The organism is Natronosalvus vescus, assembly GCF_023973145.1.
In the GTDB taxonomy this organism is placed as follows: domain Archaea; phylum Halobacteriota; class Halobacteria; order Halobacteriales; family Natrialbaceae; genus Natronosalvus; species Natronosalvus vescus.
In genome coordinates, this window is the sequence record NZ_CP099546.1 from 3,354,935 (window position 1) to 3,412,605 (window position 57,671).

At 61.3% G+C, this 57,671-nt stretch carries 47 protein-coding genes and 2 pseudogenes (1 of these 49 cut by a window edge); 32 read left to right on the top strand and 17 right to left on the bottom strand.

From position 1 onward, the window contains the following. The first annotated feature begins 62 nt into the window (after positions 1 to 62). Both NGM68_RS15995 and NGM68_RS16000 read left to right on the top strand, forming a co-directional pair. Positions 63 to 1,313, top strand: a pseudogene (locus tag NGM68_RS15995) (RNA-guided endonuclease InsQ/TnpB family protein). A gap of 171 nt (positions 1,314 to 1,484) precedes the next feature. Beyond that, positions 1,485 to 1,682 (top strand): hypothetical protein, encoded by a 198-nt coding sequence (locus tag NGM68_RS16000; RefSeq protein WP_252699226.1) that lies wholly within the window; start codon positions 1,485 to 1,487, stop codon positions 1,680 to 1,682. A 49-nt stretch (positions 1,683 to 1,731) separates the two neighbouring features. Here NGM68_RS16000 and NGM68_RS16005 read toward each other — a convergent pair whose 3' ends face one another. Beyond that, a complete protein-coding gene (locus NGM68_RS16005) occupies positions 1,732 to 3,243 on the bottom strand; it encodes a 2-isopropylmalate synthase (RefSeq protein WP_252701441.1) in 1,512 nt (503 codons plus the stop codon). Between the two features lie 191 nt (positions 3,244 to 3,434). Further along, positions 3,435 to 3,785: a DUF192 domain-containing protein gene (locus NGM68_RS16010; protein WP_252699227.1), complete on the bottom strand. Its 351-nt coding sequence runs from the start codon at positions 3,783 to 3,785 to the stop codon at positions 3,435 to 3,437. A gap of 97 nt (positions 3,786 to 3,882) precedes the next feature. Between NGM68_RS16010 and NGM68_RS16015 the strand changes: the two genes are divergently transcribed. After that, entirely contained in the window at positions 3,883 to 4,971 is a 1,089-nt protein-coding gene (locus tag NGM68_RS16015; protein WP_252699228.1) for a deoxyhypusine synthase, read from the top strand. A gap of 53 nt (positions 4,972 to 5,024) precedes the next feature. Here the strand turns inward: NGM68_RS16015 and NGM68_RS16020 are convergent, their stop codons facing one another. The 4 genes from NGM68_RS16020 to trkA all read right to left on the bottom strand — a co-directional run bounded on the left by NGM68_RS16020 (position 5,025) and on the right by trkA (position 8,947). Beyond that, positions 5,025 to 5,507 carry a cupin domain-containing protein gene (locus NGM68_RS16020; RefSeq protein WP_252699229.1) on the bottom strand — a complete coding sequence of 161 codons (483 nt, stop codon included), beginning with the start codon at positions 5,505 to 5,507 and terminating at the stop codon, positions 5,025 to 5,027. A gap of 71 nt (positions 5,508 to 5,578) precedes the next feature. Next, the gene (locus NGM68_RS16025; protein ID WP_252699230.1) at positions 5,579 to 6,004 is read right to left on the bottom strand and encodes a VOC family protein; all 426 of its coding nucleotides are present in this window, start codon (positions 6,002 to 6,004) and stop codon (positions 5,579 to 5,581) included. A 73-nt stretch (positions 6,005 to 6,077) separates the two neighbouring features. Beyond that, a complete protein-coding gene (locus NGM68_RS16030) occupies positions 6,078 to 7,613 on the bottom strand; it encodes a TrkH family potassium uptake protein (protein WP_252699231.1) in 1,536 nt (511 codons plus the stop codon). Next, entirely contained in the window at positions 7,613 to 8,947 is a 1,335-nt protein-coding gene (trkA, locus tag NGM68_RS16035; RefSeq protein ID WP_252699232.1) for a Trk system potassium transporter TrkA, read from the bottom strand. The genes NGM68_RS16030 and trkA overlap by 1 nt, the downstream gene beginning before the upstream one ends. A 186-nt stretch (positions 8,948 to 9,133) precedes the next feature. Between trkA and NGM68_RS16040 the strand changes: the two genes are divergently transcribed. The 4 genes from NGM68_RS16040 to NGM68_RS16055 all read left to right on the top strand — a co-directional run bounded on the left by NGM68_RS16040 (position 9,134) and on the right by NGM68_RS16055 (position 15,312). Further along, positions 9,134 to 9,568 (top strand): universal stress protein, encoded by a 435-nt coding sequence (locus tag NGM68_RS16040; protein WP_252699233.1) that lies wholly within the window; start codon positions 9,134 to 9,136, stop codon positions 9,566 to 9,568. A 186-nt stretch (positions 9,569 to 9,754) separates the two neighbouring features. Continuing rightward, positions 9,755 to 12,121 carry an amino acid permease gene (locus NGM68_RS16045; RefSeq protein WP_252699234.1) on the top strand — a complete coding sequence of 789 codons (2,367 nt, stop codon included), beginning with the start codon at positions 9,755 to 9,757 and terminating at the stop codon, positions 12,119 to 12,121. A 110-nt stretch (positions 12,122 to 12,231) separates the two neighbouring features. Beyond that, positions 12,232 to 13,620 (top strand): APC family permease, encoded by a 1,389-nt coding sequence (locus tag NGM68_RS16050; protein WP_252699235.1) that lies wholly within the window; start codon positions 12,232 to 12,234, stop codon positions 13,618 to 13,620. Positions 13,621 to 13,782: 162 nt separating this feature from the next. Further along, positions 13,783 to 15,312: a TrkH family potassium uptake protein gene (locus NGM68_RS16055; protein ID WP_252699236.1), complete on the top strand. Its 1,530-nt coding sequence runs from the start codon at positions 13,783 to 13,785 to the stop codon at positions 15,310 to 15,312. 161 nt (positions 15,313 to 15,473) lie between these two features. On the opposite strand, the gene NGM68_RS16060 is transcribed toward NGM68_RS16055, so the two are convergent. Continuing rightward, a complete protein-coding gene (locus NGM68_RS16060) occupies positions 15,474 to 17,825 on the bottom strand; it encodes an amino acid permease (protein WP_425493626.1) in 2,352 nt (783 codons plus the stop codon). Between the two features lie 237 nt (positions 17,826 to 18,062). Between NGM68_RS16060 and NGM68_RS16065 the strand changes: the two genes are divergently transcribed. From NGM68_RS16065 to NGM68_RS16085, 5 genes are all read left to right on the top strand, one after another. After that, positions 18,063 to 18,440: a methylglyoxal synthase gene (locus NGM68_RS16065; RefSeq protein ID WP_252699238.1), complete on the top strand. Its 378-nt coding sequence runs from the start codon at positions 18,063 to 18,065 to the stop codon at positions 18,438 to 18,440. 165 nt (positions 18,441 to 18,605) lie between these two features. Then, positions 18,606 to 19,097 carry a cation:proton antiporter regulatory subunit gene (locus NGM68_RS16070; RefSeq protein ID WP_252699239.1) on the top strand — a complete coding sequence of 164 codons (492 nt, stop codon included), beginning with the start codon at positions 18,606 to 18,608 and terminating at the stop codon, positions 19,095 to 19,097. A 34-nt stretch (positions 19,098 to 19,131) separates the two neighbouring features. Further along, on the top strand, positions 19,132 to 20,406 hold the full coding sequence (locus NGM68_RS16075; RefSeq protein WP_252699240.1) for a cation:proton antiporter: 1,275 nt from the start codon (positions 19,132 to 19,134) through the stop codon (positions 20,404 to 20,406). Between the two features lie 118 nt (positions 20,407 to 20,524). After that, positions 20,525 to 21,178: an HAD family hydrolase gene (locus tag NGM68_RS16080; RefSeq protein ID WP_252699241.1), complete on the top strand. Its 654-nt coding sequence runs from the start codon at positions 20,525 to 20,527 to the stop codon at positions 21,176 to 21,178. A gap of 221 nt (positions 21,179 to 21,399) precedes the next feature. Then, positions 21,400 to 22,455 (top strand): Leu/Phe/Val dehydrogenase, encoded by a 1,056-nt coding sequence (locus NGM68_RS16085; protein WP_252699242.1) that lies wholly within the window; start codon positions 21,400 to 21,402, stop codon positions 22,453 to 22,455. A 13-nt stretch (positions 22,456 to 22,468) separates the two neighbouring features. Here NGM68_RS16085 and NGM68_RS16090 read toward each other — a convergent pair whose 3' ends face one another. From NGM68_RS16090 to NGM68_RS16100, 3 genes are all read right to left on the bottom strand, one after another. Continuing rightward, positions 22,469 to 22,918, bottom strand: coding sequence for a DUF7993 family protein (locus NGM68_RS16090; protein ID WP_252699243.1), 450 nt, complete (start codon positions 22,916 to 22,918; stop codon positions 22,469 to 22,471). A 25-nt stretch (positions 22,919 to 22,943) separates the two neighbouring features. Beyond that, complete coding sequence (locus tag NGM68_RS16095) at positions 22,944 to 23,396, bottom strand: DUF2240 family protein (protein WP_252699244.1); 453 nt, start codon at positions 23,394 to 23,396, stop codon at positions 22,944 to 22,946. 176 nt (positions 23,397 to 23,572) lie between these two features. Beyond that, the gene (locus NGM68_RS16100; protein WP_252699245.1) at positions 23,573 to 24,208 is read right to left on the bottom strand and encodes a ribonuclease H family protein; all 636 of its coding nucleotides are present in this window, start codon (positions 24,206 to 24,208) and stop codon (positions 23,573 to 23,575) included. A 429-nt stretch (positions 24,209 to 24,637) separates the two neighbouring features. Here NGM68_RS16100 and NGM68_RS16105 point away from each other — a divergent pair, with 429 nt between their 5' ends. The 11 genes from NGM68_RS16105 to NGM68_RS16155 all read left to right on the top strand — a co-directional run bounded on the left by NGM68_RS16105 (position 24,638) and on the right by NGM68_RS16155 (position 38,259). Then, on the top strand, positions 24,638 to 26,302 hold the full coding sequence (locus tag NGM68_RS16105; protein WP_252699246.1) for an ABC transporter substrate-binding protein: 1,665 nt from the start codon (positions 24,638 to 24,640) through the stop codon (positions 26,300 to 26,302). Positions 26,303 to 26,358: 56 nt separating this feature from the next. After that, a complete protein-coding gene (locus NGM68_RS16110) occupies positions 26,359 to 27,435 on the top strand; it encodes an ABC transporter permease (protein WP_252699247.1) in 1,077 nt (358 codons plus the stop codon). Continuing rightward, positions 27,432 to 28,433: an ABC transporter permease gene (locus NGM68_RS16115; protein WP_252699248.1), complete on the top strand. Its 1,002-nt coding sequence runs from the start codon at positions 27,432 to 27,434 to the stop codon at positions 28,431 to 28,433. The genes NGM68_RS16110 and NGM68_RS16115 overlap by 4 nt, the downstream gene beginning before the upstream one ends. 1 nt (position 28,434) lies before the next feature. Next, positions 28,435 to 29,673, top strand: a complete 1,239-nt coding sequence (locus NGM68_RS16120; RefSeq protein WP_252699249.1) for an ABC transporter ATP-binding protein — start codon at positions 28,435 to 28,437, stop codon at positions 29,671 to 29,673. Further along, positions 29,670 to 30,965 (top strand): ABC transporter ATP-binding protein, encoded by a 1,296-nt coding sequence (locus tag NGM68_RS16125; RefSeq protein WP_252699250.1) that lies wholly within the window; start codon positions 29,670 to 29,672, stop codon positions 30,963 to 30,965. Before NGM68_RS16120 ends, NGM68_RS16125 begins: the two co-directional genes overlap by 4 nt. A 231-nt stretch (positions 30,966 to 31,196) precedes the next feature. Beyond that, positions 31,197 to 32,816: an ABC transporter substrate-binding protein gene (locus tag NGM68_RS16130; RefSeq protein WP_252699251.1), complete on the top strand. Its 1,620-nt coding sequence runs from the start codon at positions 31,197 to 31,199 to the stop codon at positions 32,814 to 32,816. Between the two features lie 22 nt (positions 32,817 to 32,838). Continuing rightward, positions 32,839 to 33,828, top strand: coding sequence for an ABC transporter permease (locus tag NGM68_RS16135; protein WP_252699252.1), 990 nt, complete (start codon positions 32,839 to 32,841; stop codon positions 33,826 to 33,828). 16 nt (positions 33,829 to 33,844) lie between these two features. Beyond that, positions 33,845 to 34,852: an ABC transporter permease gene (locus tag NGM68_RS16140; RefSeq protein WP_252699253.1), complete on the top strand. Its 1,008-nt coding sequence runs from the start codon at positions 33,845 to 33,847 to the stop codon at positions 34,850 to 34,852. A gap of 1 nt (position 34,853) precedes the next feature. Continuing rightward, positions 34,854 to 36,149: an ABC transporter ATP-binding protein gene (locus tag NGM68_RS16145; RefSeq protein WP_252699254.1), complete on the top strand. Its 1,296-nt coding sequence runs from the start codon at positions 34,854 to 34,856 to the stop codon at positions 36,147 to 36,149. After that, a complete protein-coding gene (locus tag NGM68_RS16150; RefSeq protein ID WP_252699255.1) occupies positions 36,146 to 37,522 on the top strand; it encodes an ABC transporter ATP-binding protein in 1,377 nt (458 codons plus the stop codon). Before NGM68_RS16145 ends, NGM68_RS16150 begins: the two co-directional genes overlap by 4 nt. A 122-nt stretch (positions 37,523 to 37,644) precedes the next feature. Beyond that, the gene (locus NGM68_RS16155) at positions 37,645 to 38,259 is read left to right on the top strand and encodes a DUF7529 family protein (RefSeq protein ID WP_252699256.1); all 615 of its coding nucleotides are present in this window, start codon (positions 37,645 to 37,647) and stop codon (positions 38,257 to 38,259) included. A gap of 139 nt (positions 38,260 to 38,398) precedes the next feature. Here NGM68_RS16155 and NGM68_RS16160 read toward each other — a convergent pair whose 3' ends face one another. Beyond that, positions 38,399 to 39,091 carry a DUF5806 family protein gene (locus NGM68_RS16160; RefSeq protein ID WP_252701442.1) on the bottom strand — a complete coding sequence of 231 codons (693 nt, stop codon included), beginning with the start codon at positions 39,089 to 39,091 and terminating at the stop codon, positions 38,399 to 38,401. A gap of 360 nt (positions 39,092 to 39,451) precedes the next feature. On the opposite strand from NGM68_RS16160, the gene NGM68_RS16165 reads away from it, so the two are divergent. Further along, entirely contained in the window at positions 39,452 to 40,630 is a 1,179-nt protein-coding gene (locus NGM68_RS16165) for an AI-2E family transporter (RefSeq protein WP_252699257.1), read from the top strand. Between the two features lie 671 nt (positions 40,631 to 41,301). Here NGM68_RS16165 and NGM68_RS16170 read toward each other — a convergent pair. Together NGM68_RS16170 and dacZ are read right to left on the bottom strand one after the other, a co-directional pair. Next, on the bottom strand, positions 41,302 to 42,066 hold the full coding sequence (locus tag NGM68_RS16170; RefSeq protein ID WP_252699258.1) for a mechanosensitive ion channel family protein: 765 nt from the start codon (positions 42,064 to 42,066) through the stop codon (positions 41,302 to 41,304). Between the two features lies 1 nt (position 42,067). Beyond that, positions 42,068 to 42,880: a diadenylate cyclase DacZ gene (dacZ, locus tag NGM68_RS16175; protein WP_252699259.1), complete on the bottom strand. Its 813-nt coding sequence runs from the start codon at positions 42,878 to 42,880 to the stop codon at positions 42,068 to 42,070. A gap of 643 nt (positions 42,881 to 43,523) precedes the next feature. Between dacZ and NGM68_RS16180 the strand changes: the two genes are divergently transcribed. From NGM68_RS16180 to NGM68_RS16205, 6 genes are all read left to right on the top strand, one after another. Beyond that, positions 43,524 to 44,570 (top strand): DUF7972 family membrane protein, encoded by a 1,047-nt coding sequence (locus NGM68_RS16180; RefSeq protein ID WP_252699260.1) that lies wholly within the window; start codon positions 43,524 to 43,526, stop codon positions 44,568 to 44,570. Between the two features lie 117 nt (positions 44,571 to 44,687). Then, positions 44,688 to 45,602 (top strand): ABC transporter ATP-binding protein, encoded by a 915-nt coding sequence (locus tag NGM68_RS16185; protein WP_252699261.1) that lies wholly within the window; start codon positions 44,688 to 44,690, stop codon positions 45,600 to 45,602. A gap of 38 nt (positions 45,603 to 45,640) precedes the next feature. Continuing rightward, positions 45,641 to 47,503, top strand: coding sequence for an ABC transporter permease subunit (locus NGM68_RS16190; protein WP_425493581.1), 1,863 nt, complete (start codon positions 45,641 to 45,643; stop codon positions 47,501 to 47,503). Beyond that, positions 47,493 to 48,605, top strand: coding sequence for an ABC transporter permease (locus tag NGM68_RS16195; RefSeq protein WP_252699262.1), 1,113 nt, complete (start codon positions 47,493 to 47,495; stop codon positions 48,603 to 48,605). The genes NGM68_RS16190 and NGM68_RS16195 overlap by 11 nt, the downstream gene beginning before the upstream one ends. A gap of 84 nt (positions 48,606 to 48,689) precedes the next feature. Continuing rightward, positions 48,690 to 51,299, top strand: a complete 2,610-nt coding sequence (locus NGM68_RS16200) for a penicillin acylase family protein (RefSeq protein ID WP_252699263.1) — start codon at positions 48,690 to 48,692, stop codon at positions 51,297 to 51,299. After that, complete coding sequence (locus tag NGM68_RS16205) at positions 51,296 to 51,718, top strand: hypothetical protein (protein WP_252699264.1); 423 nt, start codon at positions 51,296 to 51,298, stop codon at positions 51,716 to 51,718. Before NGM68_RS16200 ends, NGM68_RS16205 begins: the two co-directional genes overlap by 4 nt. Positions 51,719 to 51,779: 61 nt before the next feature. Here the strand turns inward: NGM68_RS16205 and NGM68_RS16210 are convergent, their stop codons facing one another. Further along, a complete protein-coding gene (locus NGM68_RS16210) occupies positions 51,780 to 52,025 on the bottom strand; it encodes a hypothetical protein (RefSeq protein ID WP_252699265.1) in 246 nt (81 codons plus the stop codon). Between the two features lie 80 nt (positions 52,026 to 52,105). Next, positions 52,106 to 52,777 (bottom strand): helix-turn-helix domain-containing protein, encoded by a 672-nt coding sequence (locus NGM68_RS16215; protein ID WP_252699266.1) that lies wholly within the window; start codon positions 52,775 to 52,777, stop codon positions 52,106 to 52,108. A gap of 164 nt (positions 52,778 to 52,941) precedes the next feature. Between NGM68_RS16215 and NGM68_RS16220 the strand changes: the two genes are divergently transcribed. Further along, the gene (locus NGM68_RS16220) at positions 52,942 to 53,916 is read left to right on the top strand and encodes an aldo/keto reductase (protein WP_252699267.1); all 975 of its coding nucleotides are present in this window, start codon (positions 52,942 to 52,944) and stop codon (positions 53,914 to 53,916) included. Positions 53,917 to 54,008: 92 nt separating this feature from the next. On the opposite strand, the pseudogene tenA reads toward NGM68_RS16220, so the two are convergent. Continuing rightward, positions 54,009 to 54,704, bottom strand: a pseudogene (gene tenA / locus NGM68_RS16225) (thiaminase II). Between the two features lie 145 nt (positions 54,705 to 54,849). Further along, on the bottom strand, positions 54,850 to 55,137 hold the full coding sequence (locus NGM68_RS16230) for a ubiquitin-like small modifier protein 1 (RefSeq protein WP_252699268.1): 288 nt from the start codon (positions 55,135 to 55,137) through the stop codon (positions 54,850 to 54,852). Positions 55,138 to 55,255: 118 nt separating this feature from the next. Between NGM68_RS16230 and NGM68_RS16235 the strand changes: the two genes are divergently transcribed. Beyond that, positions 55,256 to 57,671 carry the 5' portion of a PAS domain S-box protein gene (locus NGM68_RS16235; protein WP_252699269.1) on the top strand. 902 nt of this gene lie beyond the right edge of the window, so only the first 2,416 of its 3,318 coding nucleotides appear in the window; it begins with the start codon at positions 55,256 to 55,258; its stop codon lies beyond the right edge, outside the window.

Consider the following 57,671-nt stretch of genomic DNA (forward strand, 5'->3'; position numbering starts at 1 on the left):
CCACACGACGGTAGCTACCCGACTCCCAAACGTATAAGAATCGTCGACTATATATCTGAAATATGGAGATCCGGCGTACCGCAGCTGTCAAACTCATCGTCCCCGACGATCGACGTGAGGATCTCCACGAATCCGCCCAGCAGTTCCTTCACTGCGCCAACCGTGCTGCCGAGTTCTGTTGGTCTGTCGTCTCTTACACAGAGTGCATCACGGCCAACACAACTACACGGGACGCGCTCTACGAGAAACTCCGCGAGGAAACCGACCTCACCGCGAACCTCGTCCAAGAAGCCATTAGACGCGGCGTCCAAGCCGTCAAAGGATGGGTCGAACGGTGGAAACAGGGCAAGCGAGTAAGCCGACCGGAGTTCACCTCATGGAGTATGCTCTACGACAAGCGGAGCGCAACGTTCTATCGGAATCATGTGTCCCTCTCGACCGTCAACGGCCGCGTCGAGTGCGACTTTGAACTTCCGGCAGACAGTCCCACCCCCTACGAGCGGTTTGTTCTCGTCGAGGAGTACGAGTTTCGGGCGAGTACACTGCAATACGATAAGGCGACTGACGAGTTCTACTTCCACATCACGACCCGGAAGCACGATTCGGACGATGACGAGTCCGAGGTTTCGGACGATACCGAGCACCAAACAGTCCTCGGTATCGACCTCGGAGTGAACAGCCTCGCAGTCGCTTCGACCGGCACGTTCTGGCAGGGAGATTAGTACGATCACTGGTGCCGTGAGTTCGAGAAGCGACGGGGTGAGATTCAACACCGCGGCACCCAAGCTGCGCACAATGCGCTTCTGCGCCTCGGCAAACGCGAAGAAGCGTGGCGCAAACAGTACATCCACGCCGTCGCCAACGAAATCGTCACGGAAGCCGTCGAACACGAGTGCAACGTAATCGCGTTCGAGGACTTGACGGACATCCGCGAGCGGCTTCCACAGGCGAAGTGGCACCACCTATGGGCGTTCCGTCGCCTGTTCGAGTACGTCGAGTACAAGGCCCCCGAACGCGGTGTCACGGCAAAGCAAGTTGGGCCGAACCACACGTCACAACGCTGTTCTCGGACAGACTGTGGGTTCACGCACGAAGCGAACCGTGACGGCGAACACTTCCGTTGCCAGAAGTGCGGCTATGAGGTCAACGCGGACTACAACGCGGCGAAAAATATCGGGGTACGATACGCCCGGAAGCGGAAACACAGACTCCGTTCCTCGCCCAAGTCGGGGAGCGGAGACGCACCAGTAGACGTGCGTGTGAATGGTGGGATGTTGAACGGCGAGAGTTACCAGCCTATTGCCGGTGACTGAGTGCCGGGAGTCCACATCAAAGCCCTACCCTCAAGAACCGAGGCGCGTATGCGCTGAGGGAGTAGGGTAGGGTAGTTTACTGTTCGTGATAGTGTTTGCATCCTCGAGGAAGGTGAGCCTTCCCCGAGTCCAACTCGCCGTTTTCATGTGGGTCGACCCGAAAGTCACCGTATGGAACGGCGACAACGGAACGTCATCGGCGGCCTGTGGATCGCCGTCGCTGCCGTGATGGCGATCACGATCGAACCGACGGTGCCGACGACGATCGGTGGATTCGCGAGAATCGGCGTCGTGGTTCTCGCCCTGTTGCTCGCGGTTAACTATCTGGTCGACCCGTGGGGGATCATCGACCGTACCCACGGCGACTGAGTGGTTTCTACGCGACGAGTTTGTAAGTGACTCCTCGAGCGCCCCATCCTCAATCGTCAGCCGGTGCCAGCACCTGCTCGTCGGCCTCGAGCAACCGGTCGAGCGCGTCGACCATCGCGTCGACGCTCGCACGCGTGATGTCGGCGTCGCTCCGGGCAACGGTCACGCTCCGGTCGTCCCGCGACATCGAGACCTCGACGCTGACTACGGCGTCGGTGCCGCCGGTGACGGCGTCGACGTGGTAGGCCTCGAGTTCGGCGTCCGCGGCGGTGCCGATCGCCTGTCGAACGGCGGAGACGGCGGCGTCGACCGGCCCGGAGCCGGTACCGGCGGCGGTGCACTCCGTGCCAGCAACCAGGAGCCGGACGCTCGCGGTCGGCACCTCGCCGCCGCTGACGGCGTTCAGATCGAGTACCTCGACGGTTCGCTCGCGGTCTGCCCCGGTCACGTCCTCGGCGATCGCGAGCAAATCGGCGTCGGTGACGCGTCGGCCGCGGTCGCCGAGTTGGGTGACGCGCGCAGCGACCTCGGCGAGATGGTCGTCGGAAACCGACACGTCGTGTTCCTCGAGCGCCGCCCTGACACCGGCCCGTCCGGCGTGTTTGCCGAGCGCGAGTCGGCGTTCGCGACCGACCGTTTCGGGCGGGTACGGCTCGTACATCTTGTCGTCTTTGAGCGTCCCGTCAGTGTGGATGCCGCTCTCGTGCGTGAAGGCGTTCTGACCCACCACGGCTTTGTTCGGCGGCAGATCGACGCCCGTCGACCGCGAGACGAGTTGGGCGAGGTCGTGTAGCTCCGTGAGGTCGACCGTGTCCACCCCGTAGACGTGCTTGAGGGCGATGGCAACCTCCTCGAGGGCGACGTTGCCGGCGCGTTCGCCGAGTCCGTTGACGGTGCAGTGTACCAGATCGGCACCCGCACCGATGGCTGCGAGCGCGTTCGCCACCCCCAGTCCGAGGTCGTCGTGGGTGTGTGCGCTAACGGGCCCCAGGTCGGCCAGACGGGCAACGACCTCTCGGGTTCGTTCGGGCCCGGTGTGACCGACCGTGTCGGCGAAGCACGTTCGATCCGCCCCGGCCGCGAGCGCGATTTCCATGAGCGCCTCGAGGAAATCGAGGTTGGCACGAGAGCCATCTTCGCCGATGACCTCCACCCAGAGACCGTGGTCGACCGCGTAGTCGACGAGGTCGGCGGTACGCTCGAGGACGTCCTCGCGGGTGGTTCCCACCTTCCCCTCGACGTGGCGATCGCTCGAGGGGACGACGAGGTGAATCCCGTCGACGTCGCACTCGAGTGCCAGGTCGACGTCGGCGCGGATGCCGCGACAGAAACTCGTGACGTGGGCCTCGAGGTCGAGGTCGGTTACTCGGGCGATGGCGTCACGTTCGCCAACGCCCGTACAAGCGCTGCCGGCTTCGATCACGGAGACACCGGCGTGGTCGAGTGCACGAGCGATGTCGACTTTTTCGGCGGCTGTAAGCGAGACGCCGGGGGCCTGCTCGCCGTCGCGAAGCGTGGTATCGAGCAAGGAAACGGTTGTATCGGACTCGAGTGAAAACAGCTCAGCTGGGGAGGTTTCAGTACCCGAGAATTTCCCGGCCAGCCGGGTCGCCCCGACTTCCTCTATCCTCTGACGTCGACGTTGTGCACGTCTTTCGTGTCATTGTATCTCGTCCCTCGAGCTAGCAGTGATTAAAGACGCCGGTCACGGCACTTCCTGCCAGCGTCGGGGCGAACCCGCCGGGGTCGCAGTCACACGTCCTCTAACACGAGCCGTGTTCCCGGTTCGACGTCTGTAGCTGCTCCCGCTGGCAACTCGAGAATGAGGTCGGCCCGGTCGCGTGCGTAGCCAGTCCAGGGCGAGAGGCGTTCGACGCGTCGTACCGTCTCGTCCTCGACCCAGATTACGTCGAGGGGGACGAACACGAACAGCATGTGAATATCCCGGGTCTTCGCCGTGTCGAACGGAAAGGCGAGCGCGTACGCGTCGGGGAGCGAGCGCCGGAACATCAGCCCTCGCGTCTGGGCGTACAGCGAGTCCGCCACGTCGACGTTCGTCGCCAGGGTTCGGGCCTCGCCGTCGGGGTCAGATACGACTCGCACGACGAGTGTTCCGTACGGGACTGATAAATAGGCCGCGGCCGGTTCCGGCGGCAGCCGAATCGCGGCGTTCAAACGGGTGGCAGACTGACGTGCGCACATGACCCACGACGAGCATCAGGGCGGCGGGCACGACGAACACGACGAACATGGCGGGCACGACGAACACGACGAGCAAGCACACGAACCACCTCGAGAGACCTTTTCGCACGACCCAGTCGGCCACGCCGAGGTTCGCTCGGGAATGTCCGTCGACGAACTCGCAACCCAGTACGGGCGGGCGGGCGTCGGTGCAGCGAACCTCCACGAGGCCATCGACGTCACGAGTGCGATGTTCGACGAGGACGTGACCGTCTTCTTCGGCCTGGCCGGGGCGATGGTGCCGACGGGCATGCGAAAGGTGGTTTCGGATCTGATTCGGGACGGCTACGTCGACGCCCTCGTGACGACCGGCGCGAACCTGACTCACGACTCGATCGAGGCGATCGGCGGCAAACACCACCACGGCTGTACGCACTCGCCGGGGAAAACCGAACGCGAGCACGACGAATCCCTCCGGGAGGAGGGCGTCGACCGGATCTACAACGTCTACCTCCCCCAGGAGCACTTCGCGGAGTTCGAGGGCCACCTCCGCGAGGAAGTCTTCCCGGTGCTCGAGGACGAGTGCGAATCCGAGGGTTCGGTCTCGATCGAACGATTGACCCGGGAGCTCGGCCGCGCGAACGCCGAAGTGAACGACCGCGACGATATCGCGGAGGATCCCGGCCTCGCCGCGGCGGCCTACGAGGCGGACGTACCGATCTACTGCCCTGCCGTCCAGGACTCCGTACTTGGCCTGCAGGCGTGGATGTACTCCCAGACGACCGCCTTCTCGCTCGATGCGCTGGGTGACATGACCGCGCTCACGGATCTGGCCTTCGAGGCCGAGGAGGCCGGCGCGTTCGTCGTCGGTGGCGGGGTTCCCAAGAACTTCACCCTTCAGACGATGCTCGTCACGCCCCGGGCCTACGACTACGCCGTCCAGTTGACGATGGATCCGCCCCAAACCGGCGGCCTCTCGGGGGCGACCCTCGACGAAGCCCGCTCGTGGGGGAAACTCGAGCCCGACGCCCGGAACGTTTCCGTTTACGCGGACGCGACAATTACGTTGCCGCTGGTCGTGGCGGCGGCGCGGGATCGCGTCGAGTGAGCGTGATCACGGACTGACTCGCGTACAACTACGCTGTCTTCTCCGACCGCTCGCTACTCTCGATTCGTCGGCTTGTACTCGAATTCCTCGAGGTCGGTAAATCCCGACAGTGTTCGGTCACCATCCGAACCAGGAGCCGCGCCGGCGTAGACGCCCAGTTTGCCGATGTCGGGGTGCACCGTGAGGTCGGGCTCGGTCATCGTCGACATCGCCAGATAGCGCAGGGGCTTGTCGCCGTCGTTGACCACGCAGTGGGCTCCCGTCGCGTCTGCGGGACAGGGTACGTAGTCGCCGGCCTCGAGAGTGTACGTCTCGCCACCGAGCCGAAGCGTGCCGGTTCCCGAGAGGACGTAGAGGGCCTCCTCGTTCGCGGCGTGGTAATGGTACGACCAGGGCTGACAGCCTGACGGGAGTTCGTACAGGCTACAGCCGAGGCGGCCGCCGCCTGTCGCCGCACTCAGCCGTTTCTGGGTGAACGTTCCCTCGACGCCGTCGTGGGTCACCTCCTCGAGGTCGGCTTCGTTTACCGGTTCCATGGGTGAACGTGTGAGAGCGGGCACAAAAATCTGCGGTGGGTCGTCGGCGTCGACTCGCTCTCAACTGAAGTTCAGGCCTCGAGTACCTCGATCAAATTCCCCTCCGGATCGCGCAGAAACAGGATTGAGGTACCGCTGGCCGTCGTTCGCGGTTCGCTCAAGGTTTCCACGTCATCCGGAAGCCCGGCGTAAAAGGTATCGAGATCCGAGACGGCGAACCCCAGGTGGACGGCGCCCGACTGGTTCAACGCATCCGCCGATCCGCCGTCTGCAGCGGGGTCGTACTCGACCAGCTCGATGCGGACGTCGCCGTCGTCGGTCTCGAGGTGGGCGAACGTACCGGTTGCACCGGGGACGTCGACGGCGTCGCTGAACGCCTCGCCATCGACCGAAAAACGATCGACGACCGCGAGGCCGAGCACGTCGCGGTAAAACGGCAGGATCGACTCGAGGTCGGCGACGGTGAGTCCGACGTGGTGGGTGTCGAGGTCGGGCATTGTCGTGCTATCGGCCAGTTGTGACAAAAACGCATCGTCTACGGCGATGGGATCGGGTGGTTCAACGGGGAACTCACGAGCGCCAGTACGCCGACGTCAGCAAGACGAGGACGGGGAATATCTCGAGGCGACCGATCCACATGTAGACAATCATCAGTATCTTGGAGGTGGTCGGAAACTCGAGGTAGCCGCCCATCGGGCCGACGACACCGAAGCCAGGGCCGATGTTGCCGATGGTCGCGATGGACGCGGTGACGAGGTCGAGCGTCCCGATGTCGAAGCCGACGCGGGCGGCGTCGGCGGCGAGAAGAAGGATGCCGACGAAAAACAACAGGAGGTACAACAGCGTGAACGCGTAGATGCCGCGGACGGCGTCCTCGTCGAGTACTCGTCTGTTCATTCGAACCGGGCGAACCGCCTCGGGGTGGATCGTCGTGAACACCTCACGACGAAGGGATTTGAGGATCACCAGCCAGCGTAACACCTTGATCCCACCGCCAGTCGACCCGGTGCTTCCGCCAATGAACATCGCGAACAGCAAGAGTCCCTTCGCGGGGCCGCTCCAGGCGTCGAAATCCATGTTCGCGTACCCCGTCGAGTTGGTGAGCGACGCGATCTGGAACGCGGCGTAGCGAGCCGACCGCTCGAGGTTGCCGCCGATTTGTCCGGTCTCGGGGGTACTGAGCGCGGCATCGAAAAAGAGCAAGGCCGTCCCGACGACGGTGAGCACGGAGACGGTACCGAGGTAGAGTCGGAACTCGTTATCCCGAAACAGCACCCACGGATCGCCCGAAATGAGGTGCCACCAGAGCACGAAGTTGACTCCCGCGATAAACATGAACGGGACGATCAACCACTGGACGGCGGGCGAAAACGCCTCGATACTCCGAGCTTCCGGGGAGAAGCCGCCTGTCGGGAGGGTCGTAAACCCGTGGGCGAACGCATTGTACAGATCCATGTTCGGAGCGAATCCGAGGAGGTGGAGTCCGTACAGGAGGGCGATGAGAAGCGCGGTGAACCCGATGTACGCGAGCCAGAGCACGCGGGCGGTCTCGGCAATGTGGGGCGTCAGTTTCGAGACCCCCGGGCCGGGCGTTTCGGCTTTCATCAACTGCGCGCCACCGACGGCCATCTGTGAGAGGATAGCGACCGCGAGGACGATGATACCCATACCGCCAAGCCACTGCGTGAGCTGACGCCACATCAGCATCGCTCGAGAGTGGGTGTCGAAGGAGATGTCGTCCATGACGGTCGCCCCCGTGGTGGTGAACCCGCTCATGCTCTCGAACAGCGCATTCACCGGGTGAGCGACCGTCCCGTTTCCGGCGAGCACGTACGGCAGCGCACCGAAGACGGCCGCGAACAGCCACGTCAGCGCGACGACCATGAACGCCTCTCGAGCGCCGGGGTCGGGAGCCGGATCGAGCCGACGCAGTGCGAGACCGAACCCGGCGGTGAGCGCCATCGCCGCGATAAATACCCAGAGATCCTCGCCGCCGTAGGCCAGGGCGACGACGATCGGCACCACGAACGCGAGCGAAAGAACCGCGAGAATCGTCCCGACGAGGCTCAGGCCGGCCCGCCAATCGACCCGAATCCCCGATCGCATCAGATCGCCTTGATTACCTCGTCGAGTACCATTGCATCGACGAAGAGAACGACGTGATCGCCCGGTTCGATGACCGTCGTCCCGCGGGGGGTGATGAGGTTACCGCCGCGGGAGATCGCTCCGATGACGACACCCTCCGGAAGGGTCGTCGTCGAATCCATGATCTGGGTGCCGGCCAGCGTGCTATTTGTGGAGACTTCGATTTCGATCACTTCCGCCCGGTCGTGCTCGAGCATGGCGACCTTCTCGGTCTGGCCAGCCCGCGTGAAGCGGACGATCTCTTCTGCGGCTTCTTCGCGCGGATTGATCGCCACGTCGATGCCGACGGTTTCGAACAGTTCGGCGTACTCGAGGTTCTCGATGACGGCGACGGTACGGTCGACGCCGAGTCGCTTGGCCAGCAGCGAGACGAGCAAATTCTTCTCGTCGCTGCCAAGGGCGGCGATGACGATATCGGCTTCGTCGACGTGTTCACGTTCCAGGAACGCGGTGTCGGTCGCGTCGCTCTCCATGACCATCGTTTTGGGAAGGGCTTCGGCGACTTTCCGAGCACGGTCGTGATCCTGTTCGATGAGCCGGGGACGGAAGCCGTGTTCTTCGAACTCGCGGGCGGCCTGGAAGCCGATCTCGCTCGCGCCGACGATGACGATTTCGTCTCGATCACCGTTTCCGGGGGTGACGATGTCGCTCGCGAAGTCGGTCACCGAGTCCGGACTCCCGATGACAACTACGCGGTCACCCGGTCTGATCACTGTATCGCCCGTCGCCACCACCATGTGGTCGTTGCGGAAGATGGCGGCAAACGTCAGCGAGTCGTACCGATCGGCGTCTCGGACAGTCTGGTCGGCTATCGGGCTGTCAGAGGCGATTTCGAACTCGGCCATTCTGACGAGCCCGCCGGCGAACATATCGACGTCCTGGGCGGCCGGCAGGCCCGAGATGCGGAAGATCGCCTGGGCCGTCAACAGATCGGTACAGACCATGAAGTCCACGCCGAATGCACCCTCCGAACCCTCCCACGTTTGGAGTAGCGTCCGGCGCTTGACGCGAGCGATGGTGAACGCGTCTGTGCCAGTTTTCGCCGCGCCACAGATGACGAGGTTTGCCTCGTCGTCGTCAGTACAGGCGATGATCAGGCCAGCGTCCTCGATTCTCGCCTCGCGGAGAGTTTCGATGTCCGTCCCGTCGCCCTCGAGTGCGAGGACGTCGAGCGAGTACGTGAGTTCCTCGACGACGTCACTATCCTGATCGATGACCACCACGTCGTGACTGTCCTCCAGGTTGGACGCAATTGCTCTCCCGACCTCCCCGGCACCGATAATGACTACGCGCACCGGACTCCCTCCCGTGGCATTTCAGGCGGAAGGTTTTGCAGGGGTCGACAAAGGTGTTACGCCACGCACACTGGCATCTGAAACCGACTGGATAACCGATCCGTACGGACTTGAGTCAATTCTAGGGTCGTTTCCGCCTACAGTGGCGAACTTATTTGGCCGCGCTCGTTAGAGATACGCCCACCGATGGCCGTCTTTCAACACCTGCTGATCCCCGTGGCGACCGAAGACGATGCCCAACGAACCTGTGACGCTCTCGAGCCCTACCTCGAGGATCTCGAACGCGTGACGGCGGTTCACGTCATCGAGAAAGCGGGTGGTGCGATGGACAAAGCACCGCTCGGAAAACGACAGGAGGATGCCGGTGATTTCCTTGCAGTCGTCAACTCGACGCTCGGTTCGTCCGTCGCCGTCGACACCCAGACCGTCTACGGGACGGATCTGGTCGACACGCTTTTCGACGTTGCGACCGACGTGAACGCCGATGCCATCGCGTTCCGGGCCCGGGGCGGAAGCCGAATAACGAGATTGCTCGCCGGCGATACGGCGACGGATCTGGTGACTGAGCCGACCGTGCCCGTCATCTCGTTGCCCCAAAGGCAGCGTAACCGAATCAGTTAAGAAGAACGTCTCGCTTTGCCCGAGTATGGAACGTTTTACGCAGTCACGACTCTCTGCGCGCCGGCGCGTGTTGATCGCCTCGGGGTACACGGTAGGTGAAGGGTAATGGGACGGAATCATTCGTATTCACGTCGAACGCGGGTGGTTTTGACCTGTTGGCTCGCGTGTATCGGGGGAGGGAAGTAAATGAGCGAAACCGAGGAAGAACTCGCCAAAGACCTGGGTCTCGTGTCTGCGCTCGCGATCGGTATCGGCACGATGATCGGTGCCGGTATCTTCGTTTTACCGGGGGTGGCCGCTCAGGAGGCAGGTCCGGTTGTAGTCGTCTCATTTATCGTCGGCGGATCCATCGCCATCATCAACGCACTCTCGGTGAGCGAACTCGGGACAGCGATGCCGAAAGCCGGCGGTGCCTACTACTACATCAACCGGGCGCTCGGCCCGATGTTCGGCTCCATTTCGGGGATGGGCGACTGGATGGGGCTCGCGTTCGCGAGCGCGTTCTACAGTATCGGTTTCGGGAGCTACCTCGCAATCTTGCTTTCGGGAGTCGTGGTCTCGATTCCGCTGGTCGGGACGGTCGAACTTCTCCCGACGATCGTTCTCGGCCCGCTCGTGCTCTCAGACATCCAGATCGGTGCGCTCATCGCGGGAATCGTTTTCGTCGGCGTCAACTACATCGGCGCGAAGGAAACCGGCGGTGTTCAGACGGTCATCGTCACCCTGTTACTCGGCATCCTCACGGTGTTTGCGGTCGTCGGCTTCTTCTCGTTCGATTGGGGAACCGTCACGGCCGAAGGCGGCATCGCCCCCCTCGGTTACGGCGAGATCCTCCCCGGCGCAGCGCTCGTCTTCGTAGCGTACCTCGGCTACGCGAAGATTGCGACGATCGGCGAGGAACTCAAAAACCCGGGTCGTAACCTCCCGATCGCCATCATCGGTAGTGTCGCAATCGTGATGACAATATACACGATCCTGGTCGGCCTCTTGATGGGGATCGTTCCGTTCCAGGACTTCTTCCTCGAGGAAGTCGAGAACGCGCCGATGTCACACGCTGCGGAGATCATCTTCGACTACCAGTTCGCCCTCGCCGGGTTCGAGATACCGGTTCTCGGTGTTGGGGTAACGTCGATCACTCTCGCAGCGCTGCTGGCGACGGCCTCGAGCGCGAACGCGTCGATCCTCGCCTCAGCCCGTATCAACTTCGCGATGGGTCGAGATAAGATCGTCACCGACTGGCTCAACGAGATCCACCCACGGTTCGCCACGCCGTACCGTTCGATCGCCGTTACCGGTGCGATGATTCTCCTCTTTATCGTCGTTCTCGGCGGCTCGCTCGAGATTCTGGCGAAGGCGGCGAGCGTGCTGCACCTCATCGTCTACGCGCTGATCAACGCGGCGTTGATCGTCTTCCGCGAGGCTGATGTCCCGGAGTACGATCCGGACTTTACGGTACCGTTGTATCCGATCACGCCGATCCTCGGAGTCGTCCTCTCGCTCGGTCTCATCTACTTCATGGACGCCACCGAAATCGCACTGAGCATGGTGTTCGTCCTGGGTGCCATCGTGTGGTACGGCGCTTACGCTCGAAACTACACCAGTCAAGAAGGCGTCCTGAGCGAGTACATCCTCTCGCGTCCGGACGAGATGCCCGACGTGGCGGTGTCTGCCGCCACCGCCGCCCAGCCGAAGGCGAACGAGGAGTACACCGTGATGGTGCCGGTTGCGAACCCGCGGACGGAGTCGACGCTACTCTCGCTGGCGAGCGTTATCGCGAAGGCCAACGACGGACGCGTCCAGGCCGTTCACATCGTCGAGGTGCCAGACCAGACCCCGTTAACGGAAGGGTCAGAGCACGTGCGTCGCATCGACGACGAATCCCAGAAACTGATGGAACGAGTTCGTGACAGTACGGAGACCATGGACGTCCCAGTCGACATCAAGACGATCGTCTCCCACCGCTCGTTCGAGGAAATCTTCAATGCCGCACAGCGGAACAAGGTCGACAAGGTCGTCATGGGCTGGGGTGCGGGCCGTCCCTGGTCGGCCGGCCGGGCGCAACGACCGCTCGACGAACTGACTCACGCCCTGCCGTGTGACTTCCTGGTGCTCAGGGATCGTGGTCTCGAGACCGACCGGATCCTCGTCCCGACGGCCGGCGGCCCAGATTCCGTCCTGAGCGCGGAGGCCGCCAGGAACCTCCGGGATCAACTTGGTTCGTCCATCACCCTCTTGCACGTGGTCGACGAATCCGACACGGGCGAGGGCGAACGGTTCCTCACCGAATGGGCAACGCAACACGACCTCGAGGATGCCGACATCCGAATCGACACCTCAGGCGACGTCGAGGGCGCGATTGCCGCAGCCGCAGGCGACCACTCGCTGTTGATCATCGGCGCGACCGAACGCGGGTTGCTCTCGCGACTCGTCCGCGGATCGCTCGCGTACGACGTTATCAACGACGTCGACTGCTCGGTCTTGCTGGCTGAACGACCGACGAGCCGGACGCTTCGCGAACGACTGTTCGGATTGCAGACGGACGACGATCGGTAGGCTCTCTCGTCCGCCTTTTCACTGCCTGACCCCCGTCGAGCGTGAGTCGAGCACGTACGCCCGACAACGGAAACACCTATTAACTGTGCTTGATACTCTCTGTCATTGATATGGGTGAGACTGACGAGACGACGTCGATTATCGGAAGCGAAATCGGGTTGATCGGGGCGGTTGCACTCGTCGTCGGGAACGCGATTTCGGTGACGATGTTTCTCCTCCCGGCACACCTGATGGCCGATGGCGTGGGGCCGAGTATCGCACCTGCGGTGGTCGTCGCTGCAATACCGATGGTGTTTGGCGTCATCGTGATGCTCCAACTCGGCGCAGCGCTCCCGGTTGCCGGTGGCGGCTACGTCTATCCTTCCCGGCTCATCGGGCCGTTCTGGGGATTCACGATCCCGTGGCTCGTCGTTCCGACGATCTGGTTCGGACTCGTCTACACCGCCTACGGCTTTGCCGAATACGCCCGGTTCTTCGTCGACGTCCCGCTCGAGGCGCTGATCGCCGGCGTGTTGCTCGTGTTCATCCTGTTGAACTTACGCGGGATCAAGCTCGTTGCCGCCGTGCAGTTCGTTCTCGTGATGGTCATCGTTGGTGGGATGCTCGCGTTCATCGTTCCGGGCGCTTTCCACATCGACCCGGGGAACTACAGTCCGATGTTCCCCGAAGGATACGGCCCGTTCGTCGTCGCCGTCATCTCGCTGTTCATCGGGATGTACGGGTTCAACCTGGCGATCGACCTCGGTGAGGAACTCGAGGATCCGGAACGAAACGTCCCTCGCGTCCTCATCTACAGCGCCGTCATCGGGATGTCGCTCATGATCGGAATCGTCGTCGTCGCAGTCGGAGTCCTCCACTGGACCGAACTCGCCGGGATGGAGGCCGGAATCGCTATGGTCGCCCTCGAGTTCCTCCCGTGGTGGGGCGGGGCGTTCGTGGCCTTCGCCGCCGTAATCGGCGGTCTGACCACGGTCAATACGCTCATCGTCACCTACTCCCGCGAGATAATGCGAGCGGCTCGCGACGACGTGTTTCCCTCGTCCCTGGCGGTGCTCCATCCGGAACACCAGAGCCCGAACCGGGCGATTCTCTTGCTCGGGCTTCCCGCATTGCTGATCGTCCCGGTTACGCCGTCTCCCGCACTCCTGGCTCCCGGACTTGGGCTGGTGCTCCTCTACGCGTTCTTCCTGCTCTCGGTTGCCGCGTGGCGATTGCCCGACCGGTTTCCGGATCGGTACGCGAACGCGTCCGTCCGGTTACCGCCGGTCGCGCTCATGCTGGCAGCCATCGGCGGCGGCCTGTCGACGCTCGTATTCTGGCTCCTGTTGGTCTCGCAACTGCCGTGGATGGGCGCGCTGATCCTCGGGTGGGTCGTACTCGGTTACCCAGTATTCCGATACCGCGTTGGTGTTCTCGAAAAGCGCGGAATCGACCTCCGCACCCGGTTGCGAACGCTTGATGAACACGAACGCCGCAACGATCAGGCGTCGAACGATTGACGACGTGACATCGACGTTCGTAACCGACGGAGTAGGTCACCCACGTTCCTCGAGGACGGCTACGAGTCGCTTCCGTAGATGGATTGGGAACGTCGACTACGGAGAGCGGTGGAAATTCATCGAACACGTTATCACCCCGGACGACACACGTCGGATCGTTCGATGACGATCCGTGTCGACTGGCGCTCGAGTGCGAGCCTGACGGGCACCGTCCTGAAGTGGCTCGCGGTGCCGCTCGCGGTGCCACTCGTGCTGGCAGTGTTCGACGGCGACGACATCGTCCCCTTCGCCGTGGCGATCGCGTTCACGGTGGCGATCGGGATGGGGCTCGAGCGACTGAGCGACGACCGGGAGCTCTACCAGCGGGAGGCCTTCCTGATGGTCGCGCTGACCTGGTTCGGCGTCGCGGCTATCGGCACGATCCCGTTCGCCCTCGTCGGAATCGGAGCTCCAAGCGCGTCGGCATTCGCCGGCGGCGTTGGCGGCCCCGTCAACGCCTGGTTCGAGAGCACGAGCGGCCTCACGACGACCGGCGCAACCGTGATGAGCGGCTGGGACTTCGAGAACCAGTCTCGAGCGATCCTGCTGTGGCGACAGCTGATCCAGTGGCTCGGGGGACTGGGTATCCTGATCGTCGCGATCAGCCTCCTCTCGAACCTGATGGTCGGTGGAGCCCAGTTGATGGAGACGGAGAGTCAAACCCGAAACGTCAACAAACTCACGCCGGAGATCGCGAGCACCGCCCGCCTCATCTGGGGGCTGTACGTCGGCCTCACGCTGGCGGCTGTCGCGACGTTTTACGTGTTGCACCTGCTCGGGTTCGCCCCGAACATGGATCTGTTCAACGCGGTCTCCCACGCTATGACCAGCGTTGCAACAGCCGGCTTCTCTCCCGAACCGTTGAGCATCGGTGCCTTCACACCAGCCGTCCAGTGGGCCGTCATCCCGTTTATGATCCTCGGGGCGACCAACTTCGTGTTGCTGTACTATCTGGTACAGGGCGATCTCTCGCGGCCGTTCAACTCCGAGGAATTGCGTTTCTATCTCGGCGTGATCGCGCTCTTTGCGGCGATCGTGTCGGCCATCCTCGCCCTCGATTCCGAGATCAACATGGGGCTCGAGCCGACGATTCGACACGGCCTGTTTAACGTCGTTTCACTTGTGACGACGACCGGCTACGCCTCGATGGACTTCAACGTCTGGTCAGCCGGTGCCAAACACGTCCTCTTCCTGTGCATGTTCATCGGCGGGATGGCCGGGTCGACCACCTGTTCGATCAAGACGCTGCGCTGGCTCGTGATCCTCAAGGGGCTCTACCGCAACCTGTTCGTCTCAATCCATCCGCGGGCCGTCCGACCCGTTCGCCTCGGCGAGAGCATCGTCGACGAGGACACGATCAACGATATTTTCGCCTACGTCATGCTCGCGATCATCATCTTCTTCCTGCTGACGGTGTTCGTCGTCGTCGATGCCGCTCGAGCGAGCACGGCAGTCACTGAGTTCGAGGCCCTGGGCGCGTCGGCGTCGATCTTCCTCAACATCGGCCCGGCGTTCGGAATGGCCGGACCGATGGACAACTACGCCGGTTTCCCCGTCACCACGCGGTTCGTTATGGTGATCATGATGTGGGTTGGTCGCATCGAGATCATCCCCGTTCTGGTATTGTTGTTGCCGGCGTACTGGCGCTCCTAACGGGGAAGCCAATGCGGTCGTGTTCGATTCGGCGCTCGGCCCGAATGGTGGGATCTCGTAGAAGAGCACCGGTCGATTCGACTCGAGAACTCTCTCATCCGACCACCCTACAGTCGTTCCTAAGCGGCTGAACTATCGTGATAGTCGTCCTCCCGGGATCGCTACTCGTCCGATTTTGCCGGCGGTGACCGCCCACCCAACCGCTGGATGAGCGCCTGTTTGAAGGTTCGAGGCGTTCTGTTTTCACTGCGCGCCATCACGACTGTCCCGTCGGTTTTATCCACGACCTCCTGGGGAATCGACCCATATAGCGCCTGTGCGACCGTACTCGTTCCCGTCGCCCCGACGCAAACCGTATCGTACGTTGCTACCGCCCCGAGGAGTGACGATCTGACGTCTTCGTCGACGATAACTCGCGATTCGTACTCCGAGCTATCGATTTCCGCCGCCGTCGCCACCTCCGTGATCGTCTCCTGGCCCACCTCGAGCGGATCCACCCCGGGATCGTCGGACGGCGACTGGACGTTCAGCAACGTCAGGCTCGTTTCCGGGAACGAGCGCCGGAGTTCGGCCGCTCGTCGTGCAGACACCGGGGCGTTCGAGCCTTCGCCCGCCAGGGTAACGATCGACCCGGGGGTCTCGGTCGGCGATTTAACGAGCGACACTTCACACGGTGCCCGTTCGAGGATCGGATCGATCGTCGAGCCGAAGATGACGTCGCGTCGGCGGCGTTCGCCGGCCCAGCCGAGAACTGCATGATCGGCGGCTTCGTCCTCGATAACCGAGAGGATCGCGGTGCCCGCGTTGCGGCCGACGATCGCTCGCGTTCTGACGCCGACGTCGAGCGTTCCGGCGACGTCGCGTGCATTGTCGAGGAGGGTTCGCTGTCGGTCGACGCGTTCCTCCTCGAACTCGATTTGAGCCGGGGACGTCTGCGGTGGGACTTCGATGACGTTGACCACGACCAGTTCGCCCGGTCGATCCTGGCTCGCGGCACTCGCCGCCGCGTGCGCGATGAGCGGCCGCTGCGTTTCGGGATTTGCGACGGGGACGACGACGCGATACTCCGCATCCTTCGATTCCGGTTCGTCGGTCGGTGCAACGGCTTCCCCAATCAACGTCGTCGAAAGCGCCCGCTCTTTCGCGTAAAACCGGTACCAGAGAATACTGAGGGCGATGGTCACCAATCCGATGACCTGAACCCACGATAGGGGGGCAAGTGAAACGCTGGCAGATCCTACCTCGAGGGTGGCTGCTTCCTCCCCCATCTGCACCAGCACGAAGAGACAGGTTACGAACCCGACGATTGGAACGGTCGGATACAGGACTGATGGGATTCGAAAGTCGGGGTCGTAATCGTCTGGATCCGCCCGCCGTAACACGACGACGGCGACGTGAACCAGCGCGTACGTGATGAGGAACATGAAGCTCGCGACATCAGCCAGCGTGCCGATGGGCAGTGGGCTCGCAACGAGGACGAGGATCACAAACCCGGTCGCGAAAATCGCCCGGTACGGCGTCCGGTAGCGCTCGTGAACCTTGTTGAGCCAGTTCGTGAGAATTCGATCCCGTCCCATCGCAAAGTTGACCCGTGCCGCCGAGAGGATCGACGCGTTCGCCGAGGAGATCGTCGCAAATATCGCGCCAATGATCATGATTCCGGATCCGACGGTGGCGAACTCGAGCGTCCGTCCGCCAATCGCGACCGATCCGAGTGTGCCGACGGTCACTTGTGCGACGTCCGCGACGGGGACGTCGCTCGCGGCCAATTCGGGAACCGGTAATGTGCCCGTGCTGACGAGCATCACCAGGACGTACAGAATCGTCGGAGTCACCACAGCGGCTATCATCGACAGCGGGAGATTCCGTCCCGGGTTTTTGATCTCTTCTGCGCTCGTCGCGATCACTTCGAACCCGATGAAGGTCACGAAAACGGTTCCGGCTGTCGCCCCAACAGCAGGCCAGCCGTGGGGTGCGAACGGATCGAGGTTCCCGCCGTCGACGGCGAAAAGCCCAACCGTGATGAACAGGACGATCAATACGAGTAGAAAGAGGACGATGACGTTCTGCAGCGAGCCGGTTTCCTTGACACCCCGAAAATTGATCGCGACGAGTACGGCGGACATACCGAGTGCAGCGATAACCACTGTCAGCGCCGTGGATGGGCGATTGAGGAGGTACTGTCCGAACCCGAGCATGTAGAACGCCGTCGCGAACATCAACCCGGCCCACATCCCGAAACCAATGATGGTGCCGAAGAAACTCCCAAGCGCGTGGTTGACGTAATAATAGCTACCCCCGGCACGCGGCATACCGGTCGCCAGTTCTGACAGCGAAAACGCCGCGAGGAGTGCGATGACGCCGCCGATGGCGAACGAAATCATGCTCGCCGGGCCCGCCGCTTCGGCGACGATGCCGGGCAGGACGAAAATGCCAGCCCCGATCATCGTCCCCAGTCCTAACGTGTACGCCTCGAGGAAGCCGAGGTCTCGAGCGAGTTCCTGGTTGGACATCGTTATGCCCCACGTATAGCTGCCCATATTCTTCGATGAACAATATAGGGCGCCATTATTGTTGAATCCGTAATCCCATTCATATCTCCGACTCTGATCTTTGAGAGTATAAACGTAACTCTCCTCTCACCGAAGACCAGGGGTAGTCCCTTTTCTTCGATCGGATGAAGAACGACCAGTTCGGCCTCACTGTTATCACGCCACAACGTCTACAATCGTCCGGAGCAACGCCCACCGATGACCCGACTCGCCCTCATCGCCCACGACGAGAAGAAACCCGACCTCATCGAGTTCGCTCGAGCGCACGAATCCCAGCTCGCCGAGTACGACCTGATCGGTACCGGGACGACCGGTGGTCGACTGATGGAGGAGACCGACCTCGAGGTCGAACGCATGGAATCCGGACCGCTCGGTGGCGACCTCATGATCGGAGCCGAGGTCGCCCAGGATCGCCTCGACGGAATCATCTTCCTCCGCGACCCGCTGACCGCCCAGCCACACGAGCCGGACATCTCGGCGTTACTGCGCATCTGTGACGTCCACGACACGGCGCTGGCGACCAACCTGGCGAGTGCGACGTACCTGCTTGAGGGGCTCGAGGACGAGTTACCCTGATTACCATCGCAGACCCCGCTTGCGATCGGGTGTGCATTGGCTTTCAGTGGCTACTATACAAGACAGGCCATCGAACGGGAACGTATCCGTACCCGACCCGAGAGTGTTCGGTTTCGTTCGTCATCGTCCGCGGTATTTATAGTACCGCCACCCCGTCGTACGAGCATGGTGATTTACGAGAGCGACCTCCCCGGCGTCGGGAAGAAATTCGAGGTCGAACTCGAGGACGGCGAACGACTGGTCATCGTGACCCACAACACGGGCAAACGCGAGATATTCAAAAAGCCCGCCGAACACGCCGACAGCGAGAAGGTGTTCGAACTCTCCGATCGGCTCGCCCGGAAAGTCGGGACAATCCTCGAGGGGGCACACTTCCAGCCCATCCAGTCAGACCGCGTCGAGACGATGCTCGCCGACGAGACGTTTATCGAATGGTACAACCTGTCGAGCGAATCGGAACTCACCGGCAAAACACTCGCCGACTCGGGAGTTCGCGACCGGACGGGCGTTTCCATCGTCGCGATTCAGCGAGACGACGATGTCCTCCCCGCACCTGGCCCGGACACGATTCTCGAGGCCGGCGACACGCTGGTCGTCGTCGGCGATGGTGAGGACTGTCGGGCGTTCGAGGTACTCGTCAGCGGCACCAACCGGTGATCCGGATGTGTGGATCTGTCGGAGGTGAGACGTAGTGGCTGCTGAAACGCAGCTCATCGAGATCGGGTTCCTCTTCGCGGCCGTCGCAGCAGTCGGGCTGCTCGCGACCCGACTCAATCAGTCGGTGATCCCGTTTTACATCGTCGCTGGCATGCTGCTCAGCACCCACGTGCTCGGCACCATCGACTTCGCTGCATTCCTCGGCATCGATGCCCTTCCACATGGGGAGGCGCTGGCACTCGACGGCAGCGGTGAGTTCGTCCACCTCAGCGCCGAACTCGGGATCGTCTTCCTGCTGTTCTTCCTCGGCCTCGAGTTCAACCTGGATCGGCTGTTGGCAGCCAAAGAACGGATCGGAAAGGCCGGCACCATCGACCTGGTGATCAATTTCGGCATCGGCCTGGCGCTCGGATGGTTCATCTTCGGTGCCCCACTCCCGGCGTTTCTCGTTGCCGGCATCGTCTACATCTCCTCGAGCGCGATCATCACGAAATCGCTGATCGACTTGGGCTGGATCGCGAACGACGAGGCCAATCCCATGCTCGGTACGCTGGTGTACGAGGATCTCTTCATCGCCGTCTATCTCGCCATCGCCTCCGCACTGGTCGTCGGTGGGGGCGATGTCGGGCAGGCACTCGAATCGATCGGTATCGCGATGGGCTTTCTCATTGTGTTGTTGTTGCTCGTCTACTTCGGAACGGCCTGGTTCCAGCGCAGTCTCGAGACCAGTTCGAACGAGTTCCTCGTGTTGCGGGCGCTCGGCATCCTCGTCCTCATCGCGGGCGCGGCGCTCGCACTGGGGGTCAGTGAGGCGGTCGCGGCGTTCTTCGTCGGTATGGCGTTCTCCTCGACCGATCACGTCCACGACTTAGAACAGCTGCTCGAGCCCGTTCGGGACACCTTCGCGGCCATCTTTTTCTTCTGGATCGGCCTCGAGACGAACCCGGCGTTGTTCGTCGATGTGGCGGCATTGATCGCGGTGGCCGCGATTCTGACGACCCCAACAAAACTCGTCAGTGGGTACCTCGGCGGCCGGGTTTACGACCTCGACGAACGGCGGTCGCTCCGCGTCGGCCTCGGGATGACGACCCGTGGGGAGTTCTCGTTGATCATCGCGAGTCTGGCCGTTACTACCGGAACCGTTCTTAGCGACGGCGTCGCGGCGGACATATACGCGTTCGCCGTCGGGTACGTCCTCCTCATGAGCATCCTCGGGACGACGCTCATGCAGAACTCGGCTCGGGTCGAACGGATCGTCGTCCCTCGGCTCGAGGGCGCCACCCCAACAGCGCAACCAACCGACGACTGAGCCCGGTTCCTGATCACCAGTTTCGCTGTAAACGACCGATTCCTGACGCAGATCCGGCAACGCTCGAAACGTGTCGTCAACAGATAGCTTCAAACGGCTCGAGTACCCTTTCACTCCTATGCCAGCAGCGGTCGTCTTCGACCTCGATTACACCCTCGCCGTTCCCGACAGAGACCGCGAAACGATTCTCACCGACGCGACGGCCGCTGCCGACGCCCCGTCGCTCTCCCGTGACGCCTACCTCGAGGCCCACAGCCGTCACCTCACGGGGGAGAGTCGCGAACCCATTTTCGAGGAGTTGCTCGAGCCATACGACACGAGCGCCGATCCGGAAGCCGTCGCAGCGGCGTACAGGCAGACGATTGCCGACTCGCTCCGGCCGCTCCCCGGGGTCGAGTCGATGCTCGAGGAGCTTCGGTCGGAGTACCGCCTTGGGCTGTTGACCAACGGCCCGATCCGGGCCCAGCGCGACAAACTCGAGACGCTAGGCTGGGAGTCCGCGTTCGACGCCGCGCTCGTAACAGGCGAACTCGAGGCCGGCAAGCCCGACCCGCGGGCGTTCGAGGCGATCCTCGAGGCGCTGGGCGTCGAGCCGGCAGACGCGGTCTACGTCGGCGACGATATCGACGCCGACATCGAAGGCGCAACTCGGGCGAACATGGACGCGATTCAGGTCGTCCTCGAGGACACCAAACCGGATCCGCGAGCGACCGCCTACGTCGAGCAGAAACGGATCGCGGCGGAGTTGCCCGGGATTCTGCGCTCACTGTAAGCGGCGCTCGAGCGTGGAAGCAAAAACGAGGAGTCGAGCACTGACTATTTGCTGTTTTCGCGTCGCACGTTTGTCCGCTCGAGCGGCGACCGGATCGACAGTTCGAGCGGCGAGCGTACCGGGCGCCAACGGTATCGACAACAGCGTGTGAGGTGTGCTCGCATGGCTATGGGGCCGGAAAATAACCACTTTAATTATTCGGTTCGTGCAATCATTACGGTATGGTACACCAGCAGATGGCAGCGTTCGGCCACGAACAGGTCACACACTTCGTCGACGAGGAGACTGGCCTCGAGGCGATCGTCGCGATCCACGACACGACGCTCGGCCCGTCGCTGGGGGGAACTCGGCTGCTCCCGTACGAGACTCACGACGCCGCACTCACTGACGTGCTCAGACTCTCTCGAGCGATGACGTACAAGGCGGCCGCGAGCGATCTCGACCTGGGTGGCGGGAAGGCCGTCATCGTCGCCGATCCGACCGAAAAGACCGAGGATTTCGTCCGCGCCTACGGGCGAATGATCGATCGGCTGGGCGGCCACTACATCACCTCCGTCGACGTCAACACGAGCGTCACCGACATGGATCACATCGCCGACGAGACCGACCACGTCGTCGGGACGAGCGCGGGGCTGGGTGACCCGTCGCCGATCACCTCCCGCGGGGTGTTCGAGGGTCTCCGCGCCTGCGTCGACGCAACCTACGGAACTCGCGACGTGTCGGATCTCACCGTCACGATTCAGGGGGTCGGAAAGGTCGGCAGTGGTCTCGCCGAGTTGCTCGTCGACCACGGCGCTGACGTCATCGTCAGCGACATGCACGAAGAAGCAATGAACGACGTCGCCCGCGAGTACGGCCTCGGAACCGTCGACCCAGCGGACGTCTACCGCACCGACTGTGACGTGTTCGCGCCGTGTGCCGTCGGCGGCGTCGTCAACGACGAGACGATTCCACAACTCACCTGCGACATCGTCGCCGGTGGCGCGAACAACATCCTCGAGCGGCGCGAACACGCCGAGGCGCTTCTCGAGCGTGACATTCTGTACGCCCCCGACTACGTCATCAACGCTGGTGGGCTGATCACCGTCGCCGCAGAACACACCGGCGACAGCAGAGAAGACGCCCTCGCCGACGCGATCGCCATCGGCGATCGGATGGAGGAACTGATCGACCGCGCCGAAAGCGAGGAAACGACGGTACTGGAGGCCGCCGACCGGTACGCACGCGAGCGGATCGAATCCGCGACCGACGAACCGGTGCCACAGTCTGCCGACTGATCGGTCTGTCCTTCTATTCCGTCTCGACGGCACCACGGAACGCTGCCTGTACGACTGCGACTCCGCGTTTTACCGACGCCCCGCTCTCGAGGAACACGAGCGTCTTCGGTGGCGTCGACGCTTTTGGACGAGTTCTGAGGTCAGCGGCTTCGGCGGCATCGACGGCTGCTTCGCGGCCACGGTCGAACTCGAGGTGGACTCGATTCGGATGGAGAAAGACGCGAGCGAGTCGGGTGCTCGTATCGGGTTCGACTGAGGGTGCTGGTTCGCTCTCGTCTCCACTCCCCTTTCCACTCCCAACGATCGAAACGTCGAACGCTCGAGTGCCGTCGACGGTTGGCTCGACGTCGCGGTCGGCGTTGGTGACGGCCAACCACTCGAGTTCGTCGTCGACCCGCCCATCGATCTCTGAGGCGAGCAACTCCGCGATGCGTCGTCCGTCGGTGATCCGGTCGTCGACCATTAGCTCTCGATAGCGCTCGTGAGCGTTAACGCTCTTCGATTAGTGACGAGCGAGCGACGGCCCCCAACTCCTCAACGTCGATCCCCTCACCGCGGGCGTAGACGACAGCAGCGGCTTCGATCGTGATCGCGTACTCCTGTTGCAGCGAATTGATCGCACCGACGGCCTCGTGTTTTTCGAGACCTGCTGCCACCAGTGCATCCAGTACACGTTCGAACGCCGAGCGCTTGCGAAGTAAGTCGTCGTCCGGTTGAAAGTCATCCGGGATTGTCACCTCTGCTGGGTCGAACGTCGGCACCAGTTCCGCGTCCTCGCGCTCGAGAACGCCCTCGCTGACAGCGATATCGATAAGTCGCTGAGATTGATCGGGTGAAAACCAGTCGCGATCCAGCGAGAGCGCGACGACGAACTCGTTCTCGCGGAGACGGCGCGTTCCGTGTTGGTTGAACGGTGCAGCGACGGCGACACGAAGGCTCATCGACGATGACTCTCCCCGGTGGATGAATAACCCTGGCGATTCCGGCGGAACCGGCTATGGTCGTTCGAGTCGGGATCGATCGGTTCGGATTGGCCTCGAGTCTGCCACGTTCAACCCCCGACTCCAATAGCGATTCTCGGACACGTAACTCGAGCACTCGGGCGTCGCTTAGCACCTCAGTCGGATGCACGCCCGCCACCGTGACGGTTCGCTCGAGACGGCGGCGGGAACTGTGACGGCGTTGCCTCCGGCGGATCCGGCAACACGCATCGGTCGAGTTCGTGGTTGACGTGTTCGTACTCAGTCGGCGAGTTTGCGAGTGGATGAGCAGGATTTTGCCGGCTTTCAATTCGTGCAGCCCGAACCGCCCCGAAGCCGCTGAGCCGTGCCGTTATCCCGCGCCAGTGATGAGTTGTCGCTGGCGGAACAGTGTACGGTCGCGGTGGTTTGCGATCCGGATGCTCCCCCGCAAGAATCGCCGCGTTGACGTTGCTCGCCAACTCGTCGTGATCGACGAGAATGCCAACACGGGCGTTCGGTGGTGCCCTGACCGCCAGAATATCGAGTCCCAGGTGAAGCGCACGATACTCGGCGACGTTATTGTCCGGTGGTGTATCGGCAGTCGACACCCGGCCGACGCGGGTGCCATCTCTCGTTTCGATCACCGCTCCAAGTCCGCCACCGTGTTGTCGGTACGATCCGTCAGTCGCCACGTAAAAGTCACGATGATGGGTACTTGGTGGGTGCGCAATGTGCGGAGTCGGGGACTCGTCGAACAGATCCCGAAGTGCTGGGCGGCCGTACGCGGCCATACTTCATCTACGGTGCGTGGATCACTTAACTGTGTTGTCGGTTATCCCCTCGTGCAACGAAAAATCGATTACGCTGTCCGAACGAGCCCAACCAATTGCGAACGGTCGAACGATCAGCAGTTATGGTACTGTTGTAGTTTTAGAAACGTTTGTCCATCGGCTCCAGTCGGGGCTGAACGGGTGATTCCCGCCGTCCAGTCCCGATCGAAGGGGTGATGACAATGAACGCCTGGAGTAGCTCCGCCCATTCGGTTTAATCTCGAGCAGGTTCCGTCGACACCGACTCTGGGGTGATCGAGGGAGCGCCAACAAAGCCGACCGTAGGCACTCCCTTCCCGGACGTAGTCCCTCCAATCGTGTGTACGTATACTAAGGCTTCTCGAGCGTATCCAGTAATGTATAAATAGGATGGTTGTTCATGTAGAAGCTATGCAAGGTGCTGAAAAGCGCGTTGTCGGTCGTCGATCGGTTCTTCGATACACTGCCGGAGCGACTTCGGTCGTCGGGCTCAGTGCGCTCGCCGGTTGTATCGGTGACGAAGGCGACAATGGCAATGGCAATGGGAACGGGAATGGGAACGGAAATGGGAACGGAAACGGCAACGGCAACGGTGACAGTGATCTCGACGAGATCACCATCACGCTGTCACAGTTCCCGGACACGATCGATCCGCTCGATCACATCACCGGGGACTACTTCGACGTGTTCGATCACATCTACGAGCCGCTGTTCGACTTCGAACCCGGCGAGGGGATCTTCCCACGCGTCGCCGAATCCTGGGAGGCCCAGGACGATGGGACGACCCACATCGAACTGCGAAACGACGTCGTCTTCCACAATGGTGACGACCTCACCGCCGAGGACGTTGCCTGGACCATCAACCGGACGGTCGACCCCGACATCGGCGTCGTCAGCCCCATCGGTACGTTCGGGCTCGGTTCGATCGAGGGCGCCGAAGCCATCGACGACACCACCGTCTCGATCAGCTACGGCGCTTCTGCCGGCCTCGCCGAGTTCGAGTTTGGCAACTACGCTCGAGCGATCAACCAGCAGTGGGCCATCGACAACTACGACGCGGAGAACGAAGCCATCGCCGGGGCCGACGCCGAAGACTTCAACGGTACTGGACCGTATCAGGTCGTCGACTTCACGTCGGGCGAGGAAATCGTCGTCGAAGCGTTCGACGACTACTGGGGCGAAGAGCCCCCCTTCCAGCAAGTAACGTTCAACGCGTCGGGCGAGTCGAGCGGTCGTGCGAACGCCCTCGAGACGGGAGAGGCCGACGTCACGATGAACATCCTGCCCGAGGACGTTTCGACGATTCAGGACGCTGACGGCGTCGAAATCAGGAACGTGACGAGCTTCCGGAACATCTTCTGCCCGATGAAGAACACGGTCGAACCGTTCGACAGTCAGGAGTTCCGCCAGGCGATGAACTACGCCGTCGACAACCAGGAAATCGTCGACACCATCCTCAGTGGCTTCGGCGAGGCACGAGGGCAGCCGGTCGCACCTGGAATCAACGGCTTCAACCCCGACATCGAACCGTACGAACAGGACATCGGCCGGGCCGAGAGCCTCGTCGAGGACAGCGGCTACGGCGGTATCGAGATCGAACTTACCGCACCACAGGGCCGGTACCTCAACGACGCGGCCATCGGCGAAACGGTCGCCGACATGATCGACCAGCTGGACAACGTGAGCTGTGAGGTGGACATCGTCGACTTCGGTGTCGTTTCCGACGCTAACCAGGCGGGGGTCGACCCCGACGAGTTCGAGATTCCGTTCTACATGATCGGCTGGGGAACCATCACGGGCGACACCGACTACGGGGTCCAGGGCTTCTTTACGATCCCGGACAATCCCGCCCGAACCTTCGACGACGAAGAACTCAGCGACGCCATCCTCGAGACCCAGCAGATCGACGACGTCGACGAGCGAACGCAGGCGCTCGAAGAGGTCAACGCGATGGCACACGAGAAGGCGCCGTTCGTGTTCCTCCACACCCAGGAGTCCATCTACGGCGTCAACGACGTTATCCAGTGGGAGCCCCGCGAGGACGAGACCATCTACGTCTGGGAGATGGACGCCTGAGTCGGCGGTCGTAACGAAAACATCATTACTTTTCATCGATTTCTTCGAAACGTCCGATGGCTATGAGGAAGTTCTTGCTTCGACGGGTACTCCAGGGCATCATCGTTATCTGGGGGGTCGTGACGATTCTGTTCGGGCTCCGGGCGGTGTCACCAGGCGATCCGGCGACGTTGATGCTTGGGGAGGGAGCGAGTCGGGAACTCGTGGAGCGAGTCAGGGAGGAGGAGGGATTGAACGAGCCAATATACGTCCAGTATCTCGAGTACATACAGGGGCTGCTGACGGGGAACCTCGGGTACTCCTGGCAATCGAACCGACAGGTGTCGGCGATGGTGATCGAGCGCATTCCGGCGACGATCGAACTCGCCGTCGCTGCGACGATCGTCGCCATCGTCATCGCGATACCCCTCGGCGTCGTCTCCGCGACGCGGCGAAACGAACCGTCTGATTACGGAGCAACGCTGTTTTCGCTGCTCGGAATCAGTACCCCAAACTTCTGGCTTGGTTTGATGTTGATCCTCGTCTTCGCCGTTTGGTTCGGGATCCCTTACCCGACTGTAAACACGTCGGTGCTCGCACTCGGTATCGTACGGATTCCGTACCCCACTTATCTCGGCTACGATTTCCTCGGCTTTCCAACGGGGAGACGCGCGGTCGGTTTCCACGATGCGGTTCTGGCCATCTTCCTCGAGAGATCGTTCAGCGAGATGGGTACCTGGTTACGTCACATCGCGCTCCCGGCAATCACGCTCGGGACGTACTTCACGGCACTGATCACCCGACTAACCCGGAGCGGGATGATCGACGAACTGGGGAAACCCTACGTGACGGCGACGAAAGCGAAGGGATTGCCGGGCGTGTTGATCCGGTACAAGCACGTGCTTCGTAACACGATGATCCCCATCATCACCGTGCTGGGTCTTCAGATGGGAACGCTGATGGGCGGGGCGGTTATCACGGAAACCGTGTTCAACTGGCCAGGTCTCGGACTTCGGCTCATCGACGCACTGAACACTCGAGACTGGCCACTCATGCAGGGCATTATCATCTTTATCGCCATCGCGTTCGTGGTGATCAACATTATCGTCGACGCGCTCTACTCCACACTCGATCCACGGGTGAGTGACGAATGATCTCCAGTCGAATCACGTCGAATCTCAGACAGACCTTCCGGGAGAGCATTCTCCCCAAAATCGGATTGATCCTGTTGATATCCATCGTGCTGATGGCCGTCTTCGCTCCGGTGCTGGCGACACACGATCCGACGCGCACGGGCCATTACGACGACACCGGTGCGCCGTATCCACCACTCGGTCACAGTTACGAGACGCAAGTTGCACAGGATGGCGAAATCGGCGACGTGACCGTCGAACCGACCAGAGAACACATCCTCGGGACGAATAACGTGGGCCAGGACGTGTACTCCCGATTCGTGTACGGGGCGCGGGTGTCGCTCATGGTTGCCGTCCTGGCGACGTCCTTTGCCTTACTCATCGGGGTACCCATTGGCCTCGTCGCAGGGTACTATGGGGGCAGAGTAGACGACGGGCTGATGCGAGTTGCAGACACCATGCTCGCATTCCCGGCGCTCGTCCTCGCGTTGGCGCTCATCGGAGTGTTCGGCTCGTCACCAGTGTACATCCCTGATCCGCTAGTGATGATCGGCCTCGCGGATGGAATGCCCGAATCGATCCCGATACCCGGATCCGTCACGGTCGTCGCTGCCCTCGTTATCTGGGTGTGGTTCGCCCGCGTTGCACGTGGCGAGGCCCTCTCGCTTCGTAACCAGGAGTACGTCAAGGCGAGCAAGAGCTTCGGGATGAGCGACGCGAATATCGTCATCAAACACGTTCTCCCGAACAGCTTGACGCCGATCATCGTACTGGCGACGATCCAGGTCGCCGTGATCATCCTGCTCGAGGCGTCGCTGGCGTATCTCGGCTTCTCCGGGACGACGCTCTCCTGGGGGTACGAGATCGAGCGAGGGCAGGACGTCCTGCGAACCCGTCCCTGGGTGTCGATAATACCGGGGATCGGCATCATGCTGACCGTGATTGCGATTAACCTGTTGGGCGACTGGTTCCGAGATGCTCTCGACCCCAACATCGAAGGAAGCGAACGAGGTGCCTGAAATGAGCGAGGATATCTTACGGATCAACGATCTGTCGACCCGATTTTTCACCAGCGAAGGCCAGGTAAACGCCGTTTCGAACTTCGATCTGACGATGAAACGCGGTGAAGTGTTCGGCATCGTCGGCGAAAGCGGGAGCGGAAAGAGCGTTACAGCGCTGTCCATCATGGATCTGGTCGAAGCACCAGGGGAAATCACCAGCGGGTCAATCGAGTACCGGAACGCGTCGTTTGCAGAGACCATACACGACGACTACCCAGAGGCCGTCGACGGAGATCTGGTCGACCTCCTCGCTATTCCGGAAGACGCCCGACGCTCGCTTCGGGGGACGTCCTTCAGCATGATCTTTCAGGATCCTGAAAGCAGCTTCAACCCGAGTCTCACCGTCGGTGAACAGATCGCTGAGGCCGTCGAGGTTCAGCGCCGGGCCAACGCAAATCCGCGCTCGACGAAAGCAAAGACGCAAGGGCCGCAGTACTCACTGGGATCGTACGCACTATCGATCGTGCTGAAGTCGAAGCGCTACGTCACGAACGCGAGTTACGAACGGGCGATCGAACTCTTAAAGACCGTCGGGATTCCGGATCCGGCTCAGCGAGCCGAGGAGTACCCTCACGAGTACTCCGGCGGGATGCTCCAGCGTGCAATGATTGCCCAGGCACTGGCTGGCGAACCGGACGTGCTGGTGGCCGACGAGCCGACGACCGCTCTGGACGTCACGATCCAGGCACAGGTGCTCGACCTGCTCTCGGATCTGCAAGAAGAGACCGGAATGACGATCCTCCTGATCACGCACAACCTCGGCGTCGTCGCCCGAATGTGCGACCGCGTCGGCGTGATGTACGCCGGCGAAATCGTCGAGCGAGGAACCATCGAAGACGTGTTCGACGACCCCGTCCATCCGTACACACAGGGGTTGCTTGGCTCGATTCCGGATCTCGATGCCGCGACCGATCGGCTGAACCCGATCCCCGGAAACGTCCCGAGTCTCCTCGATCACGAGATGGACGACCGGTGTTACTTCGCTGACCGATGTCCAAAAGCGATGGAGTCGTGTCTCGAGCACCCACCGGAGTTCGACGCCGGCGGGAGCGAATACCACGCGGCTCGCTGTGTACTCACCAAACGCGAGTACGACGAGACTGAAGCGCTCCCGAACGCGTACTTCCAGAGTGCGCCAGAAGAGGCAGAGACGGTCGACGAACGTGCGGCAACGACAGACGGGGGTGAGACCAAATGAGTAGCCAGCACGACCCACTCGTTCGCGTCGACGGCCTCGAGAAGTACTTCTGGGAGCAGGACTCCTGGCTCGACCGACTGCTCGGTGACGAACCGGTCGCCGTCCGAGCCGTTGACGGTGTGAGCTTCGACATTTACGAGGGAGAGACGCTGGGGCTGGTCGGCGAGTCCGGTTGCGGTAAGTCGACGACCGGTGAGACGCTCCTTCGACTCCAGGAACCCACCGGCGGCCGGGTCGAATTCGAGGGGGAGAACGTCTACGAGCTCGAGGGCGCTGACCAGACGGCATTCCGTCGGGAGGCTCAGGTCGTCTTCCAGGATCCGTTCTCGAGTCTGGATCCCCGGATGACGATCGGTCGGATCATCCGCCAGCCGCTCGACGTCCACGAGATCGGAACCGCCGAGGAACGCCGCGAGAGAGTTCGCGACCTGCTCGAGCGCGTCGGCCTCTCCGCGGATCAGATCGATCGCTATCCACACGAGTTCTCCGGCGGGCAACGCCAGCGCATCGGCATCGCCCGGGCGTTGGCGCTCGAACCGGAGTTCATCGTCCTCGACGAACCCACGAGCGCCCTCGACGTGAGCGTCCAGGCACAGGTGTTGAACCTGCTCGACGACCTCCAGGACGAGTTTGGGCTCACCTACCTCCTGATCAGCCACGATCTCTCGGTGATTCGCCACATCTGTGACCGCGTCGCCGTGATGTATCTGGGGGAAATCGTCGAAATCGGCCCCGTCGAGGAGATTTTCGACGACCCGAAACACCCCTACACCCAGGCACTCCTCGAGAGCGTTCCCCGGGCCTCGACCGACGAACGTGATCGCGACCGCGAGACGCTGTCGGGGGACGTTCCGTCGCCGCGGAATCCGCCCAGTGGCTGTCGGTTCCGGACGCGCTGTCCGCAGGTTATTCCACCCGAGGAGACCGAGAACGAACTCGAACAGCACCAGTACCGCGAGATCATGAACCTCCGGGAACGTGTGGAGTCCCAGAGTATCAGTCTCGAGGTGGTCGACGAAAGCGTCGAGGAGACCGACGACGGCATCGTGGTCGGGGACGTCGACGCGTTCGTCTCGGCACTACGAGCACACGTGCTCGAGACGGAACTACCGCCAAGACACCAGGCGATCGTTGACGATGCGCTGACCGAACTCGCCGACGAAAACTGGGAAGAAGCCGCCGAGCAACTACGATCGGCATACGAGAGCGTCTGCGAACGCGACAATCCTGCTCTCGGTGGTGAAACCCATCCAGTGGCTTGCCATCTCTACGACGATAGTCCACACGTGTGAGCGGAACGTCGTCGGGTACGGATCGAGTCGTCGGCCGAAAGCCTGTTTTTCCGTCAAATCATCGCTGGCAGCCGATGTGCCGTACGTTCGATAATTCACATCACTAGATTGTACTTAATCGTTTTCATTAAATTGTCATGCCACTCCAGTAGAGGTTCTGAATACGTGTAATTGTGCAATACATTCGCCGAACGACCCATAACTTATATACTAGTGCACCAATCCTGTACTATGTCACATGGAAACAACACGCGTATCGGTCGACGATCATTCCTCGCGTATGCTGGTGCAGCAACCGCGACGGCGAGTGTGGCTGGGTGTCTGGGGGAAGGAGAAGACGATCCAGGAGCAACCGACGATGGTACTGATGACACCGGCAACGGTACCGACACGGGCGACGATGACTCCTCGATCTGGATCAGCCAGACCCAGGATCCGACGACGCTCGATCCCCACGACCACCGTGAAACGACGACGGACAACGTCCTCTTACAGGCGTACGAACTCCACCTCGCCCGTGATCCCGATGGCGAGATCACGGACGGGCTCGCAACCGACTGGGAGATCCTCGACGACGATCGACATCAGTTGACGATTCGTGAGGACGTTCAGTTCCACAATGGGGAGGAACTAGTCCCTGGAGACTCAGCGTTCAGCATCAACCGCGTCGTCAACCCGGACGAGGGGAACCTCGAGAGTCCACAAGCAGACCAACTCGCGGGTGTCACCGGAGCCGAAGTGGACGATGACGAACACGCGATCATCGTCCACTCCGACGGGGCGAACCCGACTGCGTTCGCCAATCTCGCGTCGTACTGTCCCGTCGTTCAGGAGTCGTGGGTGATGGATCGGGATGCAGACGAGGTGGGCCAGGAGATCAACGGAACCGGGCCATATCAGCTCGAGGAGTTCGTTACGGACGAGTATACCCGATTCACCAGCTTCCCAGACTACTGGCAGGGCGAAGCCGAGATCGAGGAGCTCACGATCGATGCCGCCCCCGAATCGAGTACGCGAATCAACAGTCTACAGGCTGGAGAGGTTGACATCTCGACCGCCGTTCCACCGGATGACGCACCGAGTATCGACGGTGACGACGATCTTTACATCGGTGAAGCACCCAGTACGCGAATCCTCATGCTGCCGATGCGATACGACGTCGAACCCTTCGACAGTCAGGAATTCCGCCAGGCGATGAATTACGCGATCGACTTCGATGCGATCATCGAAAACGTCCTCAACAATTTCGGTGACGCTACTGCTCAGCCGACACTCGAGGGCTACTTCGGTCACAACCCAGACCTTGATCCGTATCCGTACGATCCCGAACGGGCCGAGGAGCTCGTCGACGAAAGCGGTCACGCGGGCGTCGAAATCGAACTCCACGTGCCGGCCGGCCGGTACCTCCAGAGCGACGAGATCGCACAGTCCTGTGTTGGATACATCGACGACCTCGACAACGTCTCGTGTGAGATCGAGATGCGTGACTTCGGCGAACTCGCGGGAACGTTACTCGACGGCGACATCGAAACGACGCCGCCGTTCTTCCTGATCGGCTGGGGGAACACGACGTTCGACGCCCAGCAGAACCTGTTCCCCTGGTTCACCGAGGACACTTCACAGTACACGTTCATCGACGACGATCTGCAAGACCTCATTTATGCCGCTGCGACCGAAGTCGACGAGGACGAACGCGAACAGTTGCTGATGGACGCGTGTGAACTGGCCCACGAGTTGGCGGTGTTCGTGTTCTTGAACCGCGAATACCTCATCTACGGTCTCAACGAGCGTGTCGAGTGGGAACCGCGACAGGACGAGTACGCTCTCGCCTACGAGATGTCGCTCAGGTAGTCGGACGATCGCTTATCGATTCATGTCACAGTATCACTTCCTCTTGCGACGGGGGTTACAGGGATTGTTCGTCATCTGGGGGGTCGTTACGCTCGTGTTTCTCCTCCGATACATGACACCCGGGAGCCCAGTCGACTTCGTCGCCCCCCTGGACGCCTCGCCCGAACTTCGCGAGCAAGTTGCCGCGAATCTCGGTCTCGACCAACCGATTTACGTACAGTACTTCGAGTACCTCTTCGGCCTCGCGCAGGGCGATATGGGGTACTCGTACCTCCGATCACAGCCAGCGAGTTCGATCATATTCGCCAGACTCCCTGCGACGATCGAACTCGCGATCGTTGCGACCATCGTCGCCATGATCTTCTCGATCCCTTTGGGCGTGATCAGCGCAACCCGTCGTCACGAGCCCGCCGATTACGCTGCCACCGGGTTCTCGCTGGTCGGCATCAGCACCCCGAACTTCTGGCTCGGCATCATGCTGATCCTGATCGTTTCGGTTGGCCTCGGCATCTTGCCGACGAGCCGTCGTCCCATCGGGTTTTTACCCGCCATGGAGCTACTGATATTCCAGCTCGAGACCCAGGGGATTCGTGAGTGGGTCGTTCACATCATCCTTCCAGCGATTACCCTCGGGACGTACTTCACCGCGATGATCGTCCGGCTGACCAGAAGCGGGATGCTCGACGAACTCGGCAAATCGTACGTTCAGGCGACGCGGGCGAAGGGACTCCCGGAGACGCTCGTCAGGTACAAACACGTCCTCAGGAATACGATGATTCCGATCATCACCGTTCTTGGACTGCAACTCGGGTCGCTCATCGGCGGAGCGGTTATCACCGAGTTCGTCTTCAATTGGCCGGGCCTCGGTACGCTGATCATTAATGCGATCAACGTCCGCGATTGGCCGATCATCCAGGGGGCGCTCATCGTCATCGGGATCGGGTTCGTCGTCATCAATATCGCCGTCGACGCCCTGTACACGTATCTCAATCCGAAGGTGAGCTACGAATGAACGGTGGGGGTAATCGATGATCTCGGATCGAGTTCGACAGAGCCTCAAACGTGAGTTTCGAAACAGCTTGATGGCCAAGATCGGCCTGTTCTTCGTGGTCGTCGTCCTCTTGACTGCGATTTTCGCTCCGTTCTTTGCCCCACACGACCCGACGCAGCAGGGGCTCGATGAGTCGAATCTGCCGCCGGCAGGCGTCACCTACACCACCGACGAGTTCCGCATGGTCGATGGTGAGCGTGAGACCGTCGAAACGACCACTCGAGGAACGATGGATCATCCCTTTGGCACGGACGCGCTCGGGCGAGATCTCTTCTCGCGTGTGCTGTTTGGGGCTCGCACGTCGCTCATGGTTGGCATCGCTGGAACGGGAATCGCCGTGGCCCTGGGCGTTGGTGTCGGCCTGGTTGCGGGCTACTACGGTGGTCGGGTCGACGACACGCTCATGCGATTTGCGGATATAATGCTCGCGTTCCCGGCACTCGTCCTCGCCATCTCACTGGTTGGACTGTTCGGGGCGATGACCATACGGATACCCGACCCGTTCGTTGCTGCCGGGTTGGTCGAGGGAATGCCGGAGACGTTCGCGTTTCCGGTAACACTCACGCTGGTCGTCGGTATCGTCAACTGGGTCTGGTTCGCCCGCATCTCCCGGGGAGAAGCATTGTCTATCCGACAGGAAGAGTACGTCAAAGCGGCACGTAGTGTTGGCGCGAGCGACTGGACGATCCTTCGCCAGCACGTCCTCCCGAACAGTCTCACCCCGATCATCGTCCTCGCGACGATTCAGGTCGCTGCGATCATCCTCCTCGAGAGTTCGCTCTCCTTCCTGGGCTTCTCGGGGACGACACTCTCGTGGGGCTTCGACATCGCCCAGGGTCGTGACTATCTCGGCACGTCCTGGTGGATAGCCAGCATTCCGGGACTGGCAATCGTCGTGACGGTGGTTGGCATCAACCTGCTCGGCGACTGGCTCCGGGACGCCCTCGACCCTGGAATCGGTGGCGAACACGGGGGTGGGATGTGAGATGATTTCCGATCCACTGCTCCGCGTCACCGGACTCGACACCCGCTTTTTCACCGAGGAGGGTCAGGTGAACGCGGTCGAATCGCTCGACCTCGACGTGTACGAGGGCGAAGTGTTCGGCATCGTTGGCGAGTCGGGGAGCGGAAAATCGGTTACTGCGAGATCGCTGATCGACCTCCTCGAGCCTCCGGGGTACGTCACGGCCGGTTCGATCTGGTATCGAAACGCCGACCTGGTCGCTACCGTGGCAGACGATCACCCAGATGCGGTCGACGGGCAGTTCGTCGATCTCCAGGCACTTCCGTCGAACGTTCGGCGAACGCTTCGGGGAACACACTTCAGTATGATCTTCCAGGATCCGATGAGCAGTTTCAACCCCTCGATCACAGTCGGCGAACAGATTGCCGAGGCCGTCGAGGCGCAGCAACGTGCGCGGGCAAACCCACGTTCGGTGGCCTCCCGAACCCAGGGGTACGGACTGCGCCAATACCTCATGAGTACGGTGATGGGCTCGAAGAAGTACGTGACCGAATCGAGCACTGAGCGGGCAATCGAACTGCTCGAGCTCGTGGGGATCCCCGACGCACCGCTCAGGGCGGAGGAATACCCCCACGAGTACTCCGGTGGGATGCTCCAGCGTGCAATGATTGCCCAGGCGCTCGCGGGCGAACCGAACGTCCTGGTGGCCGACGAGCCGACGACCGCTCTGGACGTGACGATCCAGGCCCAGATCCTCGACTTACTCTCGGAGCTCCAGGAGGAGACGGGAATGACGATCCTCCTAATCACGCACAACCTCGGCGTCGTCGCCCGGATGTGTGATCGGGTCGGCGTGATGTACGCCGGCGAAATCGTCGAACGGGGCACCCTCGAGGACGTGTTCGACGACCCCGTCCATCCGTACACACAGGGGTTGCTCGGAAGCGTCCCCGACCTCGCCGGGGCTGGCAGTCGGCTCCAGCCGATACCAGGCAACGTTCCGAGCCTCCTCGACAGTGAGATGGGAGATCGGTGTTACTTCGCCGACCGCTGCCCGAAAGCGATGGAAGACTGTCTCGAGCACCCACCCGAGTTCGACGTTGGAGACGGTGAACACGAGACGATGTGTTATCTCGCAGAGATGTTGTACGACGAATCACGGGCGCTTTCGAACGACTTTTTCGACACCGAGACGGCTGACGGAACTCCTCAGGGCTCGACCGCACCCGCTGCCGAAGGGATGGAGTCCGACGGCGGTCACGAACTCGACACGAACAGATCGACCGAACGAGAGGACGCAACGGAGGACACGCGATGAGTATCGACGATCAACGCGGCGAACCGGGAACAGCGCTCGAGCGAACCTACGATGATCCGCTCGTTCGGGTCGACGGCCTCGAGAAGTACTTCTGGGAGAACAATTCGCTACTGGATCGACTGCTCGGGGACGAACCGGTCGCCGTGCGGGCCGTCGACGGTGTGAGCTTCGACATTTACGAGGGAGAGACGCTGGGGCTGGTCGGCGAGTCCGGTTGCGGGAAATCCACGACCGGTGAGACGCTTCTGCGTTTGCAAGAGCCGACTGACGGTCAGGTGGAGTTCGACGGCAAGAACGTCTACGAGATGGAGGGGGGTGACCTCCAGCACTTCCGTCGGGAGGCTCAGGTCGTCTTCCAGGATCCGTTCTCGAGTCTGGATCCCCGGATGACGATCGGTCGGATCATCCGCCAGCCCCTCGACGTCCACGAGATCGGAACCGCCGAGGAACGCCGAGAACGGGTGCGTGACCTGCTCGAACGCGTCGGCCTCTCCGCGGATCAGATCGATCGCTATCCACACGAGTTCTCCGGCGGGCAACGCCAGCGCATCGGCATCGCCCGAGCGCTGGCGCTCGAACCGGAGTTCATCGTCCTCGACGAACCCACGAGCGCCCTCGACGTGAGCGTCCAGGCGCAGGTGTTGAACCTGCTCGACGACCTCCAGGACGAGTTCGACCTGACGTACCTCCTGATCAGCCACGATCTCTCGGTGATTCGCCACATCTGTGACCGCGTCGCCGTGATGTATCTGGGGGAAATCGTCGAAATCGGCCCCGTAGAAGAGATTTTCGACGACCCGAAACACCCCTACACCCAGGCACTCCTCGAGAGCGTTCCCCGGGCATCCACTGCGGAAAAACATCGGAATCGGGAACCACTCACAGGGGACGTTCCGTCCCCCCGGAACCCACCGAGTGGCTGTCGGTTCCGAACGCGCTGTCCGCAGGTTATTCCACCCGAGGAGATCGAGAACGAACTCACACAACACCAGTACCGCGAGATCATGAATCTCCGAGAGCGCATCGAGTCTCAAAGCATCAGTCTCGAGGTGGTCGACGAAAGCGTCGAGGAGAGTGACGACGGCATCGTGGTCGGGGACGTCGACGCGTTCGTCTCGGCACTACGAGCACACGTGCTCGAGACCGACCTACCGCCGAGTCACAAAGACATCGTCGACGACGCCCTCGAAGCCCTCGCTGTCGACAACTGGGAGCAGGCAGCCCGGGAGTTACGCGAGACGTACAGGAGCATCTGCGAACAGGAGAACCCACCGTTAGGCGACGGGAAACATCCGGTTGCCTGTCATCTCGCTGGCGAGCCCCAAACGACATCGGTTCAGCGCGAGGTGGCGGCCGATCACGACAGCTTTTGAGGGGCGCTCCAACCGAGATTCGTGTCGATGTCGACGACAACGTTTTTCCCGCTGACGCTCGCGGATTGGGGTATGGAACAGGGAGCATGGCTCGGTGTACGCGGTAGAGGTGACACAAAACGATGAAAAACGGACAGGGCGAGCTATGGGAGGAGGTGTTGGCGGATGCGACGGCACTTGCCGAGGAATATCGCGAAAACGGCTGGGAAGTCCGTACAGTTCACCCAGGTGACGTATCTCCTACTGAGAAAGACGAACGGTTCGGCTTGAGTGTCCTTCTCCCGGGAAGCGAGTACGAGGAGATTGAATCGCTCATCGACGATCCCAACGTGTCGTTCGACGGTGCCGAAGTGTATCAGCACACGGTCGGCACCGTCGTGTACGCCGTCGTAATCGAACTCGACACGACCACCGAGGTTGCCGTCGTGATCCCGATGGCCTACTCCGTCGCCGAATTTGAGACGATTTTCGAGCAAGCGTTCGAGGACGAGGAGCTACAGGTTCACCTGCGACCGCTGACGATCGATCAGTGGGTGACGTTCGTCCACGACGATCCCTCGCTGTTCGTCGACGAATCCCACCTGCAGTCGGTCATCGAGCAGAATCCGCGCCGGCAGGCGCAGGCGGCGATCCAGGCCGAACGCGACCGGCTGAAAGCGGAGGGAGCGGCTCGCGACTCGGATGTCGATGCCGATGGCGATACCGATGCCGAAAGTGAAGGCAACGACGATTCCTGAGACGGTCTCGAATCACCGCTCGAGAGTCGGGTGCGTATCGCTCGCTTCGACCGTACATCACACGCCACCGTAGCCGCGTTCGAGGCGTGGCCTACCGTTTCCGGCCCGCAGACCCCTACGAACGTACGTGCACAAATCGTTACTCGACGTCTTCGTCGCGGAGTTGTTTGCTCGCCTCCCGAACCTCCCGCATCACGCTCGAGATCCGTTCTTCGGCCTCGAGTTCGTCTTCGACGGCGAGGTCGACGCCTTCGACCTCGAGCAGGAACTTCGCGACTTCGGTGGCTTCGTACATGACGTCGTCGAGCTCCTCGGCCGTAAAGAAATCACACATCGCCCCGTAGAGAAACGTCGCCCCGGCGGTTCGAACTTTGTCTTCGAACGAGGTACGAGCCTGATTGACCGCCTGTGGTGTGTAGGTGTCGGTCATGAACGGGACGAGTTCGGGAAGGTTCTCACCGATTTTCGTCATCTCGACGCCCGTTTCGGTTCGGAAGTCAGAGCACAATCGGGCGATTGCCCACTCGCGTGCGGTGATGTAGGTTCGGTCACGCAGGAATTCGTTGACGCGGTCGTACTGGGCACCGTCCATTTTACTGAAGCGGGCGTATTTCTGGACTTCTTCGGGGACGTCGTCTGCCGTTTCGAGCGTGTCCGGGTCGGGGACGCCGGGCATGGACGAATCTGCGTCGGTTGCAGCGGTGTCCGTTTCAGTGGGGTTGGGTGTGCCCTCGGTAGTTCCGTCTGATTCCGTCGTACTTGCTGTTTCCTCCTGTCGTGGGTGTTCTTCGTGGGGTGACTGGGCGGTTCGCTCTCGAGTTCGGTCGCGGATTGCTTCGGAACTCCCCCTATCGTCGCCATCGTCACCGTCGCTCTCTGCATCAGTACCGTCGACCTCGCTATCTCTACCGTCCGTTTTGGAACCGTCATCCTCGAGGGATGCATCGTCAGTCCGTGGCTCTACGTCCGATTCCGTCGATTCCGATTTCGATTTCGATTCCGATTTCGATTTCGTCCCCGTCGTCGGCTCCGATCCAGATCCGGAATCGGCGTCCTCGTTCATGCACGCTCATTCCGAGACGGCCGAAATAAGGATTGTCCTCGGTGAATCGGGGTCGACTCGAGGTTCACAGCCAAAACGACCGTAGCCGTGTCCGTCAAGATAAAATAGCGCTGACGTATACTCCACGCTATGTCTTTCGACCGCGAACTCGGCCGACGGCTTGCCGTGGGTTCGATCGTCGTCTTCCTGTTCGCGCTGGTTGCCTACATCGCCGTCTCCTTTCTCGCAGTCATCGTTTTCGCGGTCTTTCTGTACTACGCCGTCAGGCCAATCTATCGCACGCTCGAGCGATTTGGACTGCCGAGGCGAATCCGTGCAATGCTGGCGCTCGTCCTCTTTGGCATCCCATTCATCGTCCTCCTCATGTACACCGTGGCGGTCATTGCCATCGAGACGCAGGTGTTACTCGAGGCCTACGACATCCAAGACGAGTTCCTCGATGAGCTGTTCACGGAAATCGATCTGACCGGGTTCGAATTCGAGGAGATCCAGGCAATGCTGGCGGAAGCGGCGACACAGGCATCGCTTGGGGTCGTCTTCGTGAGTCTCGTCGGGACGATCAGCGTCGTGAGCGGAGCGATCGTGCAGATGCTCATCCTCGTCGTGTTGACCTATTACATGCTCATCGACGGCCCACGACTGATGTCGTGGCTGCTGACCAACTACGACGAATCAGGCATCCTCCGAGCGTACAGAGACGGTGTCGATCCGGAGCTATCGATGACGCTGTTCGGGAATATCGTCAACGTGTTCGTGACGGCGATTGTGGGCGTCGTCACCTTCTACCTATACAACTTCTTCGCCCCACCAGCCGTTCACGTGCCGTTTCCGGCACTCGTCGGTGCGCTCGCCGGCATCGGCAGCCTGATCCCCGTCATTGGTATCAAACTCGTCTACGTCCCGGTGGCGATTCTGCTCGCGGTCAATGCCTGGATGACGGGTGATCTCTCCTTGCTGATTCCGGTTGGCATCTTCGTAGCGGTCAGCGGAGTCTTCGTCGATTTTATCCCCGATTTCTTTATCCGCGCCCACATCAGCGGCAAGCAGACCCATACGGGGATGTTGCTGGTCTCGTACATCATCGGCCCAGTCGTCTTTGGTTTCTACGGGCTCTTTCTCGCACCGATCCTGTTGATCCTCGTGATCAACGCCGTCACTGTTCTCCTTCCGTACGTGCTCTCGGGCGAGCAAACGGATAACCGGCAAACACGACTCGGGGAGTTCACCGAGCTCAGCGAAGACGAGTCTATCCCGTCGAGTCGTACAGTGCCCGCCAGTGAAGAGGATGGCGTCGCCTTGAGACGGTAGTCAATTAGAGTTCTTTTGTAGTCCGCTGGTCAAATGGGTGTGCTGCTTTAATTATTGCGGGAACACCCTCATCAAACTGGACAACAAACCGGTAAGAAGACGAGGTGAGATCATCATCACAATTATGATTGGCATCAGATCGGTCTTGTTCAGCGGTTACGACCACGGACAACTCCGCATCTTCCGGATTATAAGATGGTTCGTGATCGTTGAGGTAGCCACAGGAAGAAGACCCGTACTGACTAATTCCTTCAATGATAACTTTTGAGGCGTCTGGCTCTACTGTGATTATCGGTTCGTCTCCCCAATTGGCGTCAGTGTCTACATCGGTTTCGAAATTACTCTCGATGATTTCTGTTGGTTGAGATGAAACAAAATCCTCCTCCTATGAGTTTCTATTAATCAAGCAACCAATCATAGTTATTGAACTCGCGATGCTACCAGCGAGCAACGACCGTCTTTCATAAACGTAACCATTATATGTCCGAATATAGGCTTTCTGCCCGGCGATGTTCAGTTCACGCAACAATTCTAAGATTAAACATGAATAATTATGTACTCACAACGATAGTGGAGTGCTGTATATTCCTCTGCATGCAGCAGGCCAATAATGTAAGAGACGAAGGATTTCAACAGAATAAGGACGTTCTAGTCGGTTCCGTGTAACGTGTTTAGTCGCGAATGCGAACGAACCCGTTCTCGAAGACGACCCGGTTCGGAATGATGTACTCTTTCGAGTCGGACTCGACTTTCGTCACGAACAGCGTCACCTCCTGGACGATGCCCACTCGATCACCGATTTCGACCCGGTCGCCAATGCCGTAGGGCTGGTTCAACAGGAGGTACATCCCGACGGCGCTCGAGACCAGAAAGTCCTTGAATGCGTACGCACCGACGATCACCAGGCCAACGGCGTAGACGGTCATGAGGACGACGAGCGGGAACACGTGGACGCCGATCTGCGCGAGGGCGATGAGGAACGCCACGTACAGGACGGAGTACTTGACGATCTTCGGGAGAATCGACACCTCGGGGAGTTTGACGCCCCGGAGGTATTCACTGACGGCGAGTTCGGCCTTGTCGGCGACGACGAACCCGATGAGTAACACGAGTATCGCCACGAACAACTGCGGGACGAACATAACGATCGTCTGCCAGTACGCTTCCGCAGGAAACAGCTGGGCGATGTGGATCGCCGTGAGCAGCGTGATACCGTAGATAAACCACGAACTCAGCCGGGCGACGATTTTGACCGTCGACGTGCCGAGAGACTGGGCAGTCCGTTCGAACGGAGTTCCCTCGACGGCCTCGGGAACCCCCGCCGCCCGAAGCAACTCTTCGTTCAGCCGACCGACGACGTAGCCGATGGTGAGCCCGAGCACCAACACGGCCATCGCTATCACGACCGGCTCGTCGATGAACGTCTGTAGTGGCATGTCAGTACTCCTCCGGGTCGACCTCCAGAATAATCTCGCCGGCTTTGAACGCCCGTACCATCCCGTCGCTCTCCGAGAGGACGATCGCGATGGCGTTCGTGTCGCGCGTTATGGCTCCGCCAGCCATGTGTCGCGCACCGAGGCCCTTCGGAATGTCGACCCCTTCGGCGGAGGGCTCGAGGTAGCGGTAGGCAGAGACCAGTTTCCCCGAATCGGAGATAATAAACGCGCCATCGAGCCGGGAGAACTCCTTGAGCATGACGTTCACGATCGGGTCACCCACGTGCACGTGGGACTTCTCGAACGGGTTGTAACTCAGCGGGCGGGACTTGTTCATCACTTTGCCAGCGTCGCCGACGATGAACAGCGCACCCACCGGTTTTCCTTTTTGCCCTTTCTTTCCGAGTTCGATAGCCAGCTCGAGGACCGATTTGATGACTTCGGGATCGGCTCGCGATTTCGCGAACAGGTTGTAGATTCCGGACTGATCGTCGACGGAGGCGCGCACGCGCGAAATGGTGTCGATACCGTCGCCGAAGACGCTCGTCGCACACGCCAGTTCGTCACCGTCTTCGATAATTCCCTGCTGGAGGCCACCCTCGAGGCCGAACCGGATCCGTTCGGCGACGTTCTGGAATTCGATCGGGAGTTCGACGAACGTCTTGGCGCTGACGTTGTTTTCAGTCCCGACGACGATGAGTTCGAGGTCGTCGATATCCGCGAGGCGTTCGTAGTACGAGCCGCTTGGAGAAAAGAGGACGACTGCCTCGACATCCGAAAAGAGATCCCCGAACACGTCGTCTACTTCGACCATTGTCTACTACAACCAGTTTCCGATCGAATAAGCGTTTTGGGAGCGTCTGACATGTGTCTGCCACCGATTGCTGGTATCGCCGTATTCGGAGCGAACACCGAACCCACCATAGCTACGACTTCTTCTTTGACCTCCTCCACGCCCTGAAGGACGTGGAATCCGACCATCGGATTTCCGCCGAGTGTGGCGTTCGAGGTTCCAACCCGCACTCAAGGGGAACCGGTAGCATACCGGAGGAACTCTCGTTTATTCCCCTGTATAGGGCTGTGGCCCGGTCAACTAGGCCCCGTCGAATACCATGTCATCGCCGTGCGAACCACCGCTGGTTCAATACCCCTTGAGGTTCGGGGTCGGCATCTCACGGTATTCGTAGTACTCCATGGGACGTGGGCCACATCAAAACAGTTACGATGGAAATCCTGTCCGGCCATCGATTTCGGACGTTTCACTGGGCCTACCGCTCGACCCGCGCCTAAAGACGCGGGTATGCGCTCTCACTATGTATCATCGCGATAACCATGTCAGATATTTTCGCCCGGGCTGATCGGATACACTCACATACACCCGTGAGAACCCGCTCGAGACGTCCGCGGCGGTCGCCGCCACACGGGGGTATCATACGTCATCCCGGTGTTCGTTCACCATGGCTGAGAACGACGGCCCCCCAGCCTCCCACGCTGATCGGTCGTTCTGGGATCACGTGAATCTCGATTCAGTCAACCGCTGGGTTTTCCTCAACGGTGATCGTGGGCTCCTCTCAGCACTCCTCCTGGTGTGTGTACTGGTGCTTTCGGCACTCCTGATCGCTGGAGGCATTATCACACCCACCGAGAGCGAACACGTCACCACCCTCGCTGCGGCGCTGATCGGCGGGATGCTCCCATTTATCACCGTCGTACTCGCCATCAATCAGCTGATCCTCTCCGAGGAGTTCGGAACGACCGGTACGTTCGAAACACGGCTGGAAGAAACCCGTGACTTCCGGCGACAGGTCGAATCCCACACCGGCGTGTCACCGAGCCCGGTCGAGCCAGCGGCGTTTCTCCGGGTACTGATCGAAGCCAAACACCGGGCGGCACGCGAGTGGCGAACCGCTCACCGAGACTGCGTCGACTCGAGCGAACTGGCTGCAGCTATCGAGACGCACGTCGAGCATACGACAGACCTCGACGCCGAAGCAGTGTCGACGCTCGAGGACACCTCCTTTGGCTCGTTCACGGTCATCGAGGTCATCATCCGCTACAACGATTCCTGGCAGCTTCAGGTACTCCGGCGACTTCGGGAGAACCACGGCGACGAGTTCTCGGATCGGGATGTCGAACGACTCGAACTGTTGGAGGCACTGCTCGGTGATATCCACGTGAGTCGCCAGTACTTCAAAACCGTCTACATGCAACAGGAACTTGCCGATCTCTCGAAGATCCTGCTGTACGTTGGCTTTCCGACACTGTTGGGTGGGGCGTTCGTCGTCGTTGGCTACGACAACCTGCTGGCGCTCGACTTCCATCCCGCCGTTTACTGGATTATCGTCACCGTGACCATCCCGGCTCTGTTCAGCCCCTTTGCAGTCTTGCTGTTCTACGCGATTCGTATCGCGACGATCGCCCGACGGACGGCCGCCGACTTTGGCCCGTTCGTGTTACAGCAGGAGCTACCACAGGAGGAAAAGGGATCACTCGGTGACGAATAACGGGACGATAGATACCCTCGAGCGCCGCTTGACGTCGGCTTTCGTGACTGTTCGACCGGATCGACAGTCACGGCCGCTACCCTTTTCTGCGGGGTCTCCCTCTATCGGTACAATTGGATGATCGAAGTTGCGAACCTTCGCAAGGAGTACGGAGGGTTCGTCGCCGTCGAGGGAAGTTCGTTCTCGATCGACCGTGGCGAGGTGTTCGGCATCGTCGGCCACAACGGTGCCGGCAAGACCACGACGCTGAAGATGCTCGCCGGTCTGATCGAACCGACCGGTGGCACCGCCATCGTTGCAGGTCACAGCGCCGGCGAGCCCGCGATGCAGCGCCGGCTCGGCTTTCTCCCCGAACAATCACCGCTGTACGAGGAGATGACGCCGATTTCCTATCTCGAGTTTTTCGCCGACCTTTACGACGTGCCTCGGGGCGTTGCCAGTGAGCGCATCGCCGAATTGCTGGACCGTCTGGATCTCGAGCACCGTGATCGCGAACTCGGCAACATGTCGAAGGGAATGAAACGAAAGGTGGCTATCGCGCGGGCGCTGGTCAACGATCCCGACGTGCTCATCTTCGACGAACCCGCTTCCGGGCTCGATCCGGTGACGACGAACTACGTCCTCGAGTTCACGCGCGAACTCGCAGACGAGGGGAAGACGGTCGTTTTCAGCGCGCACAACCTCTTTCACGTCGAGAGCATCTGTGACCGGCTCGTAATCATGTCCGAGGGTGAGATCGTCGCCCGCGGCACGATCGCGGACATCCGCTCGACTTACGGCGGCACGACGTACCACGTCACCGCAACCCATACGCACGGTGGCGTCGCGGTCGGCCAGGATGCCATCGCCGCCCCTGTTCGTTCAGTCGCTCGTGAAAACGGCACGATACGCTACGTCGTGAGCGACATGGACGGCGTCGACGCGGTTCGAACCGCCGTCGAACGGGCGGGCGGCCAGGTTACGGACATCCAGACGAAAACGCCGAGTCTCGAGCAGATCTTCCTCGAGGTGGCTGGGGAGGCGTCTGCGTGACGGTAGGATCGGATGTGCCAGAGAGCGATGGGGCGGATGTGTCCGAGAGAAATGGGGCAGATGTACCAGAGAGCAATACCGAGGCCGACGACGCCGACTCACCGGTACGCACTGTCGTCCGACGCTGGCGAAGCGTCCTGAGACGTACCGGCCGGATCACCCGCTGGGAGGTTAGCCGAACCACCGGCACGGTCGATCGAACGACTGCCGTCGTCGTTCTTGCCCTCCTGCTGACTGTCGGTGTCGTTGGCTTCGCGACCGTCGACGACGGCGTCGGACTCGAGGACGGTCTATACACCGTTTCCGTCGACGAGGACAGCCCCTACTACGACGTCGCCGTCGACGACCCGACGTTCAGGACGGTACCGCCCACGGCCGATGCCGACGTCGTCGTCTATCGAAACGGCCAGATCGATCATGCTGACACACCGAAGGGGGAAGCCGCCTACGCCACCTTCGCCGACGCGATTGCGATCGTGAACGAGGCTCGCATGCTCGAGGAGATGGATCAAGCGGCTGCCTTCCCCGTTCGCGTCAGTCTGTTCTACGAACAACGAGCTTCCCTCGCGGAACTCGAGACCGGTTCGCAGGGATCCACCGACGAATCCGACCAGCAGCGTGACGACTCGACGGACACAGATTCGTCGACGGGTGACGGTGGGCAGGAAGCCAGCGACTCGAGTGACGGTTCCGACGGCGGAATCGGCGTCCCGGAGTTCGGGGGTGGCTCCATCGAGGAGAGTGCCCACCCACAAACACCCGGCTCGATCACGCCGCCGTTTCCCTTCCAGTCGCTCGTGCTCGCCTTCCTCTTCGTCATCCCGATGAACTTCGTGATTCAGGCGTACGGGAGCACGATCATGGACGAGCGAATCAACCGTCGGGGAGAACTCCTGCTCGTCTCGCCGGCCTCGCGCTACGAGATCGTCGCCGGGAAGACCCTCCCGTATCTCCTGGGAGTGACGGCTATCGTGATCGCCATCGCCGTCGCCATCGAGGGTGGAACTGTCTCGGTCGCCGCCGTGTTCCCCATTGCGTTGCTCTTCCTCGCTGCGGCGTTCGTCGGTGCGATGTTCGCTCGATCGTTCAAGGAACTCACGTTCGTCACGGTCGCGATTTCGGTCTTTCTGACGACGTACACGTTCGTCCCGGCGATCTTCACCGACGTGACGCCGATCGCCATGATCTCGCCGCTCACACTCGTCGTCCTCGATCTCCAGGGCGAGAGCGTTCGGTTCGCCGAGTACCTCTTCTCGACGGCACCGTTTTACCTCGGAGCGCTCGTCCTCTTCGGGTTCGGCATGGGCAGCTACCGCGAGGAAGACATGTTCACCCAGAAGCCGATCCCCGCGAAGGCAATCGACGCCGTCGCGACCCACGTCCGGGGGTATGCGAGCGTCTTCGCCATGCCGATCGTCTTCATCCCGTTCGTCTTCGCCGCTCAGCTGTTGACCGTCGCGCTCGTGTTCGCCCTGCCGGAGACGCTGTCGCTCCCGATCATTTTCGTCGTCGCCGCTGCCGTCGAGGAATTCGCCAAGAGCATCCACGTCTACGCTGGCTACGCTCACTCCCGGTTCGAATCCTCGCTTCGGGTCGCCGTCGTGCTGGGGGCCCTCTCCGGACTCGGGTTCTTTCTCGGGGAGAAACTGACCCACGTCGTCCAGTTCGTCGGCCTCCCTGAACTGCTCGAGGGCCAGGCCGCGTTCGGCCCGACGCTCTCGAGCGCCCCGCTCACCGTCGTCGTGGCGGTGGCCCTCGCCCCGCTCGTGCTCCACGTCGTCACGGCTGTCATGGGTGCGATCGGTGCCAGGAGCGGGCGCACCACCTACGCACTGGCGTTTTGCTGTGCCACGCTCGTACACGCGGCCTACAACGTCGGGGTGATCCTCCTTGTCGCGTGAGCCGGGGTCGACTGCGACCGTATCAGCGAACGAGGACGCCAACGCGAACACGACGTTGAACGCCCGTCTGGCGATCGTCGTTCGCGAGTGGCGTTCCCTTCGCTCGGAGAAGACCATCGTGCTCGCGCTGGCGATTCAACTCGTCATCGCCGGGTTCTCCGGCTTTCTCGTCGTCGGCCTCGTCTCGATGTACGATCCGAGCGCCGTCGACGGACAGGAGATGACCGTCGCCCTCACTGGCGACGACCGGGACGCACTGCTCGAGGCCGTCGGCGAGCGCGACGCCATCGAGCCGCGACTGTACGACGATCCGGCTGACGCGCGGGTGGACTTCAGTCAGCGGCGCGTCGCTGCCGTCCTCGAGACAAATCGGCTCGAGGACGGGACGCTCGCGGTGATCGTGACAGCCCCCGACGAGGGGATCGGCACCACGTTGTTGATCGCGGAGCTACAGGAGACGTTTCAGGCCGTCGAGTTCAATGAGCGCCAAGCCAACGCCGATCGACTCGAGTCGCCGCCGTTGCCCGTCCCATCCACGAGCGGGAACCCGTACATCGGGTTCACCTACACCATCCTGATTCCGCTGTTGTTGTTCTTGCCGGTGTTCATCAGCGGGTCGATCGCGGTCGATTCGCTGATCGAGGAGCGCCAGCGGGGAACCCTCGAACTGCTCCAGGTGGCACCGCTCTCGTTCGTGGACGTGATCGATGCGAAATTGGTGGCGACGGCGACGCTCGCCCCACTGCAGGCGCTCGCGTGGTTGTTGCTGCTGGCGGTAAATGGCACGGCGATCGTTCACGCCGCCCCGTTGATCGTCCTGGTGTCCGCGTTCGCGTTACTCATCGTGGCGCTCGGTCTCGGCGTGGCCCTGTACGCCCCCGATCGGCAACAAGCACAGTTGCTCTATTCCGCCGGAATCGTCGGCCTGCTCGTGGTCACGACCCTCTTGCCGGAGCATCCCGCAAACACGATCGCGAAACTGGCCATCGGCAGTGCAACGACGACGACGTGGCTGTTGCTCGCCAGCTACGGGATCGTCGCTCTTGGTGCGTACTTCTGTCTTCGTCTCGGGGTCGATCGGGTGGACGCAACGGCGCTGTAATGGGTCGCTCGTGAGCCGGTTGGCTCACAACGGACACCCTAGCAACCCGAGAAGTTATACGGCGTGACACGAAACTCATCGGCCGTGAACCGGGAGACTACACGGCGAGGCGTTCTCGCGGCCGCGCTGGTCGCGAGCGTAGCCGGCCTCTCGCTGTCGGCCGCCAGCGACCTCCTCGAGCAGTTCGCCCCGCTCTCGGGCGACGCCTGGGATGCCGCCGGCCGCGAGCATCCTGACCGGGTCGACAACCCATACGGCGAGGCGACCGTCCGGATCGACGACGAGGGCGTCCCTCACGTCGAAGCCGACGACGAGCGAGCAGCGTACTTTGCCATCGGCTATCTCCACGGCTTCGACCGGGCCTTCCAGCTCGACCTCCAGCGACGGCAGATGCGCGGGGAACTTTCGGCTATTTTCGGCGTGATCGCCCTCGAGAGCGACGAATTCCACGCCCGAATGGACTTCGTCGGTGCGGCGGAAGCGACCTGGGAAACAGTAAAGGAAACCCATGCGGGCTCGCTCATCGAACCCTACAGCGAGGGCGTGAACGCCGCCGTCGAGAACCACCGCCTCCCCCTCGAGTTCGAGTTGCTCGGCTACGACCCCGATCCCTGGACGCCGGTGGAGACGCTGTTGATGGAAAAGCAGATCTCGTGGGGGCTCACCGGGAACTTTCGGGCGCTTCGCCGGGAGCTAATCGAGACACAGCTCGAGGCAGATCTCATCGACGCACTGTATCCGGATCGGATGGATCACGACGTCCCTATTTTACGAACCGAATCGGAACACGTCGACGACCTCGGGGAGCTTCGGGGTGTTCGGGGACGTGGTGAGGCGGAGAACGACGATCAGACAGCGGCCACCGATCGACGAGAGCGAGTGCACTCGAGTGGATCCACCGCTGCCTCTGACTCCACCTCCACGTCTTCGTCCACCGACTCCAACTCTACATCCACCGCCGACGAGCCAGACACCACCCTCCTCGAGTGGCTCTCACAGTTCGAATCGCCACCAGGCGTCGGTTCGAACAGCTGGGTCGTCTCGGGCGAGAACACCGAGAACGGGACGCCGATCCTCGCGAACGATCCGCACCTCGAACTGATGACGCCGCCGCTGTGGTACGAACAGCACATCGACACGCCCGAAACCGACGTCCGCGGGGTCACGTTCCCCGGCGTTCCGTTCGTCATCATCGGAGCCAACCAGGTCGGTGCCTGGGGCGTCACGAACGTCGGTGCGGACGTCCTCGACTGTTACACTTACGAAATCGACGACGAGGCGGAACGCTACCGATACGAGGGCGAGTGGCGCGAGTTCGATCTCGAGGAACGCGAACTCGTCGTTTCAGGCGGGGAGAACCGCACGTTCACGGTCAGAAAGACCGTTCACGGCCCGCTGCTCGAGCGCGAGGGTCAACACGTCGGTGTTTCCTGGACGGGACTGACTGCCACTCGGACGACCCAGGCAGTGTACGAACTCGGGGTCAGCGAGGGTGTCGACGACGCCCTCGAAGCGGCCCGGAAATTCGATCTACCGACCCAGAACCTGCTGTACGCCGATTCCGACGGGCGGACGTTGTACGTCGCGACGGGGCAGCTCCCGATCCGGCACGTCGATGGCGAGGTCGTCGACGGCAATCGTGTCTTCGACGGCTCCGCTGGCGAGGGTGAGTGGGGGGGTTTCACTCCCTACGGCCGATCCACCTGGGACGGATTCGTCCCCTTCGACGAACGGCCGACGGCGATCGATCCGACCGTCGTTGCGACCGCGAACCAGCGCGTCGTCGACGATCCAGAACACTACGTCGGCGTCGCGTACGCCGCACCGTACCGTGGGCGGCGAATCTACGACGTCCTCGACGAGGCAACGGACGCCAACGAGGCGACCGACGTCAAGTTCCACAAACGATTGCAAACTGATACCCGTGACGAGCGGGCGGTCGACCTCGTCCCCGACCTGCTCGCGATCGGTCACTCTGCGATCGACGCCGGTCTCGCCGCGGATCCGGAGACGCTCGAGGACGCCCTGGAGATCCTCGAGGGGTGGGACTACCGGATGGATCGTGACTCCCATGGAGCCCTCCTGTTCGCCCGGTGGATCGAGCACTACCGCGAGGCAGTACTCGACCCGCTGTTCGAGGACACCGATCTCGACGAAGGGTACTACCCGAACGACTGGGTGGTCACCACCCTTCCCGAAGACAGCCCCGTCTTCGCGAATCGGTCGCGGGCTGAATTGCTGGTGACGGCGCTCGAGGAGGCGGTATCAGAACTCGAGGACGAGGAGTGGGAGACATACGGCGACTGGAACACGACGGCCCCAATCGGCCATCCCCTCGGGGGTGAAGCGGCGTTTCTCAACTACGACGAACGCCAGCGCGACGGATCGCGAGCGACCGTCGACAACTACCGGGTCGAGCGTTCCGTGGGGGCGAGCTGGCGGATGGTCGTCGAACCTGGCGGCGACGGGTGGGGGATCCTCCCCGGCGGAAACTCCGGCGACTACTTCTCGCCGCACTACGACGATCAGTTCGCCCGCTGGGCCGACGGAACGTACAAACCGATGGCGCTCGAGGCCGACGGCGAGACGAGTATCCAATTCGACGAGCCAGAACGTGAGTTTTACGGGACTGACGACGATGGTGGCGAGGATCGTGCTTTCGGACGTCCGGACGATCCGGGAGGTGCCGAATGAGCGAGAAAACGTCGACGGAAGCGGATGGACCGATTCGCGCCACCGCTGCCGCGGAGCCTTCCGACGACCCCTCCAGCGTCGACTCGAGAGGGGCTCGAAGCGTCCTGACTCGAGTCCGAACGGAACGTCGGCCCCACGTCATCGCCCTCGCGCTGGCCGTCGTGGTCGGGCTGGCGTTCTCGTGGCTCCACTGGCTCGGTCTGATCGTCGGCGGCGCACTCGTTGGTCTCTGTGCGCGTCGACTCTCGATCGCCGTTGCTTACGGCATAGCCTTCGGTGCCCTCGTCCTCGTCGCCTTCGCGCTTTCGCTCGGCGGGATTTCGATACGGGCGCTCGAGATGGCCCCAGCCATCTATCTGACATTGGGTGCGGGAATCGGGCTGCCGGCGCTAGGTGCGCTGGCCCGCGGCGTGGTTTGATCGAGTACCCGTTCCCGGGTTAGATTCCAATGCAGTTTCACGATCGACTGCCAGGGATCGATTACGAGTTATCCGGTCGGGGTGGCATCGAATCCGATTCAGCCGTTTCGATCACCTTGAAATCGGTTTCGCCACAACGACACCCCTCGCGTCGTCCGATCGGACGGACTTTACCGTCAGGCCACGCCTCGGCGGCATACACGGCGTTACAGGAGGTGCAGGTCGCCGCTACTTTCCGCGACTGCTCTGCGTTTCGCCCAGTATCCCCCGCCCGCTTCGATCGATCATCCATCGAACAGTCACTCATGATCGCAAGGAGGCTATCGTCGGACTAACGGGTTGTGTGGTGAGTTCGAAGGCATTTATATGCTCGGCCGGCCGGGCCGATCAGGCGGTGTCCCTGCCGGTGTCAGGTGGGGAGACGTCGAGCGCGTTGCTGGTGAGATTACTGGTCGCCCGGCGCAACCGCTGAGACACCGCGTTCGTCGACACCCCCAACTCCGTTGCCAACTCGCCGATCTGAGCGTTTCGCGGGATGTCGAAGTACCCCATCTCGAGGGCGGTCACGAGCGTCTCGTACTGTACTGGCGTCAGCCCGAATTTGCGTTTTTTCGGCTCGCTGCCGTCGTACAGGCGGTGGAGCTCGAACGAGTACCCCTGCTCGTGAAAGTACGTCTGAAAGTCCTCGAGGGCGTCTCGGTCGATGAACCGAATGCGGAGATACCACGTCCCGTCTCTCGCGCCCGCTTCTTCCATAATGCCGTGGCGATCGACGATGTGATCGACCAGTTCCTGGACGGGTTCGGCCCAGTAAACGTTGACGTACGCGAACTCGTCCGTTCGGTCGAGGACAGTCACATCGGTGACGGACGCATCGTCTCGAAGGGCTGTTTCGATGGAATCGAGGTTGTCGCTGTAGATCCACAGAAACGGCATCACCCATTCACGGCTGTGCGTCGCGAGTCGTTCGATCTCGATCGTCACATCCGCCACCGCGTCAAGCGTGTGTTCCAGCGCGAACGCTTTCGCTGGAACTGTAAACTCAGTGATAATGCTCACACACCGAATACGATTCGAGGGGGGATAACGGGCGTGGGTAGAGTGGTCACTCGAGTTGCGCTCCCTCGGAATTACTCTCGTCCGCTGGGCCTTTCAACGCGCTCGAGTGACTGACCGCTGCCGCGGCACGTACGTATTTAGTACCGGATCGCAACTATCGGGCCATGGAGTACACCACTCTCGGAAACACCGGCATGACCGTGAGCCGTCTCTGTCTGGGCTGTATGAGCTTCGGCTCGAGCGACTGGCGTCCCTGGGTACTCGATGAGGAGGAAAGCCACGAAATCATCGACCGCGCCATCGACCTCGGAATTACGTTCTTCGACACGGCGAACATGTACTCGAACGGGGAGTCAGAACGCATCCTCGGGGATGCCCTCGAGGGCTACCGCGATCAGTCCGTCGTCGCCACCAAGGGCTACTTCCAGATGCGCGAGGACGATCCCAACTCGGGAGGGCTCTCCCGGAAGGCCATCGAACAGGAACTCGAGGCCAGCCTCGAGCGACTGGGGATGGACACCGTCGACCTGTATCAGATCCACCGCTGGGACGACGATACCCCGATCGAGGAGACGCTTCGAGCGCTCGACGACGCCGTTCGCCGCGAGCAGGCGCGCTACATCGGTGCTTCCTCCATGTGGGCCCACCAGTTCTCGGAGGCACTCCACACGAGCGATCGACTGGGACTCGAGCGCTTCGTCTCGATGCAAAACCACTACAACCTCGTCTACCGGGAAGAGGAACGGGAGATGCTGCCACTGTGTGGGAAGAAAGGAGTCGGCGTCATGCCCTGGTCGCCGCTGGCACGGGGGTATCTGACCAGACCCGACGAACAGGTCGACGCGACGAAACGGGGAGACACCGAGGAGTACCTCTACGCACATCCCTACCGCGAAGGCGGCGGCCCCGAGATCAACGCGCGTGTCGAAGAACTCGCCGACGAGAAGGGGGTAACGATGGCCCAGATCGCCCTTTCCTGGGTACTCCATCAGGACTGGGTGGACGCCCCGATCGTCGGAACGACAAGCGTCGAACACTTAGAACAGGCCGTCGAGGCACTCGATATTTCGCTTTCGTCGTCCGATCTCGAGTACCTCGAGGAGCCGTACGAGCCGGTTCGGGTCTCGAGTCACGAGTAAGTTCGGGCGTGACGGTTCGAGCCTCGAGTCACGAGTGAGTTCGGGCGTGACGGTTCGAGCCTCGAGTCACGAGTGAGAGACAGAGCGACGACTCACCCACGAATCGACGGGGAGTAGACAGCGGACGGCGACACGCCCCACGTTTCCTGCCGGTAGGCCATCTCCCAGAACCGGTACTCGAGTTTGGCGCTCGTCAGGAACGATCGTTCCATCGCGTTCCGTTCGCCCGGATACCGTTCCGCACACTGATCGATGAACTCGCGCATCTAGGCGACTGACTCCCGGAACGAATCGCTGGTGTACTTTTCGATAAACGGCGTGTATCGGTGTTCGTCGGGTGCTATCGCAGCCATGTGGTCGGCGATATCGAGGTATCCCTGTCCACAGGGGTAGATCGCGGCGGCGATTTCCGCGATCGACCCCTCGTAGGCGGTTCGCAACAGGAAGTTCGTGTAGGCGACACAGGTCGGTGTCTTCTCGACGGTTTCGAGGGTCGCTCGAGGAATGCCGTACTCCTCCGCGAACGATCGGTGGAGCTCAAGTTTGTCGGCGAGAATTCGGTGGCCGATCCCCATCAGGTGCGTCATCGTCTCCTCGTCTCGGGCTTTCGAGCCAGCGATCGAAAACACACGGGCGTAATCGAGGAGGTAGCGATAATCCTGACGAATCCAGGTACAGAACGCCTCGTCCGCGAGCGTTCCGGCCGCGAGTTCGGTCACGAACGGGTGTTCCATCTGTGCTGTCCAGATGTCCGCCCCGGTATCGAGGAGGTGGTCACTGAAATGCATCACACTCGAGTTCGAAGTCATCAGTGAGATAACTTAGTAGTATTACTAGATTATGCCTCGGTGGTTGATACCGGATTCAACGACTGAACGGCACATACCAGTACTCGGCTACGACTACTATCACTCGCCCGAGAAGTGCGTCCGCTCAGACAGCGCCACCGTACACCGACGGCACGAGTCGAAACACGTCCCCATCTTCGAGTTCAGTCTCGAGACCGCCGAGGTGTCGGACGTCCGTCTTGTTCTTCGTGACGACCGTTTTTCCGGCCAGGTTCGTGCCGGCATCGTCGACGAGGCGCCCCTCGAGAATTGGGTAGGTAGCCTCGAGTTCGCGAAGGAGGTCGCCGACGGTGTCACCGTCCGGGTTCCAGGACACCGTTTGCTCGCCGACGTCGTCACGGAAGGGGCCGAAGAAGCGACACTCGAGTTGCACGCCGGTGCATACGTCGTGATCAGTCTTGTAGCCGGCGATTCTCTCCGTTGAGATGCGTCCTCTCGAGTCGAGATCGGGTCGCCGGCGCGCTTTTGGTGGTGTACGATCAAACAGGCGTATGACGTACACGGCGGAGAAGGAGGCGACGTCGATCCTGACCGTCGGTTCTGCCCCCTGGCTCGAGACGGTCGATGCGACTGCGCCTGACGATACTGACACCGCGGCTGACGAGACTGGTCAGCCGGTATCTCCTGCGGTGTCTATCTATGGTCCGGTTTCCTCACTCGAGGCGGGACGAACGACCCTCGACGGATTCGACGAAGTCGATTGCATTCTGACGGACGACGCCGAGGTAGTACCGTCCGTGACGAACATTCCCGTTATCGTGGGCCCACCAGGTGGCGCGACCGACGGACGAGACCCCATTGCCGACGAAACGGCGACTGAAGTGACGGTTGGTTCCACTGGCGTATCCGAAGATGCGAGCAGAAGCGAGCGTGCCGAAGAGATTGGTGCCGACGAAGCGGCCTGTGTGGCGCATCTCGAGTCAGCGCTCGAAGCCGGTGCCGCCGCAGTAGTGACGCCGATGACAGCCGAACAACCTACGTTACTTCGCCAACGGATAGATACCGTCATCGACCGAGAATCGTCGAGAAGGGCGCTCGAAAAGCGGGAAACGTGGTACCAGACGCTGATCGAGAAATCACCAGCCCTGTTTCTGGTGCTCGACGACGACTGTCGTGTCACGTTCACTGGTCCGTCCATCGAACACGTCGCCGGATACGATCCGGAGACGATACTCGGATCCCGGATCGACGAACGCATCCACGACGAGGATCGCAACCGATTCCGACAGGCGTTCGAGGGTGTCGTCGATGCAGGTGTCGGGGAGTCGACGTCCTGTGAATACAAGTACCGACATGCCGATGGAACCTGGCACGTCCACGAGGCCGTCATCACAAATCGGCTTGGAGGTGACGTCGTCGGTGGGATCGTGTTGTCAGTACGGGATATCACGGCTTATCGACGTGTCGAACAGGAGTTGAGCAAATCTTTCGACAGGGTGACTGATGCGTTCCTGTCGCTCGACGCGGAGTGGCGGTTCACGTACGTCAACGATCAGGCGGAACACGTACTCGGGAAAACGAAAGCCGAATTGCTTGGTCGCCACCTTATCGACGCCTTTCCCAAAATCGAAGGGACGCCCTTCGAACGGGAGTCACTCGCCGCAATGAAGACCCAGGAGCCACGAACGATCGAGAGCTATTACGAGCCACTGGAACGGTGGTTCGAAGCGCGAATGTATCCGTCCCCTTCCGGGCTGTCAATTTACTTTAAAGACGTCTCGACGCGAGTCGAGCGGGAACGAACGCTGGCCGATCGTTCCGAACGACTGCAGGTGCTGATCGAGAACGTACCGGTAGTGTTCTTTTCCCTCGATGAAACGGGGACGTTTACACTTTCTGAGGGACACGGTCTGGAACGGATCGGCTACGAGCCCAATGAGGTCGCCGGCGAATCGATTTACGACGTGTATAGCGATCATCCCGGAATACTCCAGGACGTCAACCGAGCCTTCAACGGGGAGGCCGTCCACTCGTTCCGGTTGGTCAGTGGTCGAAGTTTCGAGACGTGGTATCGACCCGTCGTATCCGGCGATACCGTCGAGCGAGTGATCGGCATCGGCGTCGACGTAACGGAACGACAGCAGTACGACGAAACCCTCAACACGCTCTATGAAGCGACACAACACCTGCTAACAGTCGAAACCAAACAGGTAGCCTGTGAGTACATCGTCGACGTCGCGACGGACGTACTCGATCTCGAAAACGTCGCCGTCTACCGGTTCGACGAACACGAGAACGAACTCGTTCCGGCGGCCTACACGACGAACTTACTGACTCGCTTCGGAACGCCACCACGGTTCGGGCCGAACAGTAGTATCGCCTGGAACGTGTTCGTGACGGGCGAGACTGCAGTCTACGATGACGTTCGAGAATCCGAACACGTCTACGATTCGGACGCAACCGTACGAAGCGGGCTCTTCGTTCCGCTCGGGGAACACGGCGTCCTCGTCGCATTGACGGCGGACGTCGGCTCCTACGAGACGGATGTCGTCGATCTCGCACAGGTGTTCGGGGCGACCGCCGAGGCCGCCCTCGACCGCATCAGTCGCACCGAACGACTCCACGAGCGTGAACAGGAATTGAAACGGCAAAACGAACACCTGGCCCAACTCAACGATGCCAGTTCGCTGAGAGAGGACATCGAATCGTTGCTCTTGCGGGCAGAGTCGCGTGCGGAAATCGAAGCGGGTATTTGCGATCGATTGGTCGACATCGAAGGCTGTTCGTACGCGTGGATCGGTGAACCCGACCCTGGCGGAAACCAGATCGTTGCCAATGCCGAGGCCGGATACGGCCGTGGCTATCTCGAGGCAGTGACGGTCACGGCCGTCGACGACGTGGGTGCGGAACCCACCGGACGAACCGCACGAACGTTGCAGCCGACCAGCATCGACAACGTCGGTTCGG

Bases quoted from the DNA above. Each gene is read 5' to 3' on its own strand.
- NGM68_RS16000 (WP_252699226.1), top strand. From the start codon at position 1,485: ATGGAACGGCGACAACGGAACGTCATCGGCGGCCTGTGGATCGCCGTC.
- NGM68_RS16015 (WP_252699228.1), top strand. From the start codon at position 3,883: ATGACCCACGACGAGCATCAGGGCGGCGGGCACGACGAACACGACGAA.
- NGM68_RS16020 (WP_252699229.1), bottom strand. From the start codon at position 5,507: ATGGAACCGGTAAACGAAGCCGACCTCGAGGAGGTGACCCACGACGGC.
- NGM68_RS16025 (WP_252699230.1), bottom strand. From the start codon at position 6,004: ATGCCCGACCTCGACACCCACCACGTCGGACTCACCGTCGCCGACCTC.
- NGM68_RS16030 (WP_252699231.1), bottom strand. From the start codon at position 7,613: ATGCGATCGGGGATTCGGGTCGATTGGCGGGCCGGCCTGAGCCTCGTC.
- NGM68_RS16040 (WP_252699233.1), top strand. From the start codon at position 9,134: ATGGCCGTCTTTCAACACCTGCTGATCCCCGTGGCGACCGAAGACGAT.
- NGM68_RS16045 (WP_252699234.1), top strand. From the start codon at position 9,755: ATGAGCGAAACCGAGGAAGAACTCGCCAAAGACCTGGGTCTCGTGTCT.
- NGM68_RS16050 (WP_252699235.1), top strand. From the start codon at position 12,232: ATGGGTGAGACTGACGAGACGACGTCGATTATCGGAAGCGAAATCGGG.
- NGM68_RS16055 (WP_252699236.1), top strand. From the start codon at position 13,783: ATGACGATCCGTGTCGACTGGCGCTCGAGTGCGAGCCTGACGGGCACC.
- NGM68_RS16060 (WP_425493626.1), bottom strand. From the start codon at position 17,825: ATGTCCAACCAGGAACTCGCTCGAGACCTCGGCTTCCTCGAGGCGTAC.
- NGM68_RS16065 (WP_252699238.1), top strand. From the start codon at position 18,063: ATGACCCGACTCGCCCTCATCGCCCACGACGAGAAGAAACCCGACCTC.
- NGM68_RS16070 (WP_252699239.1), top strand. From the start codon at position 18,606: ATGGTGATTTACGAGAGCGACCTCCCCGGCGTCGGGAAGAAATTCGAG.
- NGM68_RS16080 (WP_252699241.1), top strand. From the start codon at position 20,525: ATGCCAGCAGCGGTCGTCTTCGACCTCGATTACACCCTCGCCGTTCCC.
- NGM68_RS16085 (WP_252699242.1), top strand. From the start codon at position 21,400: ATGGTACACCAGCAGATGGCAGCGTTCGGCCACGAACAGGTCACACAC.
- NGM68_RS16090 (WP_252699243.1), bottom strand. From the start codon at position 22,918: ATGGTCGACGACCGGATCACCGACGGACGACGCATCGCGGAGTTGCTC.
- NGM68_RS16095 (WP_252699244.1), bottom strand. From the start codon at position 23,396: ATGAGCCTTCGTGTCGCCGTCGCTGCACCGTTCAACCAACACGGAACG.
- NGM68_RS16100 (WP_252699245.1), bottom strand. From the start codon at position 24,208: ATGGCCGCGTACGGCCGCCCAGCACTTCGGGATCTGTTCGACGAGTCC.
- NGM68_RS16105 (WP_252699246.1), top strand. From the start codon at position 24,638: ATGCAAGGTGCTGAAAAGCGCGTTGTCGGTCGTCGATCGGTTCTTCGA.
- NGM68_RS16110 (WP_252699247.1), top strand. From the start codon at position 26,359: ATGGCTATGAGGAAGTTCTTGCTTCGACGGGTACTCCAGGGCATCATC.
- NGM68_RS16115 (WP_252699248.1), top strand. From the start codon at position 27,432: ATGATCTCCAGTCGAATCACGTCGAATCTCAGACAGACCTTCCGGGAG.
- NGM68_RS16120 (WP_252699249.1), top strand. From the start codon at position 28,435: ATGAGCGAGGATATCTTACGGATCAACGATCTGTCGACCCGATTTTTC.
- NGM68_RS16125 (WP_252699250.1), top strand. From the start codon at position 29,670: ATGAGTAGCCAGCACGACCCACTCGTTCGCGTCGACGGCCTCGAGAAG.
- NGM68_RS16130 (WP_252699251.1), top strand. From the start codon at position 31,197: ATGTCACATGGAAACAACACGCGTATCGGTCGACGATCATTCCTCGCG.
- NGM68_RS16135 (WP_252699252.1), top strand. From the start codon at position 32,839: ATGTCACAGTATCACTTCCTCTTGCGACGGGGGTTACAGGGATTGTTC.
- NGM68_RS16140 (WP_252699253.1), top strand. From the start codon at position 33,845: ATGATCTCGGATCGAGTTCGACAGAGCCTCAAACGTGAGTTTCGAAAC.
- NGM68_RS16145 (WP_252699254.1), top strand. From the start codon at position 34,854: ATGATTTCCGATCCACTGCTCCGCGTCACCGGACTCGACACCCGCTTT.
- NGM68_RS16150 (WP_252699255.1), top strand. From the start codon at position 36,146: ATGAGTATCGACGATCAACGCGGCGAACCGGGAACAGCGCTCGAGCGA.
- NGM68_RS16155 (WP_252699256.1), top strand. From the start codon at position 37,645: ATGAAAAACGGACAGGGCGAGCTATGGGAGGAGGTGTTGGCGGATGCG.
- NGM68_RS16165 (WP_252699257.1), top strand. From the start codon at position 39,452: ATGTCTTTCGACCGCGAACTCGGCCGACGGCTTGCCGTGGGTTCGATC.
- NGM68_RS16170 (WP_252699258.1), bottom strand. From the start codon at position 42,066: ATGCCACTACAGACGTTCATCGACGAGCCGGTCGTGATAGCGATGGCC.
- dacZ (WP_252699259.1), bottom strand. From the start codon at position 42,880: ATGGTCGAAGTAGACGACGTGTTCGGGGATCTCTTTTCGGATGTCGAG.
- NGM68_RS16180 (WP_252699260.1), top strand. From the start codon at position 43,524: ATGGCTGAGAACGACGGCCCCCCAGCCTCCCACGCTGATCGGTCGTTC.
- NGM68_RS16185 (WP_252699261.1), top strand. From the start codon at position 44,688: ATGATCGAAGTTGCGAACCTTCGCAAGGAGTACGGAGGGTTCGTCGCC.
- NGM68_RS16205 (WP_252699264.1), top strand. From the start codon at position 51,296: ATGAGCGAGAAAACGTCGACGGAAGCGGATGGACCGATTCGCGCCACC.
- NGM68_RS16210 (WP_252699265.1), bottom strand. From the start codon at position 52,025: ATGAGTGACTGTTCGATGGATGATCGATCGAAGCGGGCGGGGGATACT.
- NGM68_RS16220 (WP_252699267.1), top strand. From the start codon at position 52,942: ATGGAGTACACCACTCTCGGAAACACCGGCATGACCGTGAGCCGTCTC.